The 57,671-nt window shown below is 47.5% G+C and carries 55 protein-coding genes, 1 other RNA gene and 1 pseudogene (1 of these 57 only partly in view); 15 read left to right on the top strand and 42 right to left on the bottom strand.

The window, feature by feature from the left end; all coding sequences use genetic code 11:
- Positions 1-1,474: the 3' portion of an arginine--tRNA ligase gene (gene argS / locus AB1L17_RS04320; RefSeq protein ID WP_412843405.1), read on the top strand. 242 nt of this gene lie to the left of the window's left edge; 1,474 of the gene's 1,716 nt are visible here — the last part of the coding sequence; its start codon lies off the left edge, out of view; the stop codon is at positions 1,472-1,474.
- Between the two features lie 128 nt (positions 1,475-1,602).
- Entirely contained in the window at positions 1,603-1,980 is a 378-nt protein-coding gene (locus tag AB1L17_RS04315; protein WP_412843404.1) for a hypothetical protein, read from the top strand.
- A gap of 71 nt (positions 1,981-2,051) precedes the next feature.
- On the opposite strand, the gene AB1L17_RS04310 is transcribed toward AB1L17_RS04315, so the two are convergent.
- From AB1L17_RS04310 to AB1L17_RS04285, 6 genes are all read right to left on the bottom strand, one after another.
- Positions 2,052-3,233: a thiolase family protein gene (locus AB1L17_RS04310; protein WP_412843403.1), complete on the bottom strand. Its 1,182-nt coding sequence runs from the start codon at positions 3,231-3,233 to the stop codon at positions 2,052-2,054.
- A gap of 27 nt (positions 3,234-3,260) precedes the next feature.
- Positions 3,261-4,001, bottom strand: coding sequence for an amino acid ABC transporter ATP-binding protein (locus AB1L17_RS04305; RefSeq protein WP_412843402.1), 741 nt, complete (start codon positions 3,999-4,001; stop codon positions 3,261-3,263).
- A 16-nt stretch (positions 4,002-4,017) separates the two neighbouring features.
- Positions 4,018-4,683 (bottom strand): amino acid ABC transporter permease, encoded by a 666-nt coding sequence (locus tag AB1L17_RS04300; protein ID WP_412843401.1) that lies wholly within the window; start codon positions 4,681-4,683, stop codon positions 4,018-4,020.
- Between the two features lie 88 nt (positions 4,684-4,771).
- On the bottom strand, positions 4,772-5,590 hold the full coding sequence (locus tag AB1L17_RS04295) for a transporter substrate-binding domain-containing protein (RefSeq protein WP_412843400.1): 819 nt from the start codon (positions 5,588-5,590) through the stop codon (positions 4,772-4,774).
- 45 nt (positions 5,591-5,635) lie between these two features.
- The gene (locus AB1L17_RS04290) at positions 5,636-6,298 is read right to left on the bottom strand and encodes a 3-oxoacid CoA-transferase subunit B (RefSeq protein ID WP_412843399.1); all 663 of its coding nucleotides are present in this window, start codon (positions 6,296-6,298) and stop codon (positions 5,636-5,638) included.
- A complete protein-coding gene (locus AB1L17_RS04285; protein ID WP_412843398.1) occupies positions 6,298-6,975 on the bottom strand; it encodes a CoA transferase subunit A in 678 nt (225 codons plus the stop codon). The genes AB1L17_RS04290 and AB1L17_RS04285 overlap by 1 nt, the downstream gene beginning before the upstream one ends.
- 284 nt (positions 6,976-7,259) lie before the next feature.
- Between AB1L17_RS04285 and AB1L17_RS04280 the strand changes: the two genes are divergently transcribed.
- On the top strand, positions 7,260-8,681 hold the full coding sequence (locus AB1L17_RS04280) for a sigma-54 interaction domain-containing protein (protein ID WP_412843397.1): 1,422 nt from the start codon (positions 7,260-7,262) through the stop codon (positions 8,679-8,681).
- 333 nt (positions 8,682-9,014) lie between these two features.
- On the opposite strand, the gene AB1L17_RS04275 is transcribed toward AB1L17_RS04280, so the two are convergent.
- Positions 9,015-9,416: a hypothetical protein gene (locus AB1L17_RS04275; protein WP_412843396.1), complete on the bottom strand. Its 402-nt coding sequence runs from the start codon at positions 9,414-9,416 to the stop codon at positions 9,015-9,017.
- Positions 9,417-9,467: 51 nt separating this feature from the next.
- A complete protein-coding gene (locus AB1L17_RS04270) occupies positions 9,468-10,310 on the bottom strand; it encodes a deoxyribonuclease IV (RefSeq protein WP_412843395.1) in 843 nt (280 codons plus the stop codon).
- Positions 10,311-10,454: 144 nt separating this feature from the next.
- On the opposite strand from AB1L17_RS04270, the gene AB1L17_RS04265 reads away from it, so the two are divergent.
- Both AB1L17_RS04265 and AB1L17_RS04260 read left to right on the top strand, forming a co-directional pair.
- Positions 10,455-11,048 (top strand): TetR/AcrR family transcriptional regulator, encoded by a 594-nt coding sequence (locus AB1L17_RS04265; RefSeq protein WP_412843394.1) that lies wholly within the window; start codon positions 10,455-10,457, stop codon positions 11,046-11,048.
- Between the two features lie 62 nt (positions 11,049-11,110).
- Complete coding sequence (locus tag AB1L17_RS04260) at positions 11,111-12,358, top strand: MFS transporter (RefSeq protein ID WP_412843393.1); 1,248 nt, start codon at positions 11,111-11,113, stop codon at positions 12,356-12,358.
- Between the two features lie 58 nt (positions 12,359-12,416).
- On the opposite strand, the gene AB1L17_RS04255 is transcribed toward AB1L17_RS04260, so the two are convergent.
- The 4 genes and pseudogenes from AB1L17_RS04255 to AB1L17_RS04240 form a co-directional block, all read right to left on the bottom strand.
- Positions 12,417-13,283: a universal stress protein gene (locus AB1L17_RS04255; protein ID WP_412843392.1), complete on the bottom strand. Its 867-nt coding sequence runs from the start codon at positions 13,281-13,283 to the stop codon at positions 12,417-12,419.
- A 164-nt stretch (positions 13,284-13,447) separates the two neighbouring features.
- Positions 13,448-14,509, bottom strand: coding sequence for an HD-GYP domain-containing protein (locus tag AB1L17_RS04250; RefSeq protein ID WP_412843391.1), 1,062 nt, complete (start codon positions 14,507-14,509; stop codon positions 13,448-13,450).
- Between the two features lie 121 nt (positions 14,510-14,630).
- Positions 14,631-14,975, bottom strand: coding sequence for a DUF6363 domain-containing protein (locus AB1L17_RS04245; RefSeq protein WP_412843621.1), 345 nt, complete (start codon positions 14,973-14,975; stop codon positions 14,631-14,633).
- An 18-nt stretch (positions 14,976-14,993) separates the two neighbouring features.
- A pseudogene (locus AB1L17_RS04240) lies at positions 14,994-15,269 on the bottom strand (patatin-like phospholipase family protein); the annotation flags it as partial.
- A gap of 177 nt (positions 15,270-15,446) precedes the next feature.
- Here AB1L17_RS04240 and AB1L17_RS04235 point away from each other — a divergent pair.
- A complete protein-coding gene (locus AB1L17_RS04235) occupies positions 15,447-15,914 on the top strand; it encodes a hypothetical protein (RefSeq protein ID WP_412843390.1) in 468 nt (155 codons plus the stop codon).
- Between the two features lie 109 nt (positions 15,915-16,023).
- Here AB1L17_RS04235 and AB1L17_RS04230 read toward each other — a convergent pair whose 3' ends face one another.
- The 8 genes from AB1L17_RS04230 to AB1L17_RS04195 form a co-directional block, all read right to left on the bottom strand.
- Positions 16,024-16,302 carry a patatin-like phospholipase family protein gene (locus AB1L17_RS04230; RefSeq protein ID WP_412843389.1) on the bottom strand — a complete coding sequence of 93 codons (279 nt, stop codon included), beginning with the start codon at positions 16,300-16,302 and terminating at the stop codon, positions 16,024-16,026.
- Positions 16,303-16,332: 30 nt separating this feature from the next.
- A complete protein-coding gene (locus AB1L17_RS04225) occupies positions 16,333-16,644 on the bottom strand; it encodes a hypothetical protein (protein WP_412843388.1) in 312 nt (103 codons plus the stop codon).
- A 46-nt stretch (positions 16,645-16,690) separates the two neighbouring features.
- Positions 16,691-18,253, bottom strand: a complete 1,563-nt coding sequence (locus AB1L17_RS04220; RefSeq protein ID WP_412843387.1) for a solute symporter family protein — start codon at positions 18,251-18,253, stop codon at positions 16,691-16,693.
- The gene (locus AB1L17_RS04215; protein WP_412843386.1) at positions 18,250-18,558 is read right to left on the bottom strand and encodes a DUF485 domain-containing protein; all 309 of its coding nucleotides are present in this window, start codon (positions 18,556-18,558) and stop codon (positions 18,250-18,252) included. Before AB1L17_RS04215 ends, AB1L17_RS04220 begins: the two co-directional genes overlap by 4 nt.
- Before the next feature lie 104 nt (positions 18,559-18,662).
- Positions 18,663-20,474: a solute symporter family protein gene (locus AB1L17_RS04210; protein ID WP_412843385.1), complete on the bottom strand. Its 1,812-nt coding sequence runs from the start codon at positions 20,472-20,474 to the stop codon at positions 18,663-18,665.
- 33 nt (positions 20,475-20,507) lie between these two features.
- Positions 20,508-20,858 (bottom strand): DUF485 domain-containing protein, encoded by a 351-nt coding sequence (locus AB1L17_RS04205; RefSeq protein ID WP_412843384.1) that lies wholly within the window; start codon positions 20,856-20,858, stop codon positions 20,508-20,510.
- A gap of 142 nt (positions 20,859-21,000) precedes the next feature.
- Positions 21,001-21,732: a LytR/AlgR family response regulator transcription factor gene (locus AB1L17_RS04200; RefSeq protein WP_412843383.1), complete on the bottom strand. Its 732-nt coding sequence runs from the start codon at positions 21,730-21,732 to the stop codon at positions 21,001-21,003.
- Positions 21,732-23,483, bottom strand: coding sequence for a LytS/YhcK type 5TM receptor domain-containing protein (locus AB1L17_RS04195; RefSeq protein WP_412843382.1), 1,752 nt, complete (start codon positions 23,481-23,483; stop codon positions 21,732-21,734). Before AB1L17_RS04195 ends, AB1L17_RS04200 begins: the two co-directional genes overlap by 1 nt.
- 131 nt (positions 23,484-23,614) lie before the next feature.
- Here AB1L17_RS04195 and asnB point away from each other — a divergent pair, with 131 nt between their 5' ends.
- Positions 23,615-25,462 carry an asparagine synthase (glutamine-hydrolyzing) gene (gene asnB / locus AB1L17_RS04190; RefSeq protein ID WP_412843381.1) on the top strand — a complete coding sequence of 616 codons (1,848 nt, stop codon included), beginning with the start codon at positions 23,615-23,617 and terminating at the stop codon, positions 25,460-25,462.
- A gap of 54 nt (positions 25,463-25,516) precedes the next feature.
- Here asnB and AB1L17_RS04185 read toward each other — a convergent pair whose 3' ends face one another.
- Positions 25,517-26,053 (bottom strand): hypothetical protein, encoded by a 537-nt coding sequence (locus tag AB1L17_RS04185; protein ID WP_412843380.1) that lies wholly within the window; start codon positions 26,051-26,053, stop codon positions 25,517-25,519.
- A 207-nt stretch (positions 26,054-26,260) separates the two neighbouring features.
- Between AB1L17_RS04185 and AB1L17_RS04180 the strand changes: the two genes are divergently transcribed.
- The gene (locus AB1L17_RS04180; protein WP_412843379.1) at positions 26,261-27,442 is read left to right on the top strand and encodes a NupC/NupG family nucleoside CNT transporter; all 1,182 of its coding nucleotides are present in this window, start codon (positions 26,261-26,263) and stop codon (positions 27,440-27,442) included.
- Between the two features lie 99 nt (positions 27,443-27,541).
- On the opposite strand, the gene AB1L17_RS04175 is transcribed toward AB1L17_RS04180, so the two are convergent.
- The 4 genes from AB1L17_RS04175 to rnpB form a co-directional block, all read right to left on the bottom strand.
- Positions 27,542-29,584 (bottom strand): molybdopterin-containing oxidoreductase family protein, encoded by a 2,043-nt coding sequence (locus tag AB1L17_RS04175; protein WP_412843378.1) that lies wholly within the window; start codon positions 29,582-29,584, stop codon positions 27,542-27,544.
- A gap of 58 nt (positions 29,585-29,642) precedes the next feature.
- Positions 29,643-30,812, bottom strand: coding sequence for a DUF418 domain-containing protein (locus AB1L17_RS04170; RefSeq protein WP_412843377.1), 1,170 nt, complete (start codon positions 30,810-30,812; stop codon positions 29,643-29,645).
- A 150-nt stretch (positions 30,813-30,962) separates the two neighbouring features.
- Positions 30,963-33,299 carry an S-layer homology domain-containing protein gene (locus AB1L17_RS04165; RefSeq protein ID WP_412843376.1) on the bottom strand — a complete coding sequence of 779 codons (2,337 nt, stop codon included), beginning with the start codon at positions 33,297-33,299 and terminating at the stop codon, positions 30,963-30,965.
- Positions 33,300-33,578: 279 nt separating this feature from the next.
- Positions 33,579-33,967, bottom strand: an RNA gene (gene rnpB / locus AB1L17_RS04160) — RNase P RNA component class B.
- A 115-nt stretch (positions 33,968-34,082) separates the two neighbouring features.
- On the opposite strand from rnpB, the gene AB1L17_RS04155 reads away from it, so the two are divergent.
- Positions 34,083-34,391: a HesB/IscA family protein gene (locus AB1L17_RS04155; protein ID WP_412843375.1), complete on the top strand. Its 309-nt coding sequence runs from the start codon at positions 34,083-34,085 to the stop codon at positions 34,389-34,391.
- A gap of 13 nt (positions 34,392-34,404) precedes the next feature.
- Positions 34,405-34,938, top strand: coding sequence for a gamma carbonic anhydrase (locus tag AB1L17_RS04150; protein ID WP_412843374.1), 534 nt, complete (start codon positions 34,405-34,407; stop codon positions 34,936-34,938).
- Positions 34,939-35,038: 100 nt separating this feature from the next.
- Here AB1L17_RS04150 and AB1L17_RS04145 read toward each other — a convergent pair whose 3' ends face one another.
- The 3 genes from AB1L17_RS04145 to AB1L17_RS04135 form a co-directional block, all read right to left on the bottom strand.
- Positions 35,039-35,602 carry a GNAT family N-acetyltransferase gene (locus AB1L17_RS04145; RefSeq protein WP_412843373.1) on the bottom strand — a complete coding sequence of 188 codons (564 nt, stop codon included), beginning with the start codon at positions 35,600-35,602 and terminating at the stop codon, positions 35,039-35,041.
- A gap of 36 nt (positions 35,603-35,638) precedes the next feature.
- Positions 35,639-36,238: a class I SAM-dependent methyltransferase gene (locus tag AB1L17_RS04140; protein ID WP_412843372.1), complete on the bottom strand. Its 600-nt coding sequence runs from the start codon at positions 36,236-36,238 to the stop codon at positions 35,639-35,641.
- A 160-nt stretch (positions 36,239-36,398) separates the two neighbouring features.
- Complete coding sequence (locus AB1L17_RS04135; RefSeq protein ID WP_412843371.1) at positions 36,399-37,082, bottom strand: DUF1385 domain-containing protein; 684 nt, start codon at positions 37,080-37,082, stop codon at positions 36,399-36,401.
- 78 nt (positions 37,083-37,160) lie between these two features.
- Between AB1L17_RS04135 and yfkAB the strand changes: the two genes are divergently transcribed.
- Positions 37,161-38,276 (top strand): radical SAM/CxCxxxxC motif protein YfkAB, encoded by a 1,116-nt coding sequence (gene yfkAB / locus AB1L17_RS04130; RefSeq protein ID WP_412843370.1) that lies wholly within the window; start codon positions 37,161-37,163, stop codon positions 38,274-38,276.
- 31 nt (positions 38,277-38,307) lie between these two features.
- The gene (locus tag AB1L17_RS04125) at positions 38,308-38,562 is read left to right on the top strand and encodes an alpha/beta-type small acid-soluble spore protein (protein WP_007724320.1); all 255 of its coding nucleotides are present in this window, start codon (positions 38,308-38,310) and stop codon (positions 38,560-38,562) included.
- Between the two features lie 2 nt (positions 38,563-38,564).
- Here the strand turns inward: AB1L17_RS04125 and AB1L17_RS04120 are convergent, their stop codons facing one another.
- The 5 genes from AB1L17_RS04120 to AB1L17_RS04100 form a co-directional block, all read right to left on the bottom strand.
- Positions 38,565-39,974, bottom strand: a complete 1,410-nt coding sequence (locus AB1L17_RS04120) for an MDR family MFS transporter (protein ID WP_412843369.1) — start codon at positions 39,972-39,974, stop codon at positions 38,565-38,567.
- 191 nt (positions 39,975-40,165) lie between these two features.
- Positions 40,166-40,354: a hypothetical protein gene (locus tag AB1L17_RS04115; protein WP_412843368.1), complete on the bottom strand. Its 189-nt coding sequence runs from the start codon at positions 40,352-40,354 to the stop codon at positions 40,166-40,168.
- Positions 40,355-40,457: 103 nt separating this feature from the next.
- Positions 40,458-40,799, bottom strand: coding sequence for a LysM peptidoglycan-binding domain-containing protein (locus AB1L17_RS04110; protein ID WP_412843367.1), 342 nt, complete (start codon positions 40,797-40,799; stop codon positions 40,458-40,460).
- Positions 40,800-40,949: 150 nt separating this feature from the next.
- A complete protein-coding gene (locus tag AB1L17_RS04105; RefSeq protein WP_412843366.1) occupies positions 40,950-42,170 on the bottom strand; it encodes a metal-dependent hydrolase family protein in 1,221 nt (406 codons plus the stop codon).
- A 166-nt stretch (positions 42,171-42,336) separates the two neighbouring features.
- On the bottom strand, positions 42,337-43,872 hold the full coding sequence (locus AB1L17_RS04100; protein WP_412843365.1) for a fumarate hydratase: 1,536 nt from the start codon (positions 43,870-43,872) through the stop codon (positions 42,337-42,339).
- Positions 43,873-44,053: 181 nt separating this feature from the next.
- Between AB1L17_RS04100 and AB1L17_RS04095 the strand changes: the two genes are divergently transcribed.
- The 3 genes from AB1L17_RS04095 to AB1L17_RS04085 all read left to right on the top strand — a co-directional run bounded on the left by AB1L17_RS04095 (position 44,054) and on the right by AB1L17_RS04085 (position 47,538).
- Positions 44,054-46,009, top strand: coding sequence for a beta-propeller domain-containing protein (locus AB1L17_RS04095; RefSeq protein WP_412843364.1), 1,956 nt, complete (start codon positions 44,054-44,056; stop codon positions 46,007-46,009).
- A gap of 80 nt (positions 46,010-46,089) precedes the next feature.
- A complete protein-coding gene (locus AB1L17_RS04090; RefSeq protein WP_412843363.1) occupies positions 46,090-46,776 on the top strand; it encodes a tetratricopeptide repeat protein in 687 nt (228 codons plus the stop codon).
- A gap of 108 nt (positions 46,777-46,884) precedes the next feature.
- Complete coding sequence (locus tag AB1L17_RS04085) at positions 46,885-47,538, top strand: SurA N-terminal domain-containing protein (RefSeq protein ID WP_412843362.1); 654 nt, start codon at positions 46,885-46,887, stop codon at positions 47,536-47,538.
- 99 nt (positions 47,539-47,637) lie between these two features.
- Here the strand turns inward: AB1L17_RS04085 and AB1L17_RS04080 are convergent, their stop codons facing one another.
- From AB1L17_RS04080 to AB1L17_RS04040, 9 genes are all read right to left on the bottom strand, one after another.
- Positions 47,638-48,327 carry an MBL fold metallo-hydrolase gene (locus AB1L17_RS04080; protein ID WP_412843361.1) on the bottom strand — a complete coding sequence of 230 codons (690 nt, stop codon included), beginning with the start codon at positions 48,325-48,327 and terminating at the stop codon, positions 47,638-47,640.
- 94 nt (positions 48,328-48,421) lie between these two features.
- Positions 48,422-49,210: an ABC transporter ATP-binding protein gene (locus AB1L17_RS04075; protein WP_412843360.1), complete on the bottom strand. Its 789-nt coding sequence runs from the start codon at positions 49,208-49,210 to the stop codon at positions 48,422-48,424.
- Between the two features lie 94 nt (positions 49,211-49,304).
- Positions 49,305-49,742: a hypothetical protein gene (locus tag AB1L17_RS04070; RefSeq protein WP_412843359.1), complete on the bottom strand. Its 438-nt coding sequence runs from the start codon at positions 49,740-49,742 to the stop codon at positions 49,305-49,307.
- The gene (locus AB1L17_RS04065) at positions 49,739-50,569 is read right to left on the bottom strand and encodes a DUF3100 domain-containing protein (RefSeq protein WP_412843358.1); all 831 of its coding nucleotides are present in this window, start codon (positions 50,567-50,569) and stop codon (positions 49,739-49,741) included. The genes AB1L17_RS04070 and AB1L17_RS04065 overlap by 4 nt, the downstream gene beginning before the upstream one ends.
- A 25-nt stretch (positions 50,570-50,594) precedes the next feature.
- Positions 50,595-51,770, bottom strand: coding sequence for an amidohydrolase (locus AB1L17_RS04060; RefSeq protein WP_412843357.1), 1,176 nt, complete (start codon positions 51,768-51,770; stop codon positions 50,595-50,597).
- Positions 51,771-52,036: 266 nt separating this feature from the next.
- Entirely contained in the window at positions 52,037-52,477 is a 441-nt protein-coding gene (locus AB1L17_RS04055; protein WP_412843356.1) for a hypothetical protein, read from the bottom strand.
- A gap of 833 nt (positions 52,478-53,310) precedes the next feature.
- Positions 53,311-54,837, bottom strand: a complete 1,527-nt coding sequence (locus AB1L17_RS04050) for an amino acid permease (protein ID WP_412843355.1) — start codon at positions 54,835-54,837, stop codon at positions 53,311-53,313.
- 15 nt (positions 54,838-54,852) lie between these two features.
- The gene (locus AB1L17_RS04045; protein ID WP_412843354.1) at positions 54,853-54,990 is read right to left on the bottom strand and encodes a hypothetical protein; all 138 of its coding nucleotides are present in this window, start codon (positions 54,988-54,990) and stop codon (positions 54,853-54,855) included.
- A gap of 123 nt (positions 54,991-55,113) precedes the next feature.
- Complete coding sequence (locus AB1L17_RS04040; protein WP_412843353.1) at positions 55,114-57,552, bottom strand: EAL domain-containing protein; 2,439 nt, start codon at positions 57,550-57,552, stop codon at positions 55,114-55,116.
- Between the last annotated feature and the right edge of the window lie 119 nt (positions 57,553-57,671).

Genomic DNA, 57,671 nt, shown 5'->3' with positions numbered 1-57,671 from the left:
TCCGTACGTGAACCTGTTCCTGGATCAGGAAAATGTGGCTACGCAAGTAATCGGAACAATCCTGACACAAGGCAGCACATACGGAAGCAGCAATGTCGGTCAAGGACGCAAAGTACCAATCGACCTCTCCTCTCCGAATATCGCCAAGCCGTTTTCCATGGGTCACCTGCGCTCTACCGTTATCGGTAACGCGATTGCGAACATCTTGGAAAAGCAAGGCTACGAGCCAGTGCGCATTAATCACTTGGGTGACTGGGGTACGCAATTCGGTAAACTGATCGTTGCCTACCGCCTATGGGGTGACGAAGCAAAGGTAAAAGCAGAACCGATCAAGGAGCTGCTAAGCCTCTACGTCCGCTTCCACGAGGAAGTCGAGAACGATCCTACCTTGGAAGATCAAGGCCGTGAATGGTTCAAAAAGCTCGAGGATGGCGACGAGGAAGCACAGCATCTGTGGAAATGGTTCCGTGATGAATCCCTCAAGGAATTCATGAAGATCTACGACCTGATGAACGTAGCCTTCGACTCCACGCACGGTGAAGCGTTCTACAACGACAAAATGGATCGCGTCGTTACCCTGTTGGAGGAAAAAGGTCTCTTGACGGAATCCGACGGTGCGATGGTCGTGAACCTCGACGAATACAACATGCCACCATGCCTGATCAAGAAATCAGATGGTGCTACCTTGTACGCAACGCGTGATTTGGCTGCTGCCCTGTTCCGCCATGAATCGTACGATTTTGCAAAAGCACTCTATGTCGTAGGAAACGAGCAACGCCTCCACTTCCAGCAGCTCTATAAAGTGTTGGAAAAAATGGGCTATGCGTGGTCCGCGGATATGCACCACATCCCATTCGGCATGATGCTTAAGGACGGCAAGAAAATGTCCACGCGCAAAGGGAAAGTCGTTCTCCTGGAAGAAGTGTTGGCACAAGCGATTGCCGATGTCCAAAAAGTCATCGAAGAGAAAAACCCTACGCTGTCAACTAAAGAAGAGGTTGCTCGCCAGGTTGGGGTAGGCGCAGTTATTTTCCATGACTTGAAAAACTTCCGCCTGAATGATGTCAACTTCTCTTGGGAAGAGATGCTGACCTTCGAAGGCGAAACGGGACCATACGTGCAATACGCACACGCGCGTGCATGCTCGCTGCTGCGCAGAGGCGGCTACCAGCCAGCAACGACGGTGAACCTGGCTTCCGGTGCACTCGACAGCAAAGAGGCTTGGGCAGTTATTACCCTCTTGAACGCGTTCCCAGAGGTAATTGAACGTGCTGCCGATAACTTCGATCCGTCGCAAATCGGCAAGTATGTGATCGACCTGGCGCAAACGTTCAACAAGTTCTATGCGAATGTACGCATCCTCGCTGAGGAAGAAGATGTGAAAGCATCCCGCCTCCAGCTCGTAGCAGCAGTCGTTGCTGTGCTGAAGGAAGGTCTGCGTCTGCTCGGTCTGGCTGCTCCAGAAGAAATGTAATTCAGTAAATGATAAAGCCGGTTGCTTTCCTCTTGTGGGGTAGCACCGGCTTTTTTGGATTGTCCCGTGTCATCATTGTTCATCTGTGAGATAATGGAGCTATGAGTATCTGATGGAGGTGAGCAACGATGGGAAGAAGTGTACATTTCGGCAAGACTGAATTTACCTTGCGTCTCACTGGCTTGCATGCCGTCTTCGCCTTGAAGAGCACGATCACATTACCGTATCAGTCGATCAAGCATGTCGAGGTCGGTTCTTTTGTTCCGCCAAAATGGATGTTACGCATGCCTGGGACATCTATTGCTCCATTGAACATATATGAAGGAAGCTTTCAGCATGCAAATGAGTGGTACTTCCTTTCATTTTCTCAGACAGAGAACCTGCTGATCCTTGAGATAGAGGGTCATGGCAAATATCAGCATGTGATTGTACAACTGGAAAACCCAACCGAAGTAGCGGCTACATTGCGAAATCACATACACGAACAGCAAAAGATCACCAAATAAGCGATCACGCTTTCATGCCAAAAGCCCCGAATCATTCACGTTCGGGGCTTTGTCATCTGCACATGAGAAGCTTATATCGTCATATTTTCATAAATCATGGACATGCCCATCCCGCCAGCCATGCACAGTGTCACCATGCCATACTTTTCGCGTCTGCGAATCATCTCGTTCATCAACGTCACAGTCAGCTTGGCACCAGTCGCTCCTACCGGATGACCCAAGGCAATTGCGCCACCATTGACATTTACCTTGCTCGTGTCCAGCTCCAGACATTTGATCACAGACAAAGCCTGAGCGGCAAACGCTTCGTTTAATTCGATGAGCCCAATGTCCCCCAAGGCTAATCCCGCTTTCTCAAGCGCCTTTTGCGTCGCTGGCACTGGTCCGATCCCCATCACACCCGGCTCGACTCCTGCGCTGGCAAAAGCCTTTATTTTCACGAGTGGAGTCAAGCCGGCTTCTTCTGCCTTTTCACGAGACATCATCAACACAGCGGCTGCACCATCATTCATCGGACATGCATTTCCGGCCGTGATCGTCCCCTCTTTTTGAAAAACACTGCGCAGCTTGACCAGCTCTTCCAGCTTGATATCATGCCGCACTGATTCATCCTGTGCAAAAATTCGAGTGCCTTTTCGATCCTTGAGTTCAATCGGAACAATTTCAGCAATGAATTTCCCCGCGTCGATTGCTGCTGCTGCTCTTCTGTGACTCTCATAGGCAAAATGATCCTGCTCCTCGCGGGTTATCCCGTACTGTACAGCCAGCCGTTCTGCTGTAATGCCCATGTGCTCACCCTCAAGCGAGCAAATCAAACCATCCGACAGGAGCGCATCCTCCATGGTCAAGTTGCCGAATTTACTGCCCCAACGGTTCTTCACGAGGTAAGGAACGTTGCTCATGCTCTCGACCCCGCCCGCAATCACGACGTCCTCTTGACCGGCAGTAATGGCTAACGCTCCGTTGCCGATCGCTTTCAAACCCGAGCCGCAGGCCTTGATGACAATGTGTCCATAGACATCACGTGGAAATCCCGCCAGCTGCGAGCTAATACGGGCAGCATTGAGTCCTCCCCCATGTACGTAACCATTGCCAAAAATCACTTCATTGACTTGTTCCTTGGGCAAATCGACCTTGCTCATCAAGCCTTCCAATACTTGGCGTCCCAGCTCCGTTGCCGATACGTCACGCAGACTTTTGCCGAATGCACCAACTGCACTGCGCACACCCGCCACGATTACTACATCTCTCATGCCACAGCTCCCTTTCTTTATATGCGGTTACAGTACGCGGTTCAAAAATTCTCTTGTGCGCTCTTCCTTCGGGTTGTTGAATATCTCTTGGGGCCTGGCCATCTCGACAATCTTGCCTTGATTCATAAACGCAACCCAATCGGCTACTTCCTTGGCAAAGCCCATTTCGTGCGTCACGATGATCATGGTCATTCCTTCTTGGGCGAGCTGCTTCATCGTCTCCAGCACTTCCCCTACGAGCTCTGGATCAAGTGCGGAAGTAGGCTCGTCGAACAGCATGATCTCAGGCTTCATCGCCAGCGAACGAGCAATGGCCACACGTTGCTTTTGTCCACCGGAGAGGCTCGACGGGTAGACGTCCGCTTTTTCAGACAGACCAACCTTTTGCAGCAGTCTGAGAGCTTCCTGCTTCGTTTCTTCCTTGTCTGCCTTCTTTGCGATCAGTGGCGCCTCCATGATGTTTTCCAGAACCGTTTTATGCGGAAACAGATTGAAGTGCTGGAAAACCATGCCTACCTTTTGCCGCACCTTGGTCAAGTCATCCTTTTTCGAATCGATGCTTTTTCCTTCAATAAATATTTCGCCGCCGTCCTTAATCTCCAAAAAATTAATGCAACGAATCAGGGTACTCTTGCCCGAGCCACTGGCGCCAATCAAGACGACGACCTCGCCCTTACCCACTTGCAGCGTAACATCCTTGAGAACTTCCACTTTGCCGAAGCTTTTCTTCAAATTTTGCACGCGGATCATTTCTTGTTTGCTATCCATCGTTTTTCCCTCCACTCTACGCGTCCCCTTTGGCCAGACGCTTCTCCATGATGTGGACAACATAGGTAAACATCATGACAATGACCAAGTAATAAAAGGCCACAATTAGAAAGTACGTCATTTCATCAAACGTTTCCGCAGACAAACGGCGTGCCAGAGAGAACAATTCGTCCATCGCAATGAAGGCGGCCAGTGACGATTCCTTCAGAGACAAAATAAACTGGTTGCCAAGCGGCGGGATCGACCTTTTCATGGCTTGCGGCAAAATAATCCGGCGCATGGTCTGACGAGCGGACATGCCCAAAGACAGTCCTGCTTCCATTTGTCCTTTATCAATGGATTGAATGGAGCCCCGGAATATCTCTGCGATATAAGCACCGCTGTGAATGGCCAGTGCGAGTGCAGCCGACCAAAATTGCCCGAGGTCAATCATTTTGTAAAAACCGAAGTACAAGACGAATATTTGCACGATCAGTGGCGTACCGCGAATGACCATGATGTACGCATTCGCGATAAAGCGTGCGATCGGAAACTTAGACACCTTTAACAAGGCGACAAACAACCCGATGATCGAGCCTACAATGACGGAAGCAATCGTCAGCTGGAACGTCAGCAGCAGCGGCTTCCAAAAAAACGGCAATGTACGGAAAAACTCTTCAGTCAGATGGGCAAAACTGGGCACTGGATGCCACCCCTCGCTCGTAATGGAATATACCTGTCATACCGTGGTGTGCCAAAGTACGACAGGCAAGTGAAAGAATTGCGACTCTTTATTCGGCTTTGCTAATGTCGCGATTGAAGTACTTTTCACTCAACTTCAGATAAGTGCCGTCTTCAACCATTTGCTTGAGCACTTCGTTGATCTTGTTCAGCAATTCCGTATTCCCTTTGCGCACCGCAATGCCATGCTGGACTTCCGAAAGTGGAGTCCCGCTTTTCTTGAGCTTCAAGCCTTGTGCAATAGCAATTTCTCCTACCACGCTATCCGTAATCACCACATCATGTTTTCCTTGCTCGAGGGCACGCAGAGCCGTTACATCGCTGTCATAGGTCTTGATGTTATCCGTATACTCCCTTGCCATCTTTTCATGTGTAGTGCCAAGTGCAACCGCTACTTCCTTGCCTTTCAATCCTTCCAGCGTGCTGATTGTACCATCCGGTCGAACGAACAGTTGACCACCGGACAAGTAGTACGGATCTGCGAAATCAACCTGTTGCTTCCGCTCCTCCGTAATGACATGGCTGGCAATCGCCGCATCGTAGCGTCCTTCCTTTACCCCTGCAATAATGCCGGAAAAAGGCGAAGTGACTGGCTTTGGTGTAAGATTTAAACGCTTGGCGATCTCATTGCCGATCTCGACATCGAATCCGGTCAATTGACCATCCTTGAAGTAGCTGAATGGCTGGTACTCACCCGAAGCTGCATAAACAAACACGCCTGCCTCTTTCGTCATCGACGATGCAGTTCCTGAAGGTGCCCCACCTGCTTGTCCTCCGCTGCTTTCCGTTGATGCGCCTTGGCTACATCCACTGACCAGAAGTGACAAGGAGAATACGACTCCTGCGATGGTTTTGATCGTTTTTTTCATAATTTACATCCCCCAATTTTATATTGTGCGCGCTTACATTTCTCACTACTCTACTATTTGTAAATTTTCTGAAATTATGAGTGGTGCTCCAGTATTCGCGATGACATTTTCCAACGAGTATGGGTACATCACCTCTGTCAAAAGCAACCCTCTTTGCGTGACCTCAATGACGGCTCTCTCGGTAATAATGAGATCGACGCAGCCCTTCGCCGTCAGTGGCAATGTGCACTCCCTGCGAATTTTGGGCTCTCCTGCCTCATTCAAATGACTCATCAGCACTATCACTTTCTTGGCGTAGTACGCCAGCTCCGCTCCCCCGCCAATTCCGTGGACCCGTGATCCAGGAACGATCCAGTTTGCCAAATCGCCTCGTCGATTCACCTGCAAAGCCCCGATAAACGCTACATCGAGCTTTTTCCTGCGGATCATGCCATACGCGATGGTACTGTCAAAATACGACGCTCCCGGTACAACAGTCACAGGCGCTCCACCTGCATTGGAAATATGCTGATCCTCTTCTCCCTTTATCGGAGTCGGTCCGACCCCAAGGATTCCATTTACCGAGTGGAACATCACATGCCAATCATGCGGGATAAAATCAGCAACGAGCTCGGGAATCCCGATCCCCAAGTTCACAGCCATTCCGGGAGCGACCTCTTTGGCTGCACGCCACGCGACCATATTTCGCTGATCCATTCCCAGCCCCATTAGCTGTTCCCTCCGTCGCGAACTACGATATAATCCACGAAAATGCCAGGTGTCACGATTTTTTCCGGGTCGAGCTCTCCTGTGGGAACGATTTCTTCCACCTCAGCGATGGTGATATCTGCGGCCATCGCTACCAATGGATTCAAGTTTCTTGCTGCCTTGTCATAAATGAGGTTTCCGTAGGTATCTGCCTGTTTCGCATAGACGATCCCTACCTCCGCTGTAATAGCGGCTTCAATCTGACAAGGTCTTCCGGCATAGACAAACGGCTCTGCCCCTTCTATTCGCTCTTCTATTCGCTCTCCTCTCATGCTCGCATCCACAACGATTCCCGGAATGCCAACACCTCCCGCTCGAATCTTTTCTGCGAAAATCCCTTGTGGACAAAATGTCACCTCGAGCTTCCCGTCCATCATTTGTTGACCTGCTTCGGGATTGGAGCCAATATGCGTTGTGATTAGCTGCCTCACCCGCCCATGACTGATCAGCTTGCCTATTGCTACTTGCGGATACCCTGCATCAATCCCGATGAGTGTCAAATTTTGCACGCCCTTGTGCAAAATCGCATCTATCAAGTGTGCCGGGGAGCCAATCGTACCGAATCCGCCATACATGAGCCGGGTGCCATCCAGAACATGCTCCACTGCTTGTTCGTGCGTCACCAGTTTAGATAGCATCGCATGCAATTCCTTATCTCTTAATGTTGGGTAAATCACTTTACGTCAACCTATGTAATAGCAACTCTCATGCCAATCCTCAAAAATCGTTTGCATGGCGAATCTTGTTGAAACGTGGTCGATTTTGGTGAGTCGAAGTAGACTCACTTTTGAATCGAAAAGTAGGAAAAGTCAATCTTCTTGCGTGAATCTATTTCGACTCAATTTTTTTCGAATTCGATTCACTATACAATGATCGATTTGATCTTGTACAATCAGTTGAAAAACCCAGGGAGCTAATCAAGATGGAAAAGGCTGCGGAGATTTTAGCTTTGTCTTCTGTTGATCGTTTGATTGACATCCTGAACGCATTGGCAGACGGTATTTTCATTTCTGATGCGCAGGGAACTACTTTATGGTTGAACAATGCCAGTGAGAACCTGTGCGGCATGCCGAAAGCCGAGCTCATCGGACAAAACGTTTCCGATCTTGAAGAAATGGGGATATTCAGCCCTTCTGTTACCCGCTTGGTTCTAGAAACGGGAAAACCGACCACGACCATTCAGCTCGTCAATAGTAAAGGGAAGTTCCTGGTGACTGGGCATATCATTCCCGATGAGGAAGGGAGACCCGAGCTGATCGTTGCCCATTCACGAGATATCACAGAGGCAGCCCGTGCCAGTTCGCAACTGGAAGAAACGGTCGCATTGCTAAAGCGGTACAGTGAAGAGATTCAGCTCATGAAGTGGGAAGCGAGCCAGAGCTCCTCCCAAACGTTGATTGGCAATAGCCGTTCCTATCTCGCTTTGCTGGAATTAATGAAAAAAGCTGCCCCTGTCGACACGACCGTGTTCATTACAGGTGAAACAGGCGTGGGAAAAAGCTATCTCGCAGAGCAAATTCACCAGCTAAGTGAGCGAAGGGGTGGGCCATTCGTTCATGTCAACTGTAGCGCCATTCCGGAAACCTTGATCGAGTCTGAGCTGTTCGGCTACCACAAAGGGGCTTTTACGGGAGCGAGTCATTCAGGGAAAATCGGATTAGTGAAGATGGCAGACAAAGGGACGCTATTCTTGGACGAAATTAGCGAGCTTCCCTACCATTTGCAATCAAAACTGCTGCTGCTTCTGCAAAACAAAACGTTTATGCCCATCGGCGGCACCAAAACATATACGGCAGACATCCGAATCATAACGGCAACCAATGCCAATCTTCAGGAGCTTGTGCGTTTGGGCAAATTCAGACACGACCTGTACTATCGTCTTAATATATTGCCGATCAATGTTCCGCCATTACGTGAGCGAAAGGACGACATTTTTCCGTTGCTTCACCACAATCTCCAGAAATTCAATACCAAGCATAATCAGAAACGACGTTTTTCCTCGGAAGCATTGGATGTTTTGCATCAATACGAATGGCCAGGGAATGTGCGAGAGCTGGAAAATTTGGTAGAGCGGATCGTCATTACGTCGAAGCTGGATGAAATCCAGGTCAGTGATTTGCCAGAAGAGCTGAGGAGTATACGTGAGCTGGAGGATGGTATTCTCTCACTCGGTTCTCTGTCCCTGACAGAGCGGATGGAGAAAATCGAGATGGAATTCATTATGCAAGCATTGCGCACGCACAAGACGACTCGCAAAACAGCCGCTGCTCTTGGTATTACCCAGTCACTGCTCATGCGGCGGATTAAAAAGTATGGGATTCAGCTTGATTCTGAGGACGAGTGATTGGAAAACCGTTTTTTCTGGTTTGAGTCAACATTGTGGAGGAGAAGAAAAAGCACAGTTCTCTTCGACTCTGACACGCCAGCATGGGGATTGACTGTCCGTCTCCACTTCCAAAAGGGGACCGTCGAGCCAAAGCCACCCTACGGGCGGAAGCATCTCAGGGAAGAGGTGTTCGACAAGCGTGGTCCCCTTTTGGAAGTTCCGACTGGGTAGTCGTTGTCAAGGTCTGCGAGCCCTGCGCTTTTTCTTCTCACCAGCTTTGGTGGTTCATCGAATACTCTCTTAAACATAACAAAGGAGCGCTACCTCGCAGCGCTCCTTTTCTTTCCTCAATTACTCCTCGATCTTCTTTGCTTTTTTGCCAAACCATGTATTCGCGACCAGCTCGACTACTTGCTTCGGCAAGGATTGTGGTGCCTGCATTTCAGTTCCGGTCTTGTCCACTGTGCGATACAGCAAAGCCTTGTCATCCGCCGGATCAGACATGGTTTGCAGTGTCCATTCGCCGATTTGTCCGGCGTTTGTCCACTCCTCGATCATCAGCTGATACTCCCCTGGGGCCAGCTCGATATAATCTTCTTCCGTCACATCCACAATCGCATATCCATCATGCTCGATTTCAGCATCGTATGTATTTCCGTTCGCAGCTTCGTACAGAGCGAGCTCTTCTTGGTTGTTCAAGTTTTCTTTAAGCGGAGCAAAATCCGCGATCGTCACCTTAATACGCTTTTTCATCCGTACCCCTCCCATGTTGAACACATCATTTCACACTCTACCACAACAAGGTCAACCGTGCCACTGATCTGCGAGTAATCGAACATGCTTGATTTCTTCGCGATGCCCTCCCTCTGATCCTCTCGCTGTTTCCAACACAATGGGGAGTCCCTGAAATTCGGGTGTTTGCAAAAATGCGGCTATCGCTTTGTCACCGATCATTCCTTTTCCAATGGGGGCATGTCGGTCTCGAAAGGAGCCACTCGGATAGACGGAGTCATTCAGATGAACAGCGCGCAAGCTCGTAAAATAATCAAGTTCCCGCATCCGATCGGCTACTTGTGCCCAATCATTTCCTTTCCATAGACCGCTGGCAAACGCGTGGCACGTATCCAGACAAAATCCTACCTTCTGCGGCTCGGCGAACAATTGTCTTACCTGCGTAAGCTCTTCGAGTGTCGTGCCCATTCGGTTGCCTTGTCCTGCATTGTTTTCGATTAACAGCTGGGCTCTGCCATTCCAGCCATCCAGGATCTGATTGACCATCTGTATCATGATTTTATAGCCCGCAAGCACGTCAGCGCCTTTATACTGACCGAAATGCACGACCACGCCAAGTGCACCGCAAGCCTCTGCTATTTCAAGGTCATTGCGCACCGACCCCACTGTGACTGCAAACAGCTCTTGCTCTTCAACGCAAAGGTTCACCGGGTATGGCGTATGGGCAATGGAGAGCATGCCGTTCTGCTGACAAAAAGCACGACAGCGCTCTGCATCCCGAGTATCGAACTGCTTGACGCCTAAGCTTCGCGGGTTTTTCGGGAAAAATTGAAACGAGAGCGCACCTTCTTTGTATGCGGATCTCGCGGCTTCCTCGTACCCATGACGAATACTGACATGACACCCGATTTGCAAGGCAATCCCTCCCCTCAGCACTTCCTATCATTTTTCCCTCTGTTACTTCTTCTCAATCGAATGGTGCCCTTGCGCTTCGCTGTCAGATCGAATAAACTAAAACTAAACCGAACGTTCAGTCTAGAAAAAAGGAGCCTTCGTATAATGACAAAGCGTCGCCTCGATGGGGAGAAAACCAAACAACATATCGTAGAGAAAGCCACCGAGTTATTTTCTCAGAAAGGCTACTCCGCCACTTCCATTGAGGACATTTGCCAAGCAACTGGAGCCAGTAAGGGCAGCCTCTATTACCATTTTAAAAACAAAGAGCAATTGTTCCTGTACTTATTAGAAAAGCAATACAATGAATGGGAAGATATTTGGCGAGAAAAGGAAAAAGAGTTCTCGACTTCCATTGATAAACTGTATGGCTTAGCTGCTTTTTTCTTGGAGGATTTTTTGTCCCACCCTCTAAAAAAAGCAGGTGAAGAGTTCTCCGGTAGCCAGCTCGCAGATCCAGTCATTCTGGAACAAGTGCTGGAAATGCTCGGCTCCACTTATACCCTCTATACCTCGCTCTTTCAAGAAGGGATCGATAGCGGCGAATTCGCTCCATGTGATCCAGAAGAGCTGGCGATGATCTTGGAGGGGTTGATGAGCGGGATCATCAATGTGGGCTATCAAATGGAAGAAGAGCGTCTTCATGCCCTACTCAAAAGGAGCATTGACGTATTGCTGCATGGCATTATTGCCAAGTAGCATTTTTTTCACCTGTAATTAGACCGGACGTTCGGTATATTTTATCGGGAGTGAAGTGAACTATGAAAGGTCTTTGGGGAAACAAAGTTTTTCTCACCGTTTTTATCACGGATACCTTAGAGAACATCGGTATATGGATTCGCAACATGGCCTTGCTCTACTATGTGATGGAGACGAGCGGCAACAATCCAACCGCCGTATCGCTCTTGACCGCCATCGAACTTGCGCCAATCTTGGTTTTTTCAATCATTGGCGGGGCGTTGGCTGATCGCTGGAATCCGAAACGAACGATGATAGCCGGGAACCTGTTAAGCGCCCTCTCTGTTCTCGTTATCGTGTATTTGCTCTGGCAAGGGATGTGGATTGCTGTCTTCTTCGCGACTTTTATCTCGGCTGTCGTGTCGCAGTTCTCCCAGCCTTCTTCTGCGAAGATGTTGAAGCGCCATATTCCTGATGAACAAGTTGCAGCAGCCGTGTCTATTTCACAAAGTACGGGTTCGATTTTTCTACTGGTTGGCCCGATTGTTGGTACCTTTTTCTATGAGCATTGGGGCATTTACCCTTCCCTGTTAACGATGGCCGGCCTGTTCTTCGTCTCGGCACTGATCCTGCTGATACTCCCCCCTTCAACTGCCAGTGCAACAGAGGAAGACGGAACCCTCCTTTCTGAGATTAAAGCAGGCTTCGCCTATGTAAAAAAGCGACCAGCCTTGCGCGGGATTGCCATTACTTTTGCATGTTTGGGGTTATCCTCGGGGTTTATTAATTCGCTGGAGGTATTCGTCGTCACGGATCGTCTTCTACTCTCCAAAGAAGCCATTCAATGGTTTACGGCTTTAGACGGATTGGGGATGCTGCTGGGCGGCATTTTGGCTTCCATTTACCTCGATCGCCTGAATGGTCGCTGGGTTATTACAGGTGGATTAATCTTCTTCGCTCTCTCCGTCGCCGTAGAAGTTCTCTCTGTATGGGTATACGTAACCGCAGCGATGCGCTTTTTCACTGGAATTGGAATGGCATTTTTACAGATCGTGATCAGTACGTTCATGATCAAGCTCGTTGATGAAGCGTATATTGGACGGGTGAATGGAACGATTTCACCGCTCATGATCGGTCTCATGATGGTCGGTTCCTTTGTTGCAGGTCCGCTCATGCAGATGACTTCGTTGATCACGGTATTTTTGATCGCATCCGTCATCCTTCTGCTCACAGCATGGGGATGTACTCGAATCAAATGGGACTCGGCAGAAGTTACGCAAGATGGAGCTAACCATCTCCTCGAACAAAAGCAAGCACAAACACTATCGTAGGGTACGCAATCAAACAAAAAAGCTGTCCATCAAGTGGACAGCTTTGTCTAGCAATATGCTACGTTTTCACAATAAGGAGCGGTGTTTTCGTACGATGGATGGTTTTGAATGTGACACTGCCAAGCAGCGTACCTGCTACTGCACCTTGGCCATGATGACCCAACACAACCAGTCCCGCGTCGATTTCCTCAGCCGTCTGGCGGATCACAGTAGCTGGATCACCAATTACGACCTTGCTTTCATAAGGAAGCGATGCGGCTTCTAGCATCTCCTCGCATGGTTTTAACGTTTCACGTCCCCAACCTTCGAGTGTGTTCATGTTATCCCAACCCACTCCATATACACCTGCGTACGTGACTGGCGGTAAGACAACGGAGAGGAGCGTAAACGATACATCTGGAAGGTGCTGACCCATCTCGATGGCTTTTTTCGCTGCTTCCATCGAATGGTCGGAGCCATCTACTGCAATGAGTACTTTATTCCAAGGGAAGCGACTCTCATCTGTCTCCTCCGCAATGAGGAAGACCGGAACTTTGGCGTCGTGGAGTGTCGGATAGCTGACGCTCTGCAACAGGAAGCCTGTTATGCGGCCGTAACCATGTGTTCCCATTACGATGGCTGCATAGTCCTTCGCAGCGTGCTTCGCAATGACTTCATGTGGCTCTCCGAATTCAATCTCCAGCTCATACGTAATACCGGCTTCTTCGACGATCGACAGGAATTTTTTCAGATCATCTCTTGCTTCATCCAGCTGATAATCTTCAACGACATCTCGTCCCAACCTTCTGACAACATTGCGTGAAGGGAACGGAGGGATGGCATGAAGCAATGTGATATCATGCTTATTTTTGGCGTATGCCAGCGCGAAGCGGACCGCCTGAATGGACTGCGCAGAGAAATCAACAGGGACTAGAATACGGGACATAATGACACGTCCTTCCTCTTTTTCATCTGGCAAATGAGGTGTTTCACTATGTATTCATCTGCCTTGCGTCCATTGTAGCCCTGTGAGTACTTACGTGTATGTAGGGGTTTTCCCTGATCTTGGTAGGGATATTCCCTGATAGGGAGGCCTATTCTTGCAATCCCCTATTCCATTACAGCTGTGATGAAAATAGTAGGCTTCTCACTCAAATCAATGTCCGTAATCTCATGATCGTCCACCATTCGTCGATTCGCCTGCTGGTCTCTTCGAATGACCCGAACTACTGGGCGCGAGGGCAAACCTCTATTTTGGTCAATGATCACACCGATCTCTCCTGTCGAGAGCTTCAGCGAGGTTCCTGTCGGGTACATGGCAATGGAACGCAAGAAATGAATGACCATTTTATGATCAAAGCGTTTCTCCGCCAGCCCCATGACTTTTTCGCAAGCCTCATAAGCGGGCAACGTCTCCTCTTCTTCTGAAAAAGGAGAGATGAGATTATCGTAGTAATTGCAAATCGCGACAATCTTGGCGAACTCATGAATCTCGTCGCCAGTCAAACCCCGTGGCATTCCACTACCGTCCACCCATTCATGATGCTGCAAAGGAATGTGTGCGGAGACGATGCTCATCTCATGTTTTTTGCGCAGCAAATCAAACCCGAGCCACGTATGATGATTGGTTTTGCTGTTCTTTTTGTAGGCTGGCGCGTCCTTGTCTACGGACAGCTTGCCAATGTCATGCAAAAGCGCCCCAATGGCGAGCTCCTTCAATTGAGCCGTATTGTAGCCCAATCCCACCCCCATTACCGTCGCCATCATGCAGACGTTTAAGGAGTGAATGTACAAAGCGTTGTCATTCGTGCGAATTTCTCCCAGATTCAAGAGCACACGCCGATTTTTCAATGTTTCGTCGATAATACTTCCCACTGATTTTTGAATCCCTCGGACATCAAAGCTTTTGCCGGACTGCACGCACGATATCGTCTGCGACAAATTGCGGATGGCATCTTTACGAGTAGTCTCTGTGATGACCTCCTGCTCTTTTACTTCATCCAGCAATGGGTCTTTAATGCTTAACATGGTGACGCCAAACCGGCGCAATTTATTAATCATTCCGACAGTCAGCTGGACACCTGCATGCAAGAGCGTCAAGCCTTCGCTTGTATAAATACTTCGAGCCAAAACATCTCCCGGCTCTACTAGGTCTACATTCACATATTTCATGGGGCCTTCCTCCTGATTCATCCTCCCCTGATGCTTCTTCCCTATCTTTGCGTTGGAAAAACCTGTTTCGCATGATTTTCGCTGAAAAAAGCACCCGTGCAACCGGATGCCGTATGACCGATTACCTGCTCATGCTCCTACCAAGCCATGCACATAGAACTGAAAATTGGGTGCGTGCATCATGATATCCTTGTAAATAGTAGTGATGCAGCTTTTCCTCTCTCCGTTCAAAGCTGCGTATAAAGGTACCGTCCGGCGGTGCGATGACAAACGCTCTTCCTTCCTTTTGCAACTCTTTGACCTGCTCGATCACCTCATAAAACGTACGAAAATGGCGCATGAATGCCTGACACAGCCGCGTACTTCTCGAGAAAAGACGTTCGACTCGCCAAAAGTCGCGCAACCAATTACTCGACGAACAGGAAGAGGTTAGCACAATAATATGTTTTTGGTTACCATCGAGCATGGACTTCATCACTGGCACCGGATGTACAATGCCTCCGTCCCATAGCTGACGTCCGTCGATCATAACCTTGGGAGAAACAAACGGGAGACTGCAGGAAGCACGAATCACTTGGAAAATATCCTCACAGTCGTCTTTTGTAAAGTAAACGGCTTCTCCTGTCGTGCAATCCGTTGTGACGACGACAAACTGTTCCGTTGCTTCACGAAACCGATCAAAGGCGAACGGCTCCAGCTTGTAGGGCATTTCGTTGAAAATAAAATCCATTCCAAACAGAGAACGCTGCGTGATCAAATTTTTGCAGTGAAAGTTGTTCGCAGTAAATAAAGTTTTAGACTAGAAAATAAAGATGTAGACTGTGTCCTCTTTTGTGAATTTACCTCCTTATTTTTACTATCTATGTTATTTCGTGTTATTTAGTTTGATATGATGGTAAAACACGAAAAACATTTGTTTGTTTAGGAGGAGACTGTAGTGAAAAAATGGATTTTTTCCATGCTACTTTTACTCATGGTTATTACCGCATGCTCAAACAATCACGCTGAACTTCGATGGTTTGATACTGTTGATGAGGCCATTCAGAGCGGTATTGAACTAGAGGGTTTATCAAAAGGTGATGTGCTAGATAAGATTGAAAAAGACGGAGAGACACTCATTGTGTACAAAATCACACTGCCAGACGGGACAGGACTTGCTGTTGCAAGCCTTGCAACAGCTGACGGAAAGTTTGCCTGGTATCGAGCAAATAATCCAGTTGTCGTACTAGATGCCAATAAAGAACCTGTGTCTATTGTTAAGACAACTATTACGACGGAATCGCAGAAATCTTTTATAGTTCATCTTGGAGCAACAAAAGCTCCAAATCAAACAATCATAACAGAAAATGGTGTAGTTTCCCCAACGGTCGATCAAAATTCAGGGCTATTTTACTATTTCGAATGACCAATTGACGGTATGGATAAATATGGTAATTTACTAGCGGTTAGCAACTTATTTTTGTAAGGCAATTGATTTTTAAAGATGAAAACCGTGTCAAATCAACAAATCCAGTCTAAGACATTATTTTTCTTGGACAAAAGTAGCGGGGGTCCCGAATGTATTTTGTATGAAAAATCTTGCCCAATCCACGCTGACTCGCCAGGTATGCTGCTCCATTACACGCGCCTGCCGACACCGCAATGACATACGGGATGTAAAGCTCCGGCTCCATGAAGTAATCCAGGACACCTGAGGTATATATCCCTCTGCTACCCCCTCCCTGCAAGACGAGCCCGACCTTTTCCATACAAATCACCCGTTTTAGAATGTAGTTTCCCCCTAGTATGTCCAAAATAAAAACGACCCTCCTAGTGGGTCGCAACTACTCCTCTTTTTTCATGACACTGTACTGATCGCGGACCATTGCTACGTGTTCCCCTTGCTGTGTCAATTCCAGCTTGTAGAGAATATCGGCAAGCACCGCTGCAAAAATCAAGGTTAACTCCCCTGTATTGACCGGCTCTCGAAAGTAATGTCCGATCATCTCGTATCCTTTTCGCTTGTACGATTCGGTATCTTCCTCGTCAAGTGCTTCACACAGCTCTTCAATCAGTTCACCTAGCGCCAGTCTCGTGCGCTCATATACGTCCGGCTCGTCATGCAACAAAGCATCTGTCTCTTGGCTCGTACCCAATTACCCCTCCTCCTTCCTCTCTTAGAGTGGGGCAGGTGGTGATGCTTTATGCAGATTCTTGTTCGGTTTTCTTGGCAGGTGCAATACTCATTCCTGTCAGAGCCTGAAAAAGTACGCGATCATAATGCTCCTCTGCCCCAATCGCCGGTTTGCTGGCATAACTGCAAATAACAGCGGCCAAGAAGCCCAATGGTATGGAGATAATACCCGGATTAGCCAAGGGGAATATAGGCTCTCTTGCGATGATGCCATTTTGGATGTTCATGACTGTCGGCCCTATCACTACCAAGACGGAGGAACAAATTAAGCCCGTCAGCATACCAAAAATAGCTCCCTGTACGGTAAAACGCCGCCAATACAAGGTCAATAAAAACAGCGGGAGATTGGCCGATGCCGCCACGGCAAATGTCAACCCTACGAGGCTTGCCACATTCATTTTTTGGGCACCCAGCGCAAGCAGGATCGAGACAATCCCTACCGCAACGGAAGAACATTTTGCAATGATGATCTGCTCCTTTTCTGACGCCATCCCCCGTCGTACGAGATGACTGTAAACGTCATGAGCAAAGGCTGAGGAAGCGGAGAGAACCAAGCCTGTCACAACAGCCAAAATGGTCGCAAACGCTACAGCGGCTATGTACGCCTTCAAAAACTCCCCACCCAAGGCATCCGCTAATAATGTTACGGTTAAGTTTCCGCCGAACCCAACACGCTTGAGCTCCTCGTATCCGACGAACGCACTTGCACCAAAGCCGAGAAAAATCGTCATGACGTAAAACGCACCAATAATCCAGGTCGCAGTGTATATAGATTTGCGTGTCGTAATGGCATCACGGACCGTGAACAGCCTCGTGACAATGTGAGGCAGACAGGCAGTCCCCAAGATAAGTGCGAGATGTAAGGAAATCGCCTCCCATGGATCATCTAATTGATTGCCCGGCTGAAGAAAACGCTCTTGAAAAGGCGTAACCGTACTCACGTAATGAAACATCTCAGAAGGACTCCAATGAAAACGAGAAAGGATAATCAAGCTAAGGATAAGTGTACCTGATAGCAATAGTACCGCCTTAATAATTTGGACCCATGATGTCGCAACCATCCCGCCAAACACAACATAAATGGTCATCAAGAAGCCGACAATCATCACAGCAAGTCCATACTCCACCTGAAACAAGTGGTGAATCAATGCGCCTGCTCCCACTAATTGGGCGAGCATATACATGATGGAAATAAATAATGTAGTGGAAGCAATCAGACCTCGTAACAAACGGCTCTCAAACCGTACCGCTATCGCATCAGCGAGTGTGTATTTTCCCAAATTATGCAACGGCTCGGCGATCAAAAATAAAATGATCAAGTACGAAACGAGAAAGCCAATCGCGTAAATAAACCCGTCAAAGCCATACAATGCAATCGTCCCCGCGATCCCTAAAAAGGAAGCGGCACTCATGTAATCTCCGGCGATCGCAATCCCATTTTGCAAGCCGGTTAATCGATTGCCTGCTGCATAAAATTCGTTCGTATTTCCGGTGCGATTAGCAGCGGAATACGTAATGGCCAACGTTCCGATAATAACTCCTACAAAGAAAATGACAGAGGATAGATTCATTCTCCATCCTCTCTTTTCGCCTGCGGAACCAGCTCACTCACGATCCGATCGAACTGGCGTGCCTTCCACATATAGATGGAAGCAAGAAAGAGAGTCATGAGACACTGTGATACCGCAAAAATCCAGGCAAGTGTGATGCTGCCGTAAACAGGCAGATTCATCCACTCAGGTACAAACGTAATAAAAACAGGTAAGGAAAAATAAAAGAGTAGAAAAAACAGGGTAATCGGAATTAAAAAGCGCTTTTTTTTCTGAAGAAGGAGACGGTATTGCGAAGATTTGGTCATCGATTGTTGGAGGCTCATCCATTTACCTCTTTTTATCTGAATTTTCTATTAGAATACCATGTCTCTCCCTTTCTTTGAATGATAAAAGGAGAGAGAATGATCTTCTCCCTCCGATTTGGTCATCAAGCCTGTTCAGCTTCTTGCATCTGCTTGCGAATCCGCTCAGAAAGCTCATCTGAGCCATGAATACGCGCCCATATATTGTTCACATATACTGGCATCGGATTTTTGTCCATTACACTGACGATATAGATCGCGATAAAGCTCAACGGAATGACAAAAATGGACGGAAAGGTGAGGGAGCCCAGCGTAGCGGCAAAGCTACCAGGTGTGAGCACTCCTGTCTCTTTCAGAATGTTCATCAAGATGAAGAAAATCGAACCTCCACCACCAACAATCATGCCCGTAATTGCACCATTTCGTGTAGTGCCTTTCCACCAAATCGACGTGAGTAGCATCGGAACAAATGCCCCTCCTGATACCGCGAATGCCCACGTCACCATCATCGCGATCAAGGAAGGATATGCCTTATCCAGTCCGATCGCCGGAATGCCAAGCCCTACAAACAAGGAGAAAAGTGACATGAAAACAACTGCACCCTTGCCTACCAAAACTTTTTTCCACTCGGGAGCATTCGGATTGATGTAATTTTCATAGATGTCATGGCCCCACGAAGCAGCCGAAGCGATCAGCAAACCGCCTACTGTCGAGAACATCGCTGCAAAAGCACCGGCAGCCACATACCCTAGCCCAAACTCGCCGAACAGTAATTTTCCTAATACCGGCAAGATTTGATCGGATTTCAGAAGTAAACCGTCTACAGTGAGGGCAGCGACACCAGGATCGCTTCCGGACAATTCCGGAATGAATCTTCTTCCCCCTAATCCTACTACGGAGCTCATGATGTAGAAGAAAGCAACGAAGGCCAATACCCACAACGTAGTCAGTCGAGCGACTTTTCCAGATGGATTGGTATAGTAGCGATTCATAATATGCGGTAAACCCATCGTTCCCAACACGAGTGCCAGCACCATCGAGAACTGATTTAACCAGTCGTACCGATGTCCAGGCTCTTGCATCGTCATCGTACGTTCGGGATGAAGCTTATTTGTTTGTGGCAACACAATATTGACAGTCGCCTTCGGATCTCCCTTTTGGACCGTTTCGTCCACTTTGGTAAAGGCTTCAGGACTCATTGTCGCTTTTGCTTTATCATAGACACGCTTCCCTTCCTCCCCTTCCATGAGCTTCGCGACAGTCACTGTGGAAGAATTGGTCAACGGTTTGTTCTGGGAAGCATAATTGCCTACACCATTGAACAAAACCAGTGCGAAAACGAGGAACATCGCCGTAAACAAGACCCAGAACTGAATCATTTGATTCAAGGTCGTACCTTTCATACCACCCAATGCCACATAGAACATCATGACGACAACGGTCGCGACGACACCAGTCTGGTACGGGGTCATTCCCAAAAATCCGTATCCAACGAGGACATCCCATGTGCTTCCGGCACCGACCATCTGTGGCGCTAAATAAAAGATACAGATCAATTGAACCATGATCACACCGATGATCCGCGCACGATGACTTTTACCGAATCGAGCAAATAAAAAGTCTGGTATCGTATACTCACCGAATTTGCGCAGCGGACTGGCCAAAAACAAAACGACCGGAACGAACGCTGCTCCAAATCCTATCGCATACCACATTCCGTCTACACCAGATGCGTATACGGCACCAGCTACCCCAAGAAAAGAGGCTGCAGAAAAGTAATCTCCACAAATCGCAGTCGCATTCGTCATAAAGCCGACTTTTCGTCCTGCTAAATAAAAGTTAGCTGTATTTGAATTGAATTTTCGTGTGTAAATAGAAATCCAGATCGTTACCACAACGAGCAAAAGTACCATCATGATTGCCCACATGTTGATCATGCGCATTTCCCCTTCATCCACGTTTTTACGTTCTTAGTTATTTTTCAGTTCTTCATCTAATCGATTCGCTCGTTTGACGAAGACGAATGCCATCAGCCAATAAATGACATGAAACAAGAGCAAGGTCGTCCAAAAGTTCAAGGTGAGACCGAATAGCAACGGTGTACCGTACCACCATTCTGAAGTACCGCTTAGAAACGGAATGAGGAGAGTAATGAGAAAAAAGTAAAACCCGAACGTGAAGCTGAGTCTGCGCTGGGCACGAAAAGATGATTCAACCTTTTCCAATTCTTCCGCGGTGACAAATTGCGTGGTTAGTGATTTGTCCCCTTGCCCTTTTTGTTTTTTGCGTGCAATCTCAGGTGCCATGCCGGTATTGGACATAATCGCTCCTCCTTTGCGTAGTAAGAAAAATGAAAGCGCTTTAATTATTGTAAGGTTTATTTTGAATATTTGTATTTTTTGTGTCTAACATGTCGTTTCCCTTGCATAAAAAGCAAAAAACCCATCTTTTTTTGTCGATGGGTTACTTTCCTTCCAGTTTTTTCAATAATGACTTGACCGTTGTTCGAGAAACCGGGATTCGTACATTGCTTTCGCCTTTCAGGGACAGGTTGTATGCCCCATTAAACCAAGGCGTAAGCTCGCTTACGTAGTGGAGATTGACCAGATAGCTTTTGTGCGTCCGAAAAAAATCATGCGATTGAAGCTTCCCTGCCAGTTCTGTCAGTGTCATCCGAGTCGTATATGAATGCGTTTTGGTCCAAATCTGTACGAGCCGATCCTCGCGAACAGCATATATAATGTCGGCGGGGTCAATGACAACGAGGCGATCATTTTCTTCTACCAGCAATTTCGAACGCTTCGTCGTCGCATGCTCTACTTTGTGCGAAAAGAGTCGCTCTCGCACCCGCTGCATCGTCTCCACCAATCTCTGAGGCTCCGTCGGTTTTAACAAGTAATCCACAGCGTTCAGCTTAAAGGCAGTGACTGCGAATTCCTCATGTGCCGTGCAAAAGACGATGAGTGGCTGTTGCTTTCGTGAGGCAAGCATCCTAGCTGCTTGTCCCCCTTCCATCTCTGGCATTTTCATATCGAGAAAGACCACGTCCGGGTTATGCAAATCTACCATTTCTAGCAATTCTCGCCCGTTGGTTGCACAAGGAAGCAATTCAACGTCAACTTCTTGCTGCAACAAGTACGTCAACTCTTCACGTGCTAGTCGTTCATCTTCTGCGATCATGATACGAATTGGCATTAAGCGCTCACCTCTTTTGGAATAGGAATCGCAAATGTAATAACGCTCCCACCTTCTGGTTTATTTGCAAAATGGAGCTTGGCTTCTTGCCCACGAAGGCTTATGAGGCGTTGGTTGACATTATGGACACCGATACCATTTCCTTCGTTTCTCGCCATAGGCTCCCTCCCCAGACTAGGAAGGATCTCTTCCGGAATACCCTTCCCGTTATCTTCAATCCGGAACACAACATGCGTGTCCTGAAGGATGACCTGTAGAATGATTTCTCCACCCGAAGGCATGTCACGCAAGCCATGCTGTATACTGTTCTCCATTAATGGCTGAAGCGTGCCTGGCGGGATCAGTACATCATCCACGCCTGGATCAACGAATGTTCGAACAACAAACTGTTCGGAAAACCTGATCCGAATAATTTCCAAATACGCATGAAGATGATCCAGTTCTTGCCTGACAGTGACAAGAGGATTTGCCGTGAGCTTTAGATTGAAGCGCATAAACACGCCAAGCTGGATGGTCATATGCCTCGCAAGCTGAGGATCAACACGGATCAGTGTCACGATCGAGTTCAACGTATTAAACAAAAAGTGCGGGTGGATCTGTGCTTGCAGCATCCGCAGCTCAGCATCTTTCATCAGACCTTTCATTTGTTCAGCGAGCGCCAGCGTCAATTGGTTGGAAATGAGGTTGCCGAGACCTTTTGCTAATGCTTCCTGGACTTTTCCAATCTGTTGCGGCCTGCGAAAGTAGAGCTTAATCAAGCCAACCACACTTCCGCCTTCCTTGATCGGCACGAGAATAACTGCTTGCAAGGCACATTTTTTATGCTTGCAACCAAGACTTTCTCGCGATAGTCCTGTATCAATGGCACCACTGTAAATAGCTCGCCAATCCAGCTCGCTCTGAAGCTCTTCTCCCGGCAGATGATGGTCAGCTCCCGCTCCTACATGAGCAAGCACACGCTCACGATCTGTGACTGCAACCGCCGCCGCTTTCGCTTCTTTTTGGAGCACGAGTGCAGCTGTCATGGCAGTTTGGGGAGTAAGCCCTCGCTTTAGGTGTGGCAAAATACGTTCTGCTATCGTAAAAGAGCGCTCTGCCTCTATGGCTGCTGATCTTTCAGCCTCCTGCAAAGCAACACGAATCATCGTCGTAAAAATAGCGATCGAAATACTGCTTGTCAGCACCATAGGAATCCCAATCACATTCACCATTGTCCGTGCCAAGTCTGGAGTACTCGACATAATCAATAAGAGGGACATCTGGATCACGGGAGCGAACATGCCAATAAAAATCGCTTTGGAAGGTGAAATGACTCGTTCTTGCGAGAAAAAACGCGCTACATAGCCTGCCAATAATCCTGTAATCGGTATCGACAGTCCCATTGGCGCAGCTGCAAAACCGTCCATTTCGTAAATGTGAAAGCCCGCAATGACTCCGGCTCCCAGGCCAACCATCGGTCCTCCAAGCAATCCGCCAATCACTACCCCTACCTGTGTAGAATTGGCGATGATTTCTTCATCAGACAGACGAAAAATCCAAAAAGCCGGGCTGTAGCCCTCTTCCGAAACGACCACACCTGCGTAAGTACCTGCAACCCCAAACAAGCCAAACATGACAGAAAATGCGATTGACGTCCCCCAGTGTAATTCACGGTCTAACAGCTGGCGAAATAACGGAATACGAGTCAAAATAAATGCCAGCGTCAAGAGAATGCCCATTCTCTCAAAGAGCAATAACGTGAGATTGTCCACCGCAGCCTCCTTTAGTTTAAATCTTCTATAAATTCCGCACATTATCCTCATTTCCCTGCTGGACAGACAACCTCGCTAGGCTGATTGCATACGCTGTGTGTGCAATGCACGAGGAGAAGGGTGATCAGACAATGTGTGGAATCGTAGGTTGGATTGATTGGGAAAAGGACTTATCGAATGAACGATATGTGCTGCAAAAAATGACCGGCTGCCTCAAGGATCGAGGCCCTGATGCAGAAGGATTTTGGCTGACTCCGCGCGCTGCCCTTGGTCATCGTCGCCTTGTTGTGGTAGACCCCGCCGGGGGGCAGCAGCCCATGACGGCTCTTAAAAACAAGCATGCTTGCACCATGATTTACAATGGTGAATTGTATAATACCGAGGATTTGCGAGCAGATTTGTTAGCATGCGGACATACTTTCCAATCTCACTCTGATACTGAGGTGCTTTTGCACACGTATTTGGAGTGGGGCCCAGATTGTCTGACAAAGCTGAACGGTATCTTTGCTTTTGCGATCTGGGACGAACGCGAACAACGCCTGTTTGTCGGCCGCGACCGTATGGGGGTTAAGCCGCTGTTTTACGCCCAAAGAGGCAGCTCCTTTCTACTCGCCTCCGAACTAAAAGCGTTGCTCGCTCACCCCGAAGTGAAGCCAGAGCTGTCTCGCGAGGGCTTGGCGGAGGTTTTCGGTATCAGTCCCGCTCGTACGCCTGGTCACGGTGTTTTTCACAATGTACACGAGGTTCGACCCGGCTCCTATCTATTGGTGACTCGGGATGGAGTCAAGCAAAAACGCTACTGGCAGCTCGAAAGCCATCCGCATACTGACGATCTTGCGACAACTGCACGACGTGTCAAGGAATTGGTTACGGATTCGATTGAGCGCCAATTAGTTGCAGATGTGCCTGTCTCCACCCTCTTGTCTGGCGGGTTAGACTCGAGCATCATCACAGCCGTCGCGGCGGAACATTTTCAAAATACGGGACGCAGGACACTGCATAGCTACTCGATCGATTACGTCGACAACAGGAAGCATTTCAAGGCGAGTGCCTTTCAACCAAATGAAGATGAGCCCTATGTTCAACTCGTTTCACAGTTTTTGGGTACCCAGCATCACACGATTACATTCGATACCGATGATTTGATTGGTGCCTTACAGGTCGCGACACTCGCACGTGACTTACCAGGTATGGCAGATGTCGATGCGTCCCTTTACCTATTTTGCCGTGAAATTAAGAAAGAGACGACCGTCGTCCTCTCTGGAGAATGCGCAGATGAAGTTTTTGGCGGCTATCCGTGGTTCCACCGTGCAGATCTGCTGAATGCCCGGACATTCCCCTGGTCGAGAGCGACAAAAGAACGTGCATCCTGGTTAACACCAGAGCTTCGTGATTGGGTCAAACCCGAGGAATACGTCGCCATGCGATACGAGGAATCTCTTGATGAGGTGCCACACCTTCCGGGCGAAGATCCACTGGAAGCTCGCCGACGGGAAATGTTTTACTTGAATATCACGTGGTTCATGAACACGCTGTTGGATCGCAAAGACCGCATGAGTATGGCTGCCAGTCTGGAAGCGCGCGTCCCCTTCTGTGATCATCGGATCGTCGAGTACGTATGGAACATCCCCTGGGATATGAAGACACACGGGAATCGAGAAAAAGGAATCTTGCGTAAGGCGATGGAAGGAATCTTGCCAGATGAGGTGCTGTATCGTAAGAAAAGCCCTTATCCGAAAACACACAATCCCGCTTATACAGAGGCCGTTCGCTCTTGGTTGCTGGATATCTTAAACGACCCTACCTCTCCGCTTCTGCAATTAGTTGACGTTCCAACCATCCGCAAAATTGCCGAGTCTGACGCACAGGCTTCGAGCATCCCGTTTTTCGGTCAGCTCATGAGTACCCCCCAATTGTTCGCCTATCTGGGTCAATTAGACTATTGGCTGCGGGAGTATCGTGTATCTATCCGTGCCTAATCAAGACAAAAGCTCCTCGTCCCTTTTGATTAGGGGGATTTGAGGAGCTTTTCGTCACTTTTTGGTTTTTCCCCTATGCTGGGTTCGAGGCATGGATTTTGACTTGGGGTTGAGGGGGATGGTAACAATGGGTTGATATCTCAGATCAAACTGATCGCCTGAGCGTTTCATGATGGTGAATGTTTTGGTTTCTCCAACTCGAATTAATCGGTAGTCCACTCGTGTTTTTTTCCCTCCGCCGCTCAGTATCGCAGCCACAGTCCGATGATCTGGCCGATTTACTTTTATCTGCAGCGATTGCACGGTTGTAGGAAAAGTCGGGATTTCACGATAAGGAACACAGAGCTTGCCTTTCAGCATCCGCAAATTGAGATTCCGAATCATCACTTCCGTCAATTGCTTTCCCCAATACCTGCGGAAAATACGGGAGATTTTTCGTTTGGAGTTGTATTTCTCGGGCAATGGCGTGTAATCGACACCGTTTACGGTATAAACAGGCTTTCCTCTCGGCGAATTCGCGATCTGAGTCCAGACATGCTCTGCTGATGCGATAAACTGCTTGAGCCTCTGCAACTCATCCAAGGATTTCACCTCCTCCATAAACCGTATGGTGGTGGGCTTATGCTAGTACGCCCGATTTCTGCGATACGGACCTAATGGACGAGTTTTCTGAACACACATATAAATTGCAATCATATTATCGAGATGATAGAATATAAAACGCTTTCACTTCTCTTTATGAGAAGTGCGTTTTTTTGCCTTGTAAGTTTAGCATTATTAAATTTTTCGGAGGTTGTAATGAATTTCATCATTCCCATCGTTGGCTTACTCATCGTGATTGGGCTGGCATTGTTAGGGAGCAATGGACGTAAGAAGGTAAAATTTAAGCCAATCATCGTCATGCTCGTCCTGCAATTTTTGCTTGCCTTTCTTCTTTTGCATACCAAGTTTGGGTATATATTCGTTTCAGCCATTTCCAAATCGTTTGAAAAGCTTCTTGCCTTTGCTGCAGAAGGGATTAATTTCGTATTTGGCAATTTGGCAAACGATGGACAGATGTCCTTTTTCCTGGGTGTCCTACTCCCGATCGTTTTCATTTCCGTCCTGATCGGTATTTTGCGCCACTTTAAGATTTTGCCGATTATCATGAAAGCGATTGGGTTTGTTCTGAGCAAAATTAACGGCATGGGTAAGCTGGAGTCGTATAACGCTGTAGCTTCCGCTATTGTCGGACAAAATGAAGTATTCATCACCGTGAAAAAACAGCTTGGTTCTTTGCCGGAGCACCGTCTGTATACACTGTGTGCATCGGCTATGTCCACTGTTTCGATGTCAATTGTCGGTGCGTACATGACCATGATTGAGCCGAAATACGTAGTAACTGCGCTGTTCCTGAATCTGTTTGGCGGCTTCATTATCGCTTCGATCATCAACCCTTACACGGTGACAGAAGAAGACGATTTGCTGGAGATTCAAAGCAATGAGAAGCAGTCCTTTTTTGAAATGCTTGTCGAGTACATCATGGACGGTTTCAAGGTTGCGGTAGTCGTGGGTGCGATGCTGCTCGGTTTTGTTGCCTTGATCGCTGCTGTGAATAGCTTGTTCGGCATGATTTTCGGCTGGACGTTCCAAGAAATGCTCGGCTTCGTCTTCGCTCCTTTTGCCATCCTGATGGGTATTCCTTTTGCGGAAGCGATGACGGCTGGTAGCATCATGGCGACGAAGCTCGTAACGAACGAGTTTGTAGCCATGATCGAATTGGGCAAGGTCGTATCTGAACTGAGCCCACGTACAGTAGGGATTCTCTCTGTATTCCTCGTTTCGTTCGCGAACTTCTCCTCCATCGGAATTATCGCTGGTGCGGTGAAGGGGCTGAACGAGAAGCAATCCAATGTAGTCGCTCGCTTTGGTTTGAAGCTGTTGTTCGGTGCAACACTCGTCAGCCTGTTGTCTGGTGTTGTTGTCAGCTTTGTACTGTAATTGAGATGAAAAAGTGTCCCTGTGCCATGTGCGGTGGGGACACTTTTTTATAGACAATGAACAGCGAGTGCCCTGTTACAGGAGGGCACTCGCTGCTTGTTATCGCATGATCTTTTCTACATCGACACGCCCAGAGAAAAATGTAGCTCCTCCACCCATATCCGCGATTCGGTCAGGTGTGAGAGCATTCACATAATGCTTCGGACCAGTATCGTCTGCCCACAACCCTTGACTCACCACTACTCCAGGAAGAACATTTTCACCTACGGCTACGATGAGCTCGCACTCTCCCCGCTCATTCCATATGCGCACCGTATCCCCATCGCTAATGTCTGACGCACTCGCATCTGTCACATTCATATGCAAACGCGGAATTTTTTCCATTTTCTTATGCTTTTCATTATTCGAGAACGTAGAATTCAAATAATTATGGTTGGGCCCCGGTACAAATAAGTACGGAAAATCTCCATCATTCACTAAAGGCGTGTACGTCGGTAATGGAGGAAGACCTCGATCCGCCATAACTTGTGAGTAAAGCTCAATTTTGCCACTTCGGGTTGGAAGGTGTTCCAAAAAGAAAGGCTCCAAATCTGCTTTGGCATATTGTTTTTCGACCAATGTTTCGAATGTGATTCCTTCCAGATGAGGATTGCCATGCCCTTGCAACGCCTGTCTGATCATCTCCTCATCACTGTCTTGAAATGCGGGTTCGTCGTATCCCATGGCAGCAGCCAACAAACGGAAAACATCCGTGTTGGACTTGCTCTCGCCAAACGGGGCGATAACCGGTTGCTGAAGCTGAATGTAATGATGCCAATACGACGTGTAAAAATCAGTGTTTTCATAAGAAGAAGTCGCAGGCAAAACGATATCGGCATAGAGAGCCGTCTCCGTCAAAAACAAGTCATGCACGACCGTGAACAAATCCTCTCTCGCCAAGCCTTGCCGGACTTTGTTTCCTTCTGGCGCGACAATGGCCGGATTGCTCGTATACACGAAGAGCGACTTCACCGGCGGCTCTGTATCGAGCAACGCTTTTCCAAGTTCATTCATGTTAATGACTCTCGTCTGTTTGTTTTCCAGCAAATCTGGTCGCTGCACGGCAAGCTTGTTGTGCTCCAGGAAGCCTTTATTCCCTTTATTGGCCCCACCACCTTTGACGAGCCACTGCCCTGTAAGGGCCGGAAGACAAGCAATCGTCCTTACACACATGCCTCCATTATCGTGATGCTGAATGCCGTTTCCAAGGCGAATAAAGGAGGGCGAAGTGGTGCCATACATTCTCGCCAATTTGTAAATATCGTCGACAGGAACACCCGTAATCGCAGATACTGTAGCAGGATCGTACGTCCGTACATGCTCCTTCAGTTCTTCATGTCCCACCGTATATTTTTCCATAAAGGCTGAATCAACCAAGTTTTCAGTAAAAAGCACATGCATGATGCCCAAGGCCAAAGCCGTGTCAGTTCCGGGTAAAATCGGGATAAACCAATCAGCCCATCGACCTGTCTGATTTTTATGGACATCAATCACGATGATCTTCGCCCCGTTTTTTCGAGCCTGTTCCGCAAACACCACTTGATGCATGTTCGTACTAACGGTATTGATCCCCCACATGATGAACAGCTTGGAATGTATCGTGTCTTCCGGATCTGTTCCGAAGGCCCCACCCATCGTGTAGCTGTACCCTACTGCCCCTGCACTGTTGCATATCGTACGGTCAAGTTGACTGGCCCCCATACGATGGAAAAAACGGCGATCCATACCTTCGACATTGATCCGACCCATGTTACCGTAAAAGCTGTAAGGCAATATGCTCTCTGGGCCTTCTGCATCGATCAAGGTACGCCAGCGTTCGGTTATGGTAGTGATGGCTTCCTCCCAACTGATTCGGACAAACTCCCCGCTCCCTTTTTTGCCAATGCGCTTCAGTGGATGCGTGAGTCGCTTGGGATCGTAAATGCGCTCTGTCATGTTGCGGACTTTGTTGCAAATATTTCCCTTCGTCACCGGATGGTTCGGGTCCCCTTCAATTTTGACGATCTTTCCCTCTTTTTTATGAAGGAGCAATCCGCACTGATCCGGGCAATCGAGAGAGCAAACTGCTGGAAAAATACCATTTTCCTGGGTGGTATAAGTCATGGAGGTTCCCTCTTTCTGATAACAGTAACTACTTTTATACGCTATTATAAATGCAAAGCTAATGATTTTTATATACGAATCGTCTCATTACTGTTTCTAATGGTCCGTTCAGATGATGTTTTTCAAAAATCGTGGCCAATAGGAGAGAAAGACTCCAAATACCCACGGCAATCAAAGCTGCGATCCCGTTACTTATCTGCCCTCCTAAATCAAGTGCTACTGGTGACAATAATAAAACCAGCATCGTCTCATTCCATACATAGAATGTTAAGGAACGCTTTCCTAAAGCCATAAACGAACGGAGAAAAGGCCCTTCTTTTTTTAACGTTGTCCCAATGATTCCAAAAAACCCCGCATAGGCTAATCCGCCAGCAATTCCGGTTAGAATGTGGTATCCGTATACGAAACCAAAAAGAAAAAAACTGGGGTTCCAAATGTTCCCGATAAATGTTAAAGGCAATGCTCCTAGTATGGAGACAGCTAAGCCGATCATTGTTATGAAACAAAGAGTTCGTAACTGTTGCTCCGGCTTGATTAATAATTGATATCTGGCCATCCACATGCCGAGCAAAACAGAAGGAAGAATCGGGAACATACTATGAATCAAAATAGGGATAAATGGAAAAGAAATCAAACTAAGCATCATTGTGCTAAGATAGGTGTCTGTAGCCAAAACCTCTGGAGGAAATCCATAAGCGCCCATGGATTCCATCAAAAAGCCCCATAAGATCGGATTCACGATGATGTAGAATAACGTGATAAAAAGAAAGGTTCGAATCAATATCTTGTTTTCACGTGGTAACAGCCAATTGACGAGAAGTCCAGCTACCCCGTAGGCCATCAGAATATCTTGACCGCCAATGATCACCGCTAAAACTGCTCCAAATAAAATCAAATACCAGGAGCGCCTGCGAATCATCTGAATGGCATCTTTTTCTCTGCTTCCTTTTGCGATTCGACTATCAAAGGCCAGCGCCAAACCATAACCGAATAATACAGCAAACATCGGTCTTGCCCTGTTGTCAATAACGAGCATGCCAAATAGATTCACAATTTGATCAAAGAAATTCTGACTTTCCACTCTGTGAACGATCCCGGGTTCCAAAGCGTACAAATACAGCGGTACATGTGCGAGTGCAATAAGTAGCAGCATAGCACCTCTAGCCAGATCCAATGAAACGGCACGTTTTGTTCTCTCTGCCGTTTTCATCTGGAATGAAACAGACATACGATCCTCTCCCTGCTTTTTGACAAAATTTCAAATTGTATCATTTACGAGATATTTTCATTCCGAGAATGTGATACTACAACGTTCCTGTCGACAAATGAAAAGGCGACCCCTTCTCGAATCGAGCAAGAGATCGCCTTTTCAATTATTTTATCGTTTTGCTACGACAATGACATACACGTGGCCTTGATCATTTGTCCACAAATCCACTTTGTCCTTGGAGGACAGATCGCTTTCTTTCAAGTCATTCCCGTTGTAGTATTTGATTTTCGCGTCTTCCGTCATCTTCAAGCTAGTCGATACATCATTGAAGAATACGTATTTATCTTTATTCACGCGGGATTCAATTCCGACGAATTTCACATTTTCCTTCGCTACTTTGCCAACGGTGGAAGCTGCAGTCACTTCGCCGTCGCGATCGAGGGTCAATGTTACGTACTCAAATTGATCCACATCCTCAATAGCATCCTCATCATTTACCTCGTACGTCTTGCCGTTAACTTCTACTTTCGCGGAAGTTACCTTGCCATCATCCTTGCGAACCTCAACGGAGTCAACTACGCCGCTTACCTTCTTCGGCGCACCAGAAATGGCTTTTACTTTGCCAGCGTTGTTGAGTGTCAGTGTGTACTCTTTGTCGTTGGATGCAGCATCACTATCAATGCTGACGCCGGACAAGAGCTCATACACCTTCCCGTTCACGGTAATTTTCGAACCAGACTTTTTCGTCACGTATCCTTTTACCGTTTGCTTTTCCAAAGTCAGCTCCACAATGTCATTCGTGCCGACGTTGTATTTCCATGTAAGGATACGGTGGTCATTGAATTGATCGGTTTTAATCGTCGTTGGTGATACGGAATCGCCATCGACAGTCAGCTTCGCATTGGTCAAGATGTCGTAGGTTTTCCCGTCGATTTTCACAGTTGCCAGCTTTCCTGATGCATACGCGGTTGTGTCAGAGACCAGCTTGTTTGTAGCTGCCCCCACACCCTGCTCTACTTTCACCAGATTTCCATTCTTGTCAAACGTAAGAACTGCAATTTGGCCGCTCGTCAACTCATCCAGTTCATCTACTTCGTCTTCGTCTACGAACAACTCTGTATCTTCATGCACCTCGTAATTGACGCTGCCAACGCGAATCCGGTTTTTGTCTGTATCAACGGTGATTGTATCTGTGTAGCTCAGCTTCGTGTAAACAAGCTCAGATACTTTGCCGTCCACGTTGAGTGTCAGCTCGACTAAGTCATCTTTTTCGATGTCAGAGAACGAAGCACTTGTTTCCTTCGCTTCCGGATGCTCCTTACCTTTGATGGATGCTTTGGAATCCAGAGCATACGTCGTTCCGTCCACTTTTAGCTCTCTCTTCGAGTTGGAACCGCTCACGGAAGACACTTTTTCCACAATTCCTTTTGTTGTGTTGTCGCTAATCGTGATGGATTTGATCTTGCCATCGTCACCCACGACTGCCACAAACTTTTGACCGATGTGAGAACGGCTTACATTCACGCCATCTTCTACTTCCAATACGACTTCTTTTCCGTTAACGATTGCCTTGAATTTCTTCTCATCGCCTACAGCCGTTGTAAAATTAAGGCCAGTCTTCACGATACCTTCAACGATTTCGGAGTCAGAAGTAACGACTGTAAGGAACGCAACCCGGCCGTTTTTCGCGATGTATTCAACCTGCGCTCCTACGACCAGATTGCCGTATACTTGCGCGGAACCTGCAATTTCAATTTCCTCTTTTTGTCCGACCAGCTTCAGCTTTTTCTCGGACTTGTCATAAGAAGCTACTGTTCCTTTTACGACTGGCAGCTTTTGAATGGTTCCTTTGGCATTGCCATTTCTATCGTAGTATGCACCGTTTGCGTAAACAGGCGTTTCCATGAAGCGATCCGTATATTTCGCAACGATATCGCGTGGAGCCGCAGCAGTTGGTGCTTCTTTTGCATCGTAAATCCCTGCTTTATCTGCTTCCAGCAAGTATGGGATGTACCACTCGTTAGACGCGGATGGACGAACATCAATCTTCAAGCCTTGAACGTAAACCGTCAGCGCTTCTGCGATTTTTACGTTGTTGTTCGGTTTGAAGGTACCATCCGGATAACCTTTGATGATGCCTTGTGATACCGCGAGATTAATATATCCGGTTGCCCAGTGATCTGCTGGCAGGTCTTTAAATACAGTCTTTCCTTGCAAGAGCTTCGCCTGTGCATCTGTGTAACCGAGTGCCAATACGGCGACTTTCGCGAATTCTGCTCTCGTCACATCTTTATACGGTCTGAAAGTGCCATCAGTGTAACCTTTCAGAACACCCGCATAGTTCAGTTTCAAAATCGCGTCTTTATTCGCATTTCCTCCGATATCGGAGAATGGCAGTGCCGTCGCAGCCATCCCTGTACCCGGCAATGCTAGCGATCCAGCCAGAACAGCTGTCGCCAATAATTTTTTCAGATCCTTGTTTGCTCGATTCTTTGCTTTTTCCAAAATAAACGCCTCCATCATAGTAACAGTTTTATCAGTTCATTCTCTCCTGCAACTACTCCCATTTGAAGAAATGATGGAATAGCCCGCAGTAGAACTGTTTTCTTCGGCCGAATGCTCTTTTTAGACGACAGGAGTTTCAAAAAAGTTTCAAAGCTTGTTTACGGTAAATGATTCCATCATCCATTGAGCCTTGATTTGTAGAGGGTTCACTATGTCTCGCAGAACGCAAAAAAACCACCTGAAATCTCAGGTGGTTTTGCGTTTCATTCCAGCAGGAAATGCTATAAGCCAGGTTCTGTCTCTCCCGTGCTTCAAGCGGGACAATCCCTCGCACCAAGAGCGGTAGCCATCTATCTATGGCATCCGAAGATACCATCCGTCCTTTCCGTTTGATTCCTTCAGGACGGTTCCCCTACCTAATTTGGGTTTCTCGCTCGCAGGGTTTACCGCGTTCCATCTTTTCTGTCGCCAGAAAAGCTACGTTTCTGTGGCACTTTCAGCGTACTCGGGCCTCAGAGAGAGCCCTTTCCACGCCGTCAGCAAGACTCACGCCTCACTGCCCTGGCTTGCACCAGGTACGAACACTCCAGACATCTCAGCCTGGGCGAGCCTGGACTTTCCTCTACCGCCAATCGCCGAAACGATTGCGGCAGCGACTACCCACATTTCCTGCACATCAGAATCAGTAACATTTACTCTACCATATGCCTTGTACATGGTCAACAAGCAGGATTTGGAAGGTCCATTTGTAGTACAATAGATAGGCGACAAGGAGGTATGACCGTGATAACCATTACCCCAACCGCGGCAACACGTCTTGCACAGATGATCGCGGAAGAAATGGATGCAGATCAACTCGGAATCAGACTCGTCCCGACTACGACGGGATGTGGCAGCTATACATATAGCATCGCCATTACGGAAGCGGAAAAACAAGATCTGGACGAAGAAATAAGTGGAATTCGCTTCTTTTATCAAACGCATGAGGTAGACAAGCTTGCCGGGACGGTTATTGACTGCGATCCTGCTACAGGTCGATTTTCTATTTTCCACCCGCGCCCGATGCAATCAGATTGCTCGCTTACTCATTGATCAGGAGGTTATTATGCTACTACTTTCATTTGAAAACATCAAACCGAAGATTCACCCAACCGTCTTCCTTGCAAAAGGCTCGGTCGTTTCTGGTGATGTCGAAATCGGCGAGGATTCTTCTATTTGGTACAATACAGTGATTCGCGGGGACATCGCACCGACCGTTATCGGAAAACGCGTCAGCGTGCAAGACAACAGCACCCTGCACCAAAGCCCTAACAATCCGTTAATCCTCGAAGACGAGGTGACTGTCGGACATAACGCTGTATTACATAGCTGCGTAGTGCGTCGCGGCGCATTGATCGGAATGGGAGCCATTGTATTGGATCGAGCGGAAATCGGTGAAGAAGCGATGGTTGCTGCAGGAGCACTCGTTCCACCAGGCATGAAGGTGCCACCTCGCTCCCTTGTTGTCGGCAACCCAGCAAAAGTCAAACGAGAGCTGAACGAGGCGGACTTGAAAGAATTCGTACGCATCCGCCAATCGTATGTCGATAAAGGAAAAATGTATCGCCAGCTCGAAGAAAATCCGATTGCGAGAGAATAGCCATCGGGAGCTGATTTGAAGCGGTTATTTCGATAATGGAAAGGCAGTGGAAGCCACGGACGTAAGAATACAGTCCTGGATCACCACTGCCTTTATTTAGCTATTGCCCCGCGTTATTAAATCGAAAAATTAACTTATCTCCATCAAAAGTCATTCCGAACTCTTCCTCGTAGCTCCCCTTCGTATAGTTGGATACCGTTTTCCGCCAAAATTTTTGTGCTACAATATTTCGTTCTGATGGATTCGTAAAAAGCTCCCAATTTCCTGTGAATTTTTCAAAAACTTGAATCGCCGCAAATTCTGCAACACCTAATCCTCTGAAAGGCTGCATCAGAAAAAAATCATTGACGAAATAGTCCGTTCCTTTTGCGCAATGAGGAGGTGTGGCAATGAGTGCAAATCCAGCAGGAATATCATCCACCCGGATTAAGAAGGGATAGAGACAATTGGATTTTTCCCACCAAATTTTTTGTACTTCATATTGATCATGAAGAGTTCGATATTCGTTACTTTCTTCAAAAATTCCATGCATGTTAGGGATATGTCCAGGAATTAATCCGTGATGTCCCGATAAATCGTGTAAATAGAGGGGATACATATTTTTAATGATATATGCTTCATCTTGCTCCGTTAATTTTATCTGGATATTCATGCTTCCAGTCATGGTCATCCCCCCAGAATCTGCATCATGTCCTTTTCTCTACTTTCGAATCTCCAAATAATGCGTAGCCCCCACTAAAAATCGAAACCTTGTCGGTTCTAGACTAGCTGCATGCCCAAGCCGATGAACTTCTTCCATGAGCTGCGGAAGCTTCGGATACAGAAACAAAAAATGGCTACCTACCACCAGCGAAAATTGATTATCTGCAAAGGGTAGATCGGGCAATAATCCTGGGACGTACTTTATTTTGGATGGTTCATCTGCCATAAAAGCGTGAATGAATTGTACCAATGATGTTTCTCTGATTTTCCGGTGCTTCTCCAGTGAACCGTAATAGCTCCAATCCAAGGTGTGAGCAATCCCCGCAAGCTTTTGAGTCGACTCCTCGATCTCCTGCTTGCCCTTCTGATCAATTGCTTCAGGAGACATTTGGTAAAGCGGATCGACAGCGATTGCCTCCCGCCCTTGCTGGCAAAGCACCGCAGTAAACGACGATGCGCCTGCCCCTACGTCCAATATCGATCCCTTCGACAGCACTTCCTCGGTCAATGAAAACATATCGACATACTCTTGATACGACCGGCATGTCATCGCTACTCCTACTTGCTCGTACACCCCTTCTGCCTGTTCCTTTCTCATCTCGACTCAGCTCTCCTCCGCTCATATTCCTCCATCTGTATGACAATCGACAGAGTTGACCAAATATTACCAGAAGATAGTCAGCGATTCAATCGGGTTCCCTCTTTATGCATGGAAAACATAAAGCGGCGTATCCATAGTGGAAACACCGCTTTTACTCTCAGGAAGCATTTTGCAACCGATCAACCTCTCGCATATGTTCAAACAGCATATAAGAGCGAATTGCCGTCTCCAGATGGATGCGATCCGGTTCTTTCGTCGTGCAATATTTTTGAAAGAACCCCGACAGCCTGTAAAGAAAACCGAAATATTTACGAACGTAACGATCTCCCAACATTCCAACGAGAAGTCCGACAACTCCGCAAGCAACACTCCACTCCAAGGGTACAAAAAATACCGTCAAGATAAACCCGGTAAAAAACCACATCACCAAATTAGTGGAGCAGCCGTCATTGACGATATCCGCCTTACCAATCTCCTTCAAAACCGCCAGCGACTTCTTGCCCCCATAGCTGAACACCTTGTGCTCCGCTCCATGAAACTTTTTCATCATTTTCGGAAAAACGAAGTGAAAACCTGCCACATAAACAGCCACCCACATCGGATCGATGATGGCCCAGTCAGGCTTCACCAATGCAGCTACTACGTAACACGCAAGCAGGAGGTGAAACAGCTGATAGTACCAGGGAAAGGAGAAAAAAATGCGGTACCAGAGTTTCCCTATCGTTTTTAACGTGATTTTTTCCGCCCACATATGAATCACGCCGTCTTTCACTTCCGCGCAAGCCAGCACGTTGCGATCATGAAAAAGCACACCGCGTCCAAAAGACATCCCCATAATCATCTCGTTAGCTATTCTCCTTCCGCCCTAATGTCGTTATAATAGGTTGAGTTGTACGCAGAATGAAGGAGGTTTCCACAATTGATCCGCATGGTTCCAACTACACCATTAACACCTTTACACGATCCATGGGAGCCGTTGTTCAATGCGACACCCCCCGCCTATAAACTTACCAGCGTCGAGTTTACTGTAACGAATCTGTGCAATCTCCGCTGTGAGCATTGCGCGGTTGGTGATACATTGCGATACAAAGACGATCCCGCTCTACCTGTCGATCTGATACTTCGTCGCCTGGATGAAGCAAAAGATCTGCTTACTATCAGTATAACAGGCGGAGAACCGATGTACAGCGAGCGCACCGTGAAAACTGTGATCGGGCCCATTTTACAATATGCAGCAGAACGAGGACTGCGGACACAAATCAACTCCAACATGTCCATGCCATTTTCTCGTTATGAGTTGGTCCTGCCCTACCTCGACGTCATGCATATTTCGTGGAACTGGTCTACCCCCGAAGAATTCCATGATATTGTTTACGCAAAAGCACGGCAGCCGGTTTCAATCAAAAGAGCAGAAGCACAGTTTCATGAAATGATGGAAAACGCACGTAAGCTCGCACAGGAAGGCGTGTTTGTATCGGCTGAAACGATGCTGAATCATCGCACCTGGACAAAGCTCGATACTCTCCACCGTCAGATTCAGGAGATGGGCAGCAAGCGACATGAGGTACACCCGATGTATGCAAGTGATTTTGCCCGCGATCTCGATGTGCTTTCCCTCGATGAGCTTCGCCAGGCTGTTCATCGGATGCTGGATGTACGCAATGAGGATCTCTGGATGCTTTTCGGGACATTGCCATTTTTCGCTTGTAGTCCAGAAGCGGCTGACAGGGAATTGATCAGCAGACTGCGCGCTGCGAAAAATGTGACGACTCGCAATGATCCGGATGGTCGCAATCGTCTTAACATCAACATTTTTACGGGCGATGTAATCGTAACAGATTTCGGAGATGTAGAGCCGTTAGGCAATATTCAAACCGATCAGCTTCAGTCGATGTTTGAAAAATGGCAACGCCACACCCTGAATCAAAAAATCAATTGCTTCTGTCCGGCTGCGGCATGTGCAGGACCTAATCTACTCGTTGCTAATACTTACTATCAGGATACTGATTTCACCCAGCGCAAAGCACTCGTCTAAATGGGCACACTAGGGCGTGAGGTGATCTACCATGAGCAGACGCAAACGCCCCCTCGTTCCTGAGGCGCGAAAAGGACTGGACGCCCTAAAAGCGCAGGTTGCCCACGTTGCTGATCCCGCGCAGGCCAAATTCGAGGTCGCAGAAGAAATTCATGTTCCATTGCAGCCAGGCTACAATGGACAGTTAACCTCTCACGATGCCGGTCGAATCGGAGGACGCTTGGGCGGCAGTATGGTCAGAGAAATGGTTCGGATGGCAATGGAGGGCATGAATAAAAAACCGTGATCCTATTGTTTGGGAACCCCGCTATTTGATGTATGCGAATGGCGGGGTTCTTTGTCGAGCAATCGAATATTGCCGAGTAGGACACTGGCTATCAAACTGATTCCAATCAGAATCAAACCAGTGATAAAGACGCTTTGCAAAGCTTCACTAAACACCAATCCTGCCCGCATCCCCCCATCTACGATGGTTCCAAACACACTAATACCAATCGTCCCGCCCAAGGAACGAAATAATTGCGATGTCGACATGGCAACACCCCGATCTTCCGGTTTTACAGCGCTGTGTGCTGCGGTACCGAGTGCCGGATAGATTGCCCCCATGCCCAGACCTGTGACAATCATGTAGATGATGAGTTGTGTATTGGTTGTTCCTGCATCAATCGTGCTCAAAAGAAAAAAGCCTGTCGCCATGATGAGTAAGCTGGGAATCAGAATCGCCCGAAATGAAACTTTTGCCATCCAGCTTCCCCCAACCGTTGAAGCAATCGCTGCGGACAGCATGAGTGGCACTAAAAGGAATCCAGTCTCTGAGGGGCTCGCACCGCGTACTCCTTGGACGAACAGTGGGATATATGCGATTGCACCGAACAAAGCGGCACTCACAAGGAATCCTACGAGATTGCCATATCCAATGGCCGGAATGCGAAATAGGGAGAGCGGAAGCAGGGGCTCCTTTGCTTTGGTTTCAATCCAGATGAAAAAGCCGAGAAGTAAGATACCCGCTCCCCCTAACCCGATCTTGTATTCCATCCCCACCATGACAAGGGACAGCAGGATGAGAATGATGGCTACACTTAAGCTAGACGCCCCATACCAATCAATCACAGGCTTCTTATCGTAGTGCCGCTGATTCCTAAAGGCCAGAGCCAAGATCAAAAAGGCAGCGATCCCGATAGGAAGGTTAATAAAGAAGATCCATCCCCACGGCAGATGCTCCACGAGAATTCCTCCCAACGAGGGACCGAGTATACTCGTCAAGGCAAAGACGGCTCCGAAAAGGCCTTGAAATTTGCCCCGCTTTTCGGGTGGATACACTTCACCCACAATGATGAACGCAACCGGCATTAATGCCCCAGCGCCCAACCCTTGTACTCCTCTCGCTACAATAAGACCCGTCATGGAATCAGCCATGCCGCACAAGAGAGATCCCATGAGAAACAGAAACAAGCCAATCAAATACATTTTTTTCGGTCCAAACAAGTCTGCCATTTTTCCATAGATGGGCATGCTCGTGGTCGATGTGAGCATATAAATGGCGAACACCCAGCTATAAAGAGTTAGACCTCCCAGCTCTTTCGTAATTGTTGGCATGGCTGTTGATACAATCGTCTGATCCAACGCTGACAAGACTAGCCCCATCAGCACTCCACCCGTAACTAATCCTACGCGGCGCCTTTCCTTTTCCATCTCCATCACTCCCTTTTTTGAAGTCAGTTGATAACAGCTCCAAAAATATAAGGGAATTTCCGAAAAAAGAGTAGACTTTTTCTTTATGATGAGTTATTCTGATGATAGAGTCTGCCCCTAAGAAATTGAACGAATGATAAATAAAAACCGCCTCCGTTACGGAAGCGGTTTTGTTGTTTTATCGCTTTTCTTGCCATTCATCTGAGCTTGTCGAGCTTTTTGGCACTTGATTTCCGGGGTCCAAGCATGGTCTTTCCAATGTCGCCCACTTTGTTGACGGACTCAAAAACTTGATCGATTACATCAACCAGTTCCCGAATCTGTACCACTTTTCCATAGACGCCCATGAAATGGTGCCGGACGTTTTTTCCATTTAACCCTAGCATGGCCGCACCTCCTCTTAATCCTCTTGTATCACCTTATGCAGAATAGGGCGATGAGGAAATGGCGAAGAGTAGGAAAATTATTCTGCCCTCTTTATCCAGCAGCTTAACGCGGACGAGGCGTACCAGGTGGACGCGGGCGAGGAGGTGGTGTTGGTGTAATGGCTCTCTCCACTCGAGTGACACGGTTTTCCAATCGATCTACGCGGTTATCCAGTCTGCGAAAATCTTCTCGCAGTGCATCTACTCGCCTCTCCAGACGATCCAAACGCCGATCGACTTCCGCTCCAGGTGCTGGTGTCGCTGTGGTCGGGATGAACAAGTTTTGACCGACGTAAATGTAGTAGGGGTATGCGATATTATTTACGCGGATCAATTCCTGAACCGGTACGCCAAAACGAGCCGCAATACTGTTCAGTGTATCTCCCGAACGGACTACATAGTTCACGAATCTCACTCCCTTTTTTCAGTGATTATTCGTTATTAACCTATGCCCGCCTTGATACACGCGAACTAAACCAATACCCATTTTGGCAAAGAATAGTCAAACACCTAGTACAACCGCCGTTACAAACTTGCATGTGCGAGGCTCACCGTATCAAGACTTTGAAAATACAGAGGCACCCTCTAGAAACACTTCTTCCACTTGCTTCAATGCCTCGATCTCCTGTAATGGATCTCCTTTTACTACAAGCAAATCAGCGAGATACCCTGGCGCTAACGTACCGATCTTGCTTCCTTGGTCCAGCACTTCCGCGGCATTTTGGGTAGCAGCTTGTATCGCCCGAATTGGCTCCATTCCCAGCTCCACCATCAGCTTGATCTCGTCTGCCACAGGCGTAATCGGATAGCCATCCAAAACGATATCCGTACCCGTAGCGATTTTTACACCTGTGTTCTTTAATCGTGCGAAGTTCTCACGGTATGCCTTTTCCGAATCGACGAAAAAGGCACCCTGCTCGATAAGTCCCTCGCTCAATATGCCTTGATTCGCCTCCTGCTGTTCATTCCAAATCTGCTTGTAATAATCAGCAATCTGGAAGAATGTAATCATGGTCGGTACCCATACCAGTCCTTTGTCCTTCATCTGCTCTGCCTGTTCGACTGTCATAAAAGTCGCGTGTTCAATCGTATCAAATCCTGCATCAATTGCCATCTGGATCGCCGGCTGGAGTGAGGCATGCACACAGCACTTCCGTCCCAAGCGATGTGACTCGTCTACTGCCGCATCCAGCTCCTCCTGCGTGAACTCAGGTGTCGGAGTACGATGACTCGTCATGAGCTTGATCCAGTCAGCTCCAGCTCTCACCTGTTCACGGACGGCTGTACGAACTTCCCACGGGCCATTCGCCTCTCGCAAGGCACCCTTTAATTGCCAGCCGTGCCCACCTGTCATAATAATCCCTTGGTTCACTTGAAACAGTCGTGGTGAAACTATGAACTTTTTCTTGGCTGCCAGCTTGAGTGTGTTGCACAGCCCATCCGGTGCTGCGACATCCCGGATCGTCGTTACCCCCATAGAAAGTGCCTCTTTCAAATTCGCTGTCGCAAGCAAAGCCACCAATCCATCGTTCTCACTATACTCAGCGGAATCTGGCTTACTCCACCAATAACCGATGTGGACGTGTAGATCGATCAAGCCTGGCAAAATGGAACATCCGCTGTAACGCGTTACCTCTCCTTCTGAAAAGGAAGGCATGAGCGCTGCTTCTGTCCCCACTGCCACAATCTTTCCTTGCTCATCAATCCCAACAGCACCCTGCTCGATTACATGCTCTCCATCTCCGATAATGACGCGATCAGCTATCAACCATTTCATTCCTGTTCCCCCTGTCAAAAATGAAATTCCTTCTGTCCGCAATCCTGGTTAGTCTTTCGAGAGTTCATCATCTATCCAACTATTTCCTTCTCATCTCCCTCCTCGTTTGAAAAAAAAAAGCCTCCGGCAGCACGTGAAGTGCGCCAGAGGCTTACCTGTTCCATTTCTATTTAAATACAGGTGCTGCAAACTGAGCCAATTTCTCTGCGGAAGACTTTTCCACATCTGCATGCAAGCTGTTTCCATGGGAATCCATGGTAACGATTGCTGCAAAGCCTTTTACGCGCAGGTGCCACATCGCTTCCGGAATACCGAATTCCATGAAGTCGACACCTTCTACTTTTTCCAAGCATTCTGCATAATACTGGGCCGCTCCACCAATCGCATTCAAGTACACAGCGCCATGCTCGTTCAATGCTTTCAGGGTTTTCGCACCCATTCCGCCTTTTCCGATTACGGCACGGATTCCGAATTTCTTGATGATTTCGCCTTGGTATGGCTCCTCGCGAATGGAGGTAGTCGGGCCAGCTGCTTTTACATGCCACTCGCCTGCTTCGTCCTTCAGCATAACTGGACCGCAATGGTAAATGATCCCCCCATTGAGGTCCACAGGACAGTCATGATCCATCAGATAGCTGTGCAGGGCGTCGCGTCCTGTATGCATTTCGCCATTGATGATGACCACATCGCCCACTCGCAGGCTGCGAATTTGTTCTTCAGAGATTGGCGCTTCCAGAACAACCTCACGGCGCTTTTCGCCCGCATCGTCCGTAGCTGCTACCGGGGACAAGTCCATCGCCACTTCTTCGTCTTTGTAAAGGTAACGGAGGATTTCACCAGTCTCTGGATTCAGGCGAACACCTTGACGACGGAATGCCCAGCAGTTGTACGCAACAGATACGAAAAAGCTTGCTGGCAGGCGATTTTCCACGCCAATTTTACAGCCGAGCAATGTAGCGTTTCCACCAAAGCCCATCGTTCCGATTCCGAGTTGGTTCGCGGTTTCCATGATGTAGTCTTCCAAAGCAGCCAAGTCAGCGATTGGATTGACATCATCTACTTTACGGAACAATTGATGCTTCGCCAGTGCATAACCGGATGTGCGATCGCCACCGATTCCTACACCGATGAAGCCGGCACTACAGCCTTGTCCTTGCGCTTGGTATACGGCATGCAAAATGCACTTGCGAATACCATCCAGGTTGCGGCCTACTTTGCCCAGGCCTTCGAGCTCACAGGGCAGGGAGTATTGGATGTTCTTGTTCTCACAGCCGCCACCCTTGAGGATCAGCTTGATCTCGATTTCATCCTCTTCCCATTGCTCGAAGTGAATAACAGGAGTACCTGGTCCGAGGTTGTCCCCTGTGTTTGTACCCGTCAAGGAATCTACGGAGTTGGAACGCAGCTTACCTGTTTTGGTTGCTTCTGCAATCATTTCTTTGATTGCTTCTTTAATGATGAGTTGGTTGACTCCAACCGGGGTTTTTACCTCGAATGTTGGCATTCCGGTATCTTGACAGATCGGAGAAACATTTTCTTCTGCCATAACGACGTTTTGCGCAATCGTAGACAAGGACAGCGCTGCGCGTGTGCCCAGATCTTCTTTTACCTTCGCTGCATTAACGGCACGACGCACGTCTGGTGGTAGATTCGTAGAAGTATCCGTAATCAGTTCCAGAATGCTTTGCTTCAAGTTTTCCATCTATGACGCCCCTTTTGACGTAGTGGTGTAAATGGTAGCATAAACCGCCTACTATTATAGCACACGCTCCTCCACCTGTCCGTAGATTGCTGTCCAAAGAGTGTGTGAAACATTCAGCGAAAGTGCGTCGTCTTATTACCGACAGCAAAATATGGCAAGAAGCAGATCGAGGGGGATCAAAATGAAAAGAACATTAGCCGGGCTACTCGCCTCCGTAATGGTGGTGACCACTATACCCTTCCTGTTCACGACGGGTACAGTAACGGAGCCAACCGTTCAAGCCGCATCCACAGAAGATTTACCCGTAGTCGGTTCCTATGCGCAGCTAAAAAAGCTCATCCAATCAAATCAGGACAGCTACCCATACGCGACCATGGAAACGACTACAGCAATGCCTGTATCCGCACCTAGCACCGCCAATAAAATGGCTGACACTTCCGGTGGTGCAGTACGCGGCGATTTTTCCACGACAAACACACAGGTGCAGGGAGTCGATGAAGCAGATATCGTAAAGTCAGACGGCACTTATCTTTATCAATCCACACAAAATGAAGTCCGCATCATCAAAGCGTACCCGGCAACCTCAATGAAGGTCGCAAGCCGCATCAGCTATGACAATGGAAAATTCATACCGCATGAAATGTACGTTGACGACAGTAGACTGATCGTCATCGGGCAAGCGAATGAGAGCATCTCTTATCCTCCTGGCACAGCTTCCAAACGAGGCATCCCTCGCTATCATGACAATTCGTTCGTCAAAACAATGATCTACGATATTTCGAACAAACAGCAGCCACGTCTTGTTCGTCAACTGGAACTGGAAGGTTACTACATGTCTTCTCGTAAAATCGGAGCGAGCTTGTACGTGACAGCCAATCAGTACATGGATGCCTATCGCATCTTGGAAGAGAAAACAGAACTACCTGGCCCAACGTATAAAGACAGCTCCCATCATGACGAATATCAAACGATTCCCTACAGTGATATTTGTTACTTCCCGGATCACTTCCGTCCGGAGTATTTGATCGTCGCTGGCGTAAATCTCGATGATTCGAAACAAAAGATGTCACTGAGTACGTATCTCGGTGCTGGGGAGAACATCTATGCATCCTCCAAGAATCTGTATGTAGCAGTCACCCAAAACAATGTCCAGCCGGTAGCCGTTAAGCAAAAAGGAGCGACAACTCCTTTGATTGCACCTCCCATTGAGTCAGATACAACCATCTACCGTTTTGCCATGAACAAGGGAGACATTCGGTATACGGGAAAAGGGTCGGTGCCTGGACGCATTCTGAACCAGTTTTCTATGGATGAAAACGACGGTTATTTCCGAATCGCCACCACGAGCGGGAACATGTGGCGAGACGATGAGCATACGTCGAAGAACAACTTGTATGTATTGGACAACAAGCTCAACGTATACGGCAAGCTAGAAGGCATCGCCCCAGGGGAACGCATTTACTCTGTCCGATTCATGGGAGATCGCGCCTACATGGTCACCTTCAAAAAAGTCGACCCACTGTTCGTTCTCGATCTGAAAAAGCCTTCTGCTCCAAGCGTGCTAGGTGCCCTCAAAATTCCAGGCTACAGCGATTATTTACACCCGTACGATGAAAATCACATCATCGGTTTCGGCAAAGAAGCAGAAGCAGATAAAGACATGGCCTACTACCAAGGCATGAAAATCGCCGTCTTTGACGTCAGCGATGTTACGAAGCCAAAAGAAAAGTTCAAGACCGTCATCGGGGACAGAGGTACGGACTCCGAGCTATTGCACAATCATAAGGCTTTGCTTTTCTCCAAGGATAAAAATCTGCTTGCCTTTCCTGTAACTGTGCACGAACGAACGGCTCAACAAAAAGCCAAAAACGATATGCGAGACTACGGCCACTTTACTTTCCAAGGCGCCTATGTGTATCAGCTCGATCTGAAGAAAGGGTTTCAGCTGACTGACCAAATTACACATCTGTCCAAGGAAGATGTCGCCAAGGCAGGAGAAGGCTGGTACGACAGCACAAGTAACATTAAACGGATTCTCACCATTGGTGACACTCTCTATACCGTTTCGGACGATTACGTCAAAACGAAGCAGCTGTTGACCCCCAAACAAGAGAATATCTTGCCATTGACGAAATAGCGGTAATGCTCTGTCATGCGGACAGGTTCTGTGCTAAGATGGGGTAATAGACGCAGCGTATATAGAGAGGGTGTCACTACGTGGAGTATTTGAGTTTTAATTTGACATCAACGCTGGCAGGAATTGCAGCCGTGCTGTTGGTTATGTTTCTTCGCTTGCACTGGCCCTTCCGCTTTCAGTATATGGCTAATCTTTTTAAGCGCCGCTTGGATATTCGGTTGCGGTGGCTGGAGGCTTCCTATCGGAAGAATCGTGCCCGTGCTGTTGCTATGCTGGATAAATCAACACATGAGATCATGCTTGGCAATTACGAAATGGCCGAAAAATATATCGTTCAAGGAATTAACGTCTGTAAGGAACGACCAACCTTATTCAATCAAGCCATGATTCACTACTTGTTCTACAACCTGGCGATCGTCTACTATTCTTCTGAACGGTACAGTGAATCATTGGAAGTGGCGTTTCGTATTTATCAGCGTGATCAAGGTATGACTGATTCGTTAGCTCTGATTGCCTGCTCTCACGCTCGACTGGGTGAAGTAGAGAGCGCACTGGAGGCTTACCAGTTGATCGCCAGCAAACGCTCGGCAAAAGACTGGAAGCTCTACTGCTTGGCAGAGATCGAAGCTGCCAAAGGAAATTACGAGCGAGCCCTATCCCATCTCAAGCAATTGATGGACAAATCAGCCAGCTTTTTGCACCTGAATCGCGCTGAACTGGAAAAACGCATGGAAGAGTGGAAAAAAGCCTCTACACAAGCAAGCTAAACGATAGACGACCGCACATGGCTTTATGTGTGCGGTTTTTATTTTGAGGTACCCGTAACGCTGCTCTATGAAAAGTCGTATTACTATCAGAAAGTGAGGTCATTTGAAATGAAAAAATTTAATGTTTCCATACTTGCTGTATCAGGACTCTTGCTCAGTCTCGCTGTGGTTGGCTGTACTCCAGGGAATGAATCTGCTGCCTCCTCTTCGGAAACGCTGGCAAAAGTCGGTAATGTCTCTATTTCCAAGGACCAAGCATACGAGGCTATGAAAAAAGAATCTGGGAAACGCGTGATGTCTGATCTCATCACGAAGGAAGTGTACAAACAAGAAGCGATCGCACAGGGAGTTACTGTAACGGATCAGGAACTGGACGCAAAAATTAACCCGATCAAAGAAAAAATGGGACCAGAGAAATTCCAAGAGTATTTGGCTGAAGAAGAAATTACCGAGGATGAATTGCGTGAGAGATCACGTTTGATCATGATTAGGGACAAGATGTTCGAGAAGGCGTACCCGATCACCGAAGAGCAAATCAAGGAATACTATGAGAAAAACAAAGAAAAGCTCGGCGGTACGCTGGAAGAAGTACGTCCAAAGGTAACCGAGAAAGTAAAAGATAAAAACAAGCGTTCCAATATGAGTAAATGGATCAAAGAATTGAAGCAAAAGCATGACGTCGAAATTTTGGACAAAGCATTTGAAAAAGTAGAGGATAAAGAGAAAGAAGAAGACAAAGCAGAACTTCCTGCTTCCAAATAAATCGTACAAAAAAGACTTGTGTCAGCCTGTTCGGGCGCACAAGTCTTTTTTGTCATGCAGGCTTCGAAAAAGCAAGCGAAAATGTTTGCGTTCTGCATGTTATGGACGGGCAATGGCAATAAGCTCCTGCAAAAACGGCGCAATTTCGCCTTGCAGAATCGGGCCATGGCCAGTGGCTAAGTACTCAATGGGCCAATCCAGCAATAACTCCAAGCCCTCCGTATACTCCACCGCACGTTCGGGTTCGCGTGCTACCCACTGCTTCAGTTGTTCTTGATAAGCTGTCCGACAGTCTATTTCCCCGCCAACGATTTGTCCGAGCTCTGTTTTTTCAAAGCACAGATGATCACCAACAAAGCATATTTTCGTCTGCGGATCAAAGAAGGCAACCGAGCCTTCTGTATGGAAAGAAAGCTGTCGAAAGCGCAGCGAAGGAAGGTCTCCCCCACTACCCGTAAACGTATGACCGAATAGCGTCTGTGAAAAATCGTCCAGCTCGTAATAATCATCGAGGTGAATCCAATTGTTTCGTGAAGGGAACATATCGGCGTTTCCGATATGATCAGCATGTCGATGAGTGAAGTAGACATAGTCCATTAGCTCTGGCTTGACCCCGATCTCATCCAACGCTTGCTGAAAAAACGAACGTTGCTTGCGCTGGTGAGAATCAATCAATACAAAGGCATTCCCTTGTTTGATCACATAGCTGTTAACGTAGCTCATCCACGCTTCTTCATAGGTGATGATCGCCCAGGTGGAGTCTGTGATTGGTGCAATCACATTGTTCATGCCTCCATCTCTCCTCTCCTCCCAGATACAATTTCTTATTGATATTATACACAATCATACACAACCGTGCTGATTCATACCAAACTTATCCTACTCAAACTGTTGCTTCTTCCCCCAAGCTTACCCATGAACGGCCCTGCGAATGTTGAATGTGGACAGGAACACCAAAAAAGTTTGTCAGGCGCCTAGCAGTAAGTACCTCTTCCGTTTTTCCAGCCTGGTCTACTTCACCAGCTTTTAGCAGCAACGTATGCGTAAAGCAAGGCAAAATCTCTTCAATGTGATGGGTGACGTAGATGAGGGTAGGTCCCTTCGGCTGCTGGGCAATCTGCTCAATCATGGCCAGCAGCTGTTCCCGTGAGAGCAAATCCAGTCCGGTACAAGGTTCGTCCAGGATGAGCAGTCGTGGAGAAGCCATCAATGCACGCGCAATCAGTATTTTTTGTCTCTCCCCTTGCGATAAAGCGCCAAACCGTCTGTTTTTTAATGCACCACATCCAAATGATTCGAGTAAGTCAGACGCTTTTTCCACATCTGCTGCCTCCGGTACGGAGTACAAGCCGATCGTTGCCTCGCGTCCACTTAAAACGACACGGAGTGCTGTTTCATGCTCATGAAGCTGTGCCATCAACGCAGTGCTCACCCAACCAATCGATTTGCGCACCTCTCGCAAGTCGACTGTCCCATAGAGATTGCCTAATACACTGACCTCCCCCCTCGTCGGCCACACATAGCCACAGATGATATTCAGCAAACTTGTTTTACCCGAGCCATTTAATCCGACTAAACACCAATGCTCATTGTCTTGCACTTGCCAAGCAATGTCTCGCAGAATCGTCGTCTCATCTCTTTGCCAGGTAACATTTCTCACATCAATAATCATGCTCTCTCCACTCCTGACCTCTTACGGTGGTATGTGAAAAGAACCTCCATGGCAGAAGGAAGCACACGGAGGCTCTAACACGAAAACAGTTTCGTTAAAATTTGCCTTGAATCTTGAATACAATCTCTGCGAACAAAGTAGCGAATAGGAACGTACCGGTAAAGACTACGAGAGATACGACCACGATACGCCAGCTAAGCTGCTTGAATAGATGAACATCTTTCCCGAGTGACAGACCTGCATACGCGAGGATTGGCGTCGCCAATGCCAACAGATTGATCTTCGCAATCGCTGCGGCGGTATATTCGTTCCCAGGAAAAAATGGGGATGTCGCCAGCATGGCAAACAGAGAAATCCATACAATGACTGGCGATTTGAACGGAAGAATGCGAGTGAAGCCCATTCCCACCAGTGTAATGACTGCCAGCAGCAAAATACCTGGCAAAGATTCCATGATCGGCACTTTATATCCAATCCAGTTACCGATAAGAGCAATGAAGCCAATGATAAAAATCGTCAAGATCTGATTCATGCGCTTTTTCTCCCCCCTTCTGCTGCAGAAGAAGCGCTTTTACGGCCAATAATCGGCTCCAACCAATTGTATAGCTTTTGTGTGACCGGCAAGGAGAAGAAGATGCATACGTACGTTCCGACGATACTCATCATCAAGTTTGCCGCTCCAGAATAGAAGGCAATGTCTTTTTCAGCTTCTGGGAAAATAACTGCCAGTGAGCCTGTAGCAGCTGCCATCATACTACCGGAGCCAACTGCTGCTCCCATTGCCAGAGAGATCGGGTGAAACAAACCGCTACTTCCTAAAACACTCGCAAGAATCGACATATAAATAGCACCAAACAAGGTTCCGCAAACATATACACCCAATGCTCCGCGCGCTTCGGCAGAGTTCGCACCGAACTTTTCAACGATAATCGCCAGGTTTGGCTCACGATCGAGAGAATAAGTCGCCCCGATTGATTCACGCTTCAGGCCGAGCCATAATGCGACTGGCAGGCCGAGAGCGATCGTCCCCACAATGTGTCCCATCTCCTGAACAATCAAGGATACACCAGAGCCGAGCAGCTTAGGCAGCTCAGGACCGATATTGGCTCCCAGCTTCGCAATAAAGATCAAGAATGAAACGCCTAAAATATTCGCTGCGACATTCATTTCTTTTTCGTTCAAAAATTTAAACTTTGGCCAGCTGATTGCGCCACCTAAAACGAGCGCATAGAGCATCGGAAACAGAGCGATAACCCCGATCCCAATACTGATTTTCTTTGTCCCGATAAATTCTGTCAATGCGACGAGAGCAAGTACGATGAAATGCAGCTTGTACTCATTGACGCGTCTCTCTGCCATACAAAATCCCCCTTATTATCTAGCTCTATTCCATGACTACCTTTTGAGCTGCCCGAACAAACAATTCCACTCCCCGTACCAGCGCATCCTCATCAAAATCAAAGCGTGGATGGTGATGTGGATACGTGAAGCCTTTGTCCGGATTGCCAGCGCCCAATTGAATAAAGCAGCCCGGAGCTTTTTTCAAATACTCAGAGAAATCCTCACCTGGCATCAATGGATCGATGTAGAGAATATCCTCTTCTCCCCAGCGCTCCCGGATCGTATCCTCCATCAGCTTCGTCACCTGCTGATCATTGACAACCGATGTGTAGCCGTGCGAGAAAGTGAGCTCATAAGTTGCGCCATGTGCTTCGGTAATTCCTTTGAGAATCCGTTCGATCCATATCGGAATATTTTTGCGGATTTCAGCATCAAAGCAGCGTGTGGAGCCTGTCAATGTCATCGAATCTGGAATGATGTTGTACGCGGTCCCTGCATTCAGCATCGTCACCGAAATGACAACCTTGTCCAATGCACTGACATTACGAGAGACAATTTGCTGCAAGCCCGTAATAACCTGTGCACCAATGACGATAGGGTCAACGGTCGTTTCCGGTTGGGAGGAGTGCCCGCCTTTACCCTGAATCTTGATATCGAATCGGTCTGTCGAGGAGGTAAGTGCGCCGTAAAGTACACCGAATTTCCCGACAGGCATGTACGACGCCAAATGAATGCCGATAATCGAATCCAATCCGTCTGCTGCACCCGCTCTTACGATTTCAACAGCGCCACCCGGCGGCAGCTCCTCGGCATGCTGGAAAAAGAAACGAACCTCGCCTTTGATTTGGTCCTTGTACTGTGACAAAATCTTTGCGGCTCCCAACAGCATAGCGGTATGACCGTCATGTCCGCACGCATGCATCACTCCAGCTTTTCCCGATGCGTAAGGCACTTCATTTTCTTCATGGATCGGCAGAGCGTCAATGTCAGCACGAATGCCAAGAACTTTTCCTGGCTGTGATCCGATCAGACGTGCAACAACACTCGTTTTCGTAGGACGCGAAAGCTCTAAATTCCCGAAAGATTCCAACGTTTCATAAATATATTGAGACGTCTTCTCTTCTTCAAACGACAATTCTGGATTCTGATGGAGATAGCGTCGCCATGCGACAACCTGCTCAGCTACTTCGTCCGCCCATTTTTTTGTATCCCAACTCACACAATCACTCCTTTTCCCTCAAAATTTTCCGAGTCAGTTAAGTTTAGCTAAAAAAAATATCGTTTTGTGAATTCTATCACGGAACGTTGAAAATAACAAATGTCCATTCCACAAGGACACGGCTGTCGAATCTACATCCGCCGCTGTCTATTTATTAGTTATTTTAGAATTTTCTATCGACAATGTCCATGTAAAATATACGATTTGGAACAATGAAAACATTCACACTGCTAGGTTTGGAGCTTTTCTATTGAAAAGCCCTCCCTCTAGTCTACATTGATTGCGAAAACCGCGAAGCGATCCAAAAATTGCCCGAGCCACATTTCACCATTTCCTACCATCACTCCTTGATCATTGACAAACGTATCGTTAACCTTTTGGTGCAAAAACGCTTCCTTCACCTTTTCCGTTATGATCTGATCGTAGTCTGCCAGAAATTGCTTTTCATCTTTAATGAAGAGACTTTTTCCGTCTTTGTTCACACGCAGTGGATACCTCATCTGTTTGGCGACTTCTGTCTGATCATTTTTTTTGACTGCTTCTTGCAGTTTCACGAAAAAAGCTTCAAAGGCCTTTGGATTCGTTATTCCTGCGACCTGATAACGATTCGAGGTATTTACCTCACTCGCATGAACCAAAAAAGCTGTCGACTGAGCCATCATTAGCGCGATTCCTATTGCAAGTGTCCAGCCCATTCTTTTCATCATGTTCCTCCGATTGGTTTCTTTTTCATTTCTATTGGTAGCTTTTCGTCCTCAGCCATTCGTTATACCATTCGTTCCTCTTAAGAAAGACCTATTAAGGTCCTTCTGAATTGAGTCAACATAGTGGAGGAGAAGAAAAAGCACAGTTCTCTTCGACTCTGACACGCCAGCAGGGGGATTCACTGGGTAGGCGTTGTCAAGGTCTACGAGCCCTGTGCTTTTTCTTCTCACCAGCTTTGTTCGTTCATCGATACCTTCTAAACCTAAGAAGACCAACCTTAACAGTATAGACTGAGAGATAATCTTCACAATGCCCAAGCCTTTGGCGTAACCTTCGTTGAACTGAAATCCGCTTCCAAAGTAGCCCAACACGTACAAGCTTTCCTAGTTATTCGGTTTTTAAAAGAATGGAAAAATGGAGTCAGTTACGCCAGAGAAGAATATTTCCAGACGTAGCGACTTGTGGAGTCCTACCGAGCGGAGAAGGGATTAGCGGGCAACAGAAACGCAACGTGCCCATGCGACGAAGCGGCTACCTCTTTTGCGTTTCCCCGCTAATCCCTTCGGAGCGGGCAGTGCACACTTCCCAGCTGGACGGAGCCTGGAGCCTAGACTGGAAATATTCTTCTCCCCACTACAGCCGCATGCACCCCTCGTATACAAACAACTTACATCCATTTATTATCTAAGAATGTTTGTCTCCATATCTTCATCGTATCAAAAAGCAAAAAAAGGGGGGCTCTTATACCTCCTCAAACTTATACTTTCTGCTACGTGAACAAAGAAGAGCCTCCCCTGCCATTACGGACAAAGGGAGGCCTCGTGCAGTTACGCATTTACTGATATTTTGCTTCCTGACGTTTTATTTCTTCCTCCGAGTTGCCCAATGCAGCTTGTGGGCCCTCGAAGTGCTTCCGATAATAAGCCAAATCCATGATCAGTAAGACAATGAACATGACAATCAAGGCGTAACCAGCTGTTTGATTGGGGGGAATCACCATCATGATCGAAATAAAGACGATCCAGAGCAGACTCAGTACATTGATAGGCTTGCTCCAGTTCCCCAAATTCCAGGGTCCGTAATGCTTCCGTTGAAATAATCCTTGTGCCTCCGCACGAAGCTTGAGATACAACGGAATACCGTAGGCGACATAAAGCCCAACGACACTGACCGCCGTAAGAAAGGCCAAGGTGGTATACGACGTGTTCGGATTGATACTTTTCACGATGTAATCGAACAAGGCAAGCGCGAATGAAAGAATGATCACCAGCCAGATCGCTTTTGCCGGTGTTCTGTACTTGGTTGATATTTCTGCCCAATGGCGGCTCCACGGCATTCCTTTATCACGTGAAAACGCATACAACATTCTCGAAAAGGAAGTAATCGAAGCCAAGCCGCAGAACCACATTGCAAAGGTGACCAGCCATAGCACAACCGAACCGAATGTCCCGCCTAATGCCTCGCTAATGACATAAATAAATGCGTTGTCCGCTTCGCTCGCAGCCGCTGCGTTTTTTATCGACAAGGTGACAAAAGCAAGCATGATAAAGCCAAAAATAAAGGAAAAGGCCACAGACGTATAAATTCCCCAAGCGGCACGAACACGCGGGTTAATCGTTTCTTCGATCGTATGCGCAGATGCATCATAGCCAGTGAATGTCCACTGTGCTTGTAACAATCCAATCAAAAAAGCAATCGCGTACGGTTTGTCAGAAAACGTTTGCCCTACTTGAAAGAGGTAATCAAGCGGTTGCAAATCATGGCGGGAGAAAAACACGAGGCTTCCGACAAGGATGATAACTACACCGATATGATACCAAGCTGAAAAGTCATTTAACCTGGCCACCAGCCGAATTCCAATGTGATTAAATGTGCCATGCAGCAACAGTGTTATCCCGAACAAAATTAACGTGGTCGTTTCTGTCGAAGTATAGCCAAAAGCACTGGCGAGCAGCGGATCGGCAAACAATGAGAACGAATAGTCTATACCCGCGACAATCCCGATTTGGCCGATGAGATTAATCCATGCGGTATACCAGCCCCATCGTTTGCTTCCTAAAATCGCTGCCCAGTGATACAACGCCCCAGCTGTAGGGATGGCTGATGCGAGTTCGGACATAGATGCTGCAATCAGAATGACGAATAGCGCCACTAACGTCCAACCGAAGCCCATCATTCCTGAACCGCCATACAAGAGACCGTGACCGTACAAAGAAACAGCACCTGTCAAAATAGATATGATTGAAAATGAGATCGCAAAGTTCGAAAAGCCACCCATATCTCTTAATAATTCCTGCGCATACCCAAACTTGTTCAGGTCTTTCTTATCCTCGAGTAATTGCTGTTCTTTTTCCTGCTGCATCTGTTATCCCTCCCCTCACTTCTCTGATTGGGAACCGATAAAGCTCTCATGTGCGCTTTCATCAAATTGCCGGACGCTTTCGTTTGCCCGATATCCAATGGCTATGGCAACTCCAATCGTAACAAGCAATAAGATGACACCCAGAGCAAGCATAGTCTCCCTCCTTTCGTCCTAGATGCAATTACTTGACAAGATGGCAGGAATAGTACATTTTACGTATCAATTCTTCTGCTAGACCACCTCATTTCGCTCGCTTGAGCAAAACAAAAGAGCAACTCATGAGAGCTGCTCCTCTTGATAACTGGCACCTTTTTGGGCTTGCAGATAATACGCTACGTCTTCACTTGGCAAAGGTTTGCTGAACAAATAGCCTTGAACCTCTTCACATAGATGTGCCTGTAAAAAAGCAAGCTCCTCCTTCGTTTCCACTCCTTCTGCGATCACGTTCAATTGCAAATGATGGGCCATGGAAATTATCGTCGACACGATGGCCTGATTGGAAGGCTGCTCGATCATATCACGTACAAATGAGCGATCTATTTTCAAACGATTCAAAGGAAATTCTTTTAGATAGTAAAGAGAGCTATAGCCTGTTCCAAAATCATCAATGGCTACATGTACGCCTAGCTGCTTCAGTTCCTTAAGTGCCTGTGTGGCTCGTTGGACATCAATCATACTGCTTTCAGTGATCTCAAGCTCCAAATATTCCGGTGCTAATCCCGTCTGCTCCAGGATTTCAGCGACCATCTGGGTAAAGTCTTGCTTGAGGAATTGACGGGCAGAAAGATTCACGGCTACACGAAGCGGCGACAACCCTTGTGCCTGCCATTGCTTGTTCTGTGTGCAGGCTGTCCGAAGCACCCACTCTCCAATCGGTACGATCAAACCGGTTTCTTCCGCTACATGGATGAACTGGTCTGGCAATAGCAAGCCACGCTCAGGATGCTCCCAACGAATGAGCGCTTCTACACCAACGATTTCTCCCGATTTGGCACTAACCTGTGGCTGGTAATGCAGCAAAAATTCGTTACGAGCCAATGCGCGGTTCAATTCATTTTGAATGTTCATTTTGTCACTGACTGCTTGCTCAAGATTCGGTACGTACAAGTGGAAGCTGTTCTTTCCTTTGTCTTTTGCTGCATACATGGCCGCATCTGCGTTTCGCATCAAGACACTTCTGTCTTGCCCATCCTCTGGATATCGGGATATTCCGATACTTGTTGTTATGAATAGCTCGTGCCCGTGAATAAGAAATGGCTGTTCAATTCTTACATTGATTTCAGTTGCCATTGCGGAAACTTCCTCTTCCGTGACATCGGTAAGAATCACCATAAATTCGTCTCCGCCAAGCCTGCTCACCATTCCTTTCTCTCGTGCACACGCCTTCAATCGTACGGAAGCTTCCTGGAGCAGCAGGTCGCCAAAATCATGGCCCAGGGAATCATTCACCAGCTTGAAATGGTCGAGATCAAGAAACAACACGTATACCTGCTGATTCGTTTTCTTTGCCTCCATGATCATATGATCCAACTGCTGTTCGACAAAACGTCGATTCGGCAGACCCGTCAAGGAATCGTGAAAAGCGAGATAATTGATTTTTGCCTCGTATTCCTTCTTATTCGTAATGTCTCTTACAATCATGAATACGCCCGTTATTATCTGATCTGCAAATACCGGAATATGGGTGATGTTCAGATGGAGCAGATTGTTCTCGGTCGTCGTCAACGTAATTTCGTAGTTGCGCGCTTCCCCTTCAACCGCACTCACGAAATGTGTCGTGATGAGCTGAGCATCTGAGGCGGGACACATCGTCTTCAATTTTTCGAGGGGTAAGCTCCGCTCTTTCGTCAGTCTTATCGCTGCTGGATTCATGACGCTTTGGCTACCGTCAATGGAGTAGAAGATTACGCCGTCGTAATTGTGCTCAAATAGTGATTTATAGCGTTGATCACTCTCCAGAATGCGCAAGGTCTTCCCTGCAAACTGCTTGTCCACATAGATAGAAGCCAAGGTCACGAGAAGGATCAACACAATAACAATTCCGATCATGTAAGCGATTAGACCCGAATCATCATCCGTGATTACTCCCATGGCCGTGTTTTGATGAGCGACAAAGGTTGTAGCGTACATACCTGTATAGTGCATGCCAGTGATGGCTGCCCCCATCAAGAGCCCTGCAAAAATTTTTCGCCAGAGTCCTTTCACTGGGTCTACCGTGCGTAGTTGAAACGTCAGAATCAGCGCTACCATGGAAACAATAATGGCAACCCATATAGATACAGTGAACCATACCCAATTATAAATAATCGTGGCATTCATCAGCATAGCTGCCATACCGGTGTAATGCATCCCGGCAATACCAGATCCAATGATCACCGAGCCTGTAACGACCCGTGTTTTGGACATAGACTGCTCGCTCACGATCCATAATGTAATCGCTGAAGATAAAATGGCCAGTACAATCGAGAAAAATACAATCAGGTAGTCATACTGGACGGCAATGGGCAAATGCAAGGCAAGCATGGCAACAAAATGCATGGCCCAAATACCAAGCCCCATGGAAATGGCTCCTGCACATAACCAAAATACACGTCCCCTGCCTTTTGCATAATGGAGACGTGCGCCTAAATCTAACGCTGTGTATGACGCCATTGCTGAAATAAAATAAGAGAGGAAAACCAGTGTCATACTATAAGATTGGTTAAGACTATTCATTACATTCTCCTTACATGCTGCTATACACACGTTGCTGTGACATTCTCCCATCTTATCCGTTTTATAATTTCATGGCAAGAAGGCGACGTCATTCGCATTTGGGGATACTACAGACGAGT

The sequence above is a fragment of the Brevibacillus jepli genome (assembly GCF_047229145.1).
In the GTDB taxonomy this organism is placed as follows: Bacteria; Bacillota; Bacilli; order Brevibacillales; family Brevibacillaceae; genus Brevibacillus.
The sequence above is the reverse complement of the archived record's forward strand: the minus strand, read 5'-3'. Positions and strand labels throughout refer to the sequence as shown.

Coding starts and splice junctions, on each gene's coding strand:
- AB1L17_RS04315 (WP_412843404.1), top strand. CDS start 1,603: ATGGGAAGAAGTGTACATTTCGGCAAGACTGAATTTACCTTGCGTCTC.
- AB1L17_RS04310 (WP_412843403.1), bottom strand. CDS start 3,233: ATGAGAGATGTAGTAATCGTGGCGGGTGTGCGCAGTGCAGTTGGTGCA.
- AB1L17_RS04305 (WP_412843402.1), bottom strand. CDS start 4,001: ATGGATAGCAAACAAGAAATGATCCGCGTGCAAAATTTGAAGAAAAGC.
- AB1L17_RS04295 (WP_412843400.1), bottom strand. CDS start 5,590: ATGAAAAAAACGATCAAAACCATCGCAGGAGTCGTATTCTCCTTGTCA.
- AB1L17_RS04290 (WP_412843399.1), bottom strand. CDS start 6,298: ATGGGGCTGGGAATGGATCAGCGAAATATGGTCGCGTGGCGTGCAGCC.
- AB1L17_RS04285 (WP_412843398.1), bottom strand. CDS start 6,975: ATGCTATCTAAACTGGTGACGCACGAACAAGCAGTGGAGCATGTTCTG.
- AB1L17_RS04280 (WP_412843397.1), top strand. CDS start 7,260: ATGGAAAAGGCTGCGGAGATTTTAGCTTTGTCTTCTGTTGATCGTTTG.
- AB1L17_RS04275 (WP_412843396.1), bottom strand. CDS start 9,416: ATGAAAAAGCGTATTAAGGTGACGATCGCGGATTTTGCTCCGCTTAAA.
- AB1L17_RS04265 (WP_412843394.1), top strand. CDS start 10,455: ATGACAAAGCGTCGCCTCGATGGGGAGAAAACCAAACAACATATCGTA.
- AB1L17_RS04260 (WP_412843393.1), top strand. CDS start 11,111: ATGAAAGGTCTTTGGGGAAACAAAGTTTTTCTCACCGTTTTTATCACG.
- AB1L17_RS04255 (WP_412843392.1), bottom strand. CDS start 13,283: ATGTCCCGTATTCTAGTCCCTGTTGATTTCTCTGCGCAGTCCATTCAG.
- AB1L17_RS04250 (WP_412843391.1), bottom strand. CDS start 14,509: ATGAAATATGTGAATGTAGACCTAGTAGAGCCGGGAGATGTTTTGGCT.
- AB1L17_RS04245 (WP_412843621.1), bottom strand. CDS start 14,975: ATGCTCGATGGTAACCAAAAACATATTATTGTGCTAACCTCTTCCTGT.
- AB1L17_RS04220 (WP_412843387.1), bottom strand. CDS start 18,253: ATGAATCTATCCTCTGTCATTTTCTTTGTAGGAGTTATTATCGGAACG.
- AB1L17_RS04215 (WP_412843386.1), bottom strand. CDS start 18,558: ATGAGCCTCCAACAATCGATGACCAAATCTTCGCAATACCGTCTCCTT.
- AB1L17_RS04210 (WP_412843385.1), bottom strand. CDS start 20,474: ATGATCAACATGTGGGCAATCATGATGGTACTTTTGCTCGTTGTGGTA.
- AB1L17_RS04205 (WP_412843384.1), bottom strand. CDS start 20,858: ATGTCCAATACCGGCATGGCACCTGAGATTGCACGCAAAAAACAAAAA.
- AB1L17_RS04200 (WP_412843383.1), bottom strand. CDS start 21,732: ATGCCAATTCGTATCATGATCGCAGAAGATGAACGACTAGCACGTGAA.
- asnB (WP_412843381.1), top strand. CDS start 23,615: ATGTGTGGAATCGTAGGTTGGATTGATTGGGAAAAGGACTTATCGAAT.
- AB1L17_RS04180 (WP_412843379.1), top strand. CDS start 26,261: ATGAATTTCATCATTCCCATCGTTGGCTTACTCATCGTGATTGGGCTG.
- AB1L17_RS04175 (WP_412843378.1), bottom strand. CDS start 29,584: ATGACTTATACCACCCAGGAAAATGGTATTTTTCCAGCAGTTTGCTCT.
- AB1L17_RS04170 (WP_412843377.1), bottom strand. CDS start 30,812: ATGTCTGTTTCATTCCAGATGAAAACGGCAGAGAGAACAAAACGTGCC.
- AB1L17_RS04150 (WP_412843374.1), top strand. CDS start 34,405: ATGCTACTACTTTCATTTGAAAACATCAAACCGAAGATTCACCCAACC.
- AB1L17_RS04145 (WP_412843373.1), bottom strand. CDS start 35,602: ATGACTGGAAGCATGAATATCCAGATAAAATTAACGGAGCAAGATGAA.
- AB1L17_RS04140 (WP_412843372.1), bottom strand. CDS start 36,238: ATGAGAAAGGAACAGGCAGAAGGGGTGTACGAGCAAGTAGGAGTAGCG.
- AB1L17_RS04135 (WP_412843371.1), bottom strand. CDS start 37,082: ATGATTATGGGGATGTCTTTTGGACGCGGTGTGCTTTTTCATGATCGC.
- AB1L17_RS04125 (WP_007724320.1), top strand. CDS start 38,308: ATGAGCAGACGCAAACGCCCCCTCGTTCCTGAGGCGCGAAAAGGACTG.
- AB1L17_RS04120 (WP_412843369.1), bottom strand. CDS start 39,974: ATGGAGATGGAAAAGGAAAGGCGCCGCGTAGGATTAGTTACGGGTGGA.
- AB1L17_RS04115 (WP_412843368.1), bottom strand. CDS start 40,354: ATGCTAGGGTTAAATGGAAAAAACGTCCGGCACCATTTCATGGGCGTC.
- AB1L17_RS04105 (WP_412843366.1), bottom strand. CDS start 42,170: ATGAAATGGTTGATAGCTGATCGCGTCATTATCGGAGATGGAGAGCAT.
- AB1L17_RS04100 (WP_412843365.1), bottom strand. CDS start 43,872: ATGGAAAACTTGAAGCAAAGCATTCTGGAACTGATTACGGATACTTCT.
- AB1L17_RS04095 (WP_412843364.1), top strand. CDS start 44,054: ATGAAAAGAACATTAGCCGGGCTACTCGCCTCCGTAATGGTGGTGACC.
- AB1L17_RS04085 (WP_412843362.1), top strand. CDS start 46,885: ATGAAAAAATTTAATGTTTCCATACTTGCTGTATCAGGACTCTTGCTC.
- AB1L17_RS04080 (WP_412843361.1), bottom strand. CDS start 48,327: ATGAACAATGTGATTGCACCAATCACAGACTCCACCTGGGCGATCATC.
- AB1L17_RS04075 (WP_412843360.1), bottom strand. CDS start 49,210: ATGATTATTGATGTGAGAAATGTTACCTGGCAAAGAGATGAGACGACG.
- AB1L17_RS04070 (WP_412843359.1), bottom strand. CDS start 49,742: ATGAATCAGATCTTGACGATTTTTATCATTGGCTTCATTGCTCTTATC.
- AB1L17_RS04065 (WP_412843358.1), bottom strand. CDS start 50,569: ATGGCAGAGAGACGCGTCAATGAGTACAAGCTGCATTTCATCGTACTT.
- AB1L17_RS04055 (WP_412843356.1), bottom strand. CDS start 52,477: ATGATGAAAAGAATGGGCTGGACACTTGCAATAGGAATCGCGCTAATG.
- AB1L17_RS04050 (WP_412843355.1), bottom strand. CDS start 54,837: ATGCAGCAGGAAAAAGAACAGCAATTACTCGAGGATAAGAAAGACCTG.
- AB1L17_RS04045 (WP_412843354.1), bottom strand. CDS start 54,990: ATGCTTGCTCTGGGTGTCATCTTATTGCTTGTTACGATTGGAGTTGCC.
- AB1L17_RS04040 (WP_412843353.1), bottom strand. CDS start 57,552: ATGAATAGTCTTAACCAATCTTATAGTATGACACTGGTTTTCCTCTCT.